Here is a 56,136-nt window from a genome sequence, read left to right as displayed (position 1 = left end):
CCGCGACTCCGGTTGCGTGTTCACCGGCTGCGATCGTCCCGCGCCGTGGTGCCAGGCCCACCACCGGATCCACTGGTCCGCCGGGGGCGCCACGGACCTGTCGAATCTCCTGCTGTTGTGCGACCGGCACCACGACGTCGTTCATCACCAAGGCTGGGACGCCGAATTCGGGGCGGACGGCCACCCCGAACTACGGCCCCGCCCTGGATCGACCCCGAACGAAGACCCAGACGCAATCGGTACTGGCAGACCCGCGTCTCCGACCCGTTCAGTCGAGCTGACTGAGCAGGTCGCGACAGGCGTCCTCGCAGTTCTGGCAGGCCTCCGCGCAGTGCTTGCAGTGCTCGTGGTGGCTTGCGTGTCGCTTGCACTCCTCGCCGCAGACGTGGCAGGCGGCGATGCACGCGTTGAGCATCGCCCGAGTGACCCCGACCTGCGCGCCGCCGGACCGGGCCAGCAGCGTCGCGGTGGTGGAGCAGATGTCCGCGCAGTCCAGATCGGACATGATGCAGGCCCGCATCGCGGACACGTTCTCCTCGCGCAGACACGCGTCCGCGCAGGCGCTGCAGGTCTCCGCGCAGGTCCAACAGGCCTCCAGAGCTCGCTGCAGTGCCTCGCGGGTCGGTGCCGACAGGTGCGGATGCATCGTGGAGATCTTCGATTTCGAAACTGTGGTCATTGCTCACTCCCGGTTGGTCGGCGCTTCTGCTTGTCGGCCGACTCCCTACCCCGAGGACGAGGAACCACCTGCTCGCCGGCACCTTTCGCGCGCCGCACTGCGCAGTCGCTCGCAGGCCGGACCGCGTGCCCCGAAGGGTCGTGGGTAGCCCGAAGACATGACGAGTTTCGGTTACTTCCTGTCCTGCGAGGAGTACGGGCCGCGCGAGTTGGTGCGGCAGGCTCGAATGGCCCAGGAGGCGGGATTCGAACGGCTCTGGATCAGCGACCACTTCCATCCCTGGAACGACGAGCAAGGCAACAGTCCGTTCGTCTGGTCCGTGATCGGCGCCCTGTCCGAGGCGGTGGATCTGCCGATCACCACCGCGGTGACCTGCCCCACCGTCCGGCTGCACCCGGCGATCGTCGCGCAGGCGGCCGCTACGGCCGCCGTACAGACCCAGGGCCGGTTCACCCTGGGCGTGGGCAGCGGTGAGGCGCTGAACGACCACATCCTCGGCGACCCGTGGCCGCCGATCGGCGCCCGGCTTTCCATGCTCTCCGAAGCCGTGGAACTGATCCGTCTGCTGATGCGCGGCGAGGAGGTCAGCTTCCACGGCGAGCACTACGAACTGTCCGACGCTCGGTTGTACACCGTGCCCGACGAGCCGGTGCCGATCCACGTCTCCGGGTTCGGGCCGCAGGCGACCAGCCTCGCGGCGCGCATCGGCGACGGGTTCGTGACCGTGAGCCCTGATGCCGAGGCGGTCGACCTGTTCCGCAAGCACGCGCCGGGCAAGCCCGCCGGCGCGGGCCTGAAGGTGTGTTGGGCACCGACCGAGGCCGAGGGCGTCGCGACCGCCCACCGCCTGTGGCCGAACAGTTCGCTGGGCGGCCAACTCGCGCAGATCCTGCCGCGGCCGCGTGACTTCGAGGCGGCGTCCGCGAACGTGCCCCCGGAGCAGACCGCCGAGCACTTCGCCTGCGGCCCGGACGCAAAGCGCCACATCGAGGCCCTGCGGCCTTACCTGGATGTCGGATTCGACGAGATCCACGTCGCGCAGATCGGCGGGAATCTCGAGGGCTTCTTCCAGTTGTGGCGCGACGAGATCCTCCCCGAGGTCGCCGACCGCCCCGGAAATCGCTGATGGACGAGGGAAGGAGCTGGCGATGAGTGACGCGACCGGGCAGCGGCAGCACGCCGATACCACGCGGATGTCCACGGGTGAACTGGTTTCCGCGGTCACCGAGCAGGCCTCTGCACTGATCCGCGACGAGATCCGCCTGGCGAGCCTGGAACTGAAGGAGAAGGGCAAGCACGCCGGGATCGGCGCCGGGATGTTCGGCGGCACCGCGGTTCTCGGCTTCTACGCCGGGGGCGCGCTGGTGGCCGCGGGGATCGCCGCGCTCTCGCTCGCACTGCACGTGTGGGCCGCCGCATTGATCGTCACCGCGGTGCTCGCCGCACTGGCGGCGATCACGGCGCTGACCGGTCGGCGCCAGGTCCAGGAGGCACTGCCACCGATGCCGGAGCAGACCAAGGAAAACGTGCGTATCGACATCGAGACGGTGAAGGCGGCCCGGTCATGACCGCTGGGGGCGCCGCGCGGTCATTGGAGATGGCGCAGGTCCAGTGCGACGTCGAACGGACCCGGGCCGACCTGGTCGCAACCGTCGACGAACTGGCCAATCGCGCCGACGTCAAGGCACGGGCCCGGGCGAAGGCCGCCGAGGCCAAGCAGCGAACCCGGGCGAAAGTGCGCCAGGCGGGTCGAACGTTGCGCGAGCAGGCCGGGATCGGTTGCGGCGCCGTGGTCGACGCGGCCCGCCGACGCGAGGTCCGCTGGGCGGCCGGCGGGGCGGCGGCCGTGGTCCTGCTACTGGTCGTGCGTGCTCGCAGGAGCTGACCGGCGCAGCGTCGCACCGATCTGACTGGTAGTCAGGTCAACGGTTGACCGCAGGGTCGCCGCCGTCGGGGCCGTCCTGGTCGGTCGCGGCGGGTTGTTGCGGCGACGTCGGTTGCGCAGCCGTGGGTACGGCCGGTGCAGCGCGCCCCTGTCCCCCGGTGGCCGCCGGGGCCGCGGGCTGTGCCGGGGCCCCGGGCTGCGCCGGGATCGCGGACTGCGCGGGAGCCGTGGGTTGCGCGGGGGCCGCGGGCTGTGCCGAAGCCGGCGGCGCAACAGCAGGAGCCGCGGGCTGCGCGGGGGCCGCGGGTTGCGGCGAAGCCGGCGGCGCAGCCGAGGGAGCGTCCGTGGCAGGTGGCGCGGTCGGGATCTCAGTCGGCAGGCTGCTCGGGTCCACCTCCAGCTGCCACCACGAATTGCGCATGCCCGCCGCGTGGTCGAACTTGCCTCCGGGGACGACAACCTGGCCATGGTCGCCGACGACCCGCACCGAGAGCACCCGGCCACCCCAGGCGCCGTCGCCGTCCCGCTGGGCAGCGGCCAGTCCGGTCGGGCGGCCGATCTGCGGCCAGGCCTGCTGGAGGCGTGCGGCGTTCAGCGTGTAGGTCCACGAGTGGGAGTGGTTCGGAACCAGGCCGTCCCACGGGTCGGGCCGGCTGGGCAGGTACGGCTCGTTGCCGGCCGTCGACCAACCGCCGTTGGAGTCGGAGAACTCGGTCAGCGCGGGCTTTCCGTCGTAGTTCAGCTGCTCGCCGGCAGTGTCCGCGACAGCCGCATCGGTCCGGGAATTCTCCCACCTGCGGTCGGTACCGCCCTGACGATGCAGGGTGCGCACGCCGCGGTAGACCTGGCAGGCGGTGGTGTCGCAGATGTCGGACACCGCGTCCGCGGAGGCGTGCGTCGCGTGCCACAGGGCGTAGGTCCGAGCCGCGACGGCCTGGGCCTGCAGGGCCGCGGGCTCGAAGTAGGCGGGGGACTCGGAGGGCACGACCGACCGCAGGTACGACTCGATGTCGACGACGTTGACAACCGCAACCTGTCCGTCGCGGTCGCCCGGGAACACGCGCAGCGCCCCTCGGTACTGGCGCAGTTCCTGACCGCGCACGACCTGGAGGTCGTCGTCCCCGCCCCGCAGCTCCACCGGATCACCGGCGGCCGAGCGCGGGCCCACGCGATGCCACCCGTCGGTCAGCCCTTCCAGTTGCAGGGCGCCGTCCACCGAACGCACCCGCCAGTCGGTGACCTTCTGGTCGTCGAGTTGCCGCGGCAGCGCCGTGGTCCGGCCGATGGTGAGCAGCTGCATCCCGGGTCCGGCCACCACGCGCAGGGCGTCCGAGCCGAGACCGGACAGGTGCACGCGGATCTCCGGGATCTCGTCGCTGCGGACCAGGTCCGTGCCGGGGTAGTAGGTGGACAGGATCGTCTTGTGGTCGATGCCGTGCGAAGCGGCGCCCTGCGCGCCCCACTGCGACATCCCGCGGCCGTGGCCGAATCCATGACCCTCGAAGTGGAACTCGCCGGCCACCGGGGCGACCAGCCGTTCCGCGGGCGGCCCGGCACTGACGCCGGCACGCGCCGCAACCGGCGCCGCCAGCAGTACAGCCATCACCGGAACGGCCACGCGCAGCACGCGAACGCGCTGTCCACCGATCCGGCCCGACGTTTCCCCCCGCGTCCCCCGCATGTCCGAACTGTCCCGGAATCGGAGCCTTCGTCGCCTCCGACCACCGCCGTTCGGGTGAACCCCCAGCTCGCTCGCCGACCGGCCCGGCACGCCGGGATATTCAATATGAAAACATTTGCGCAGATGATTGAATGAAGGCCCGTCAGAGAACGGCGTAACGTGACACTTCCGGGTTCGCCGTCGCACGTGGGGGCACGGGGGTTGGCTGATGGTGGAGCGGTTCGAGTTCGCCCGGGCCCGGTTCGGGCCGGGTCGTCGGCCGCGGGCGTTGGCCGCCCGAGCGGTGCGTGAGGCCCTGGTCTCGGTTGCCGGGTTGATCGGGCGGCCGGTGTGCAACCAGGCCGGCGATCAGGTCGGTCGGGTGGTGGACCTGGTCGTCCGCTACGGCTCGGCGGAGGCCGACGCCTACCCGCCGTTGTCGGGCCTGATCGTCCGGGTCGGCGACCGACGCAGCTGGGTTCCGGAGTCTCACGTCGCCTCGGTGGCGCGGGACCGGGTAGTGCTGTCCAGCGCGAAGTTCGACCTGCGCGAGTTCACTGCCCGCCCGGGTGAGGTGCTGTTGGCGGGTCAGGTGATGGACCGTCAGTTGCTGGACGTGGACGGGCGGCGCGTGATCCGAGCGGCCGACCTGTACGTGGCCGACCTGGCCGGCGTGGTCCGTCTGGTCGGGCTGGACGTGAGCATCGGGTCGTTGCTCCGACGGTTGGGGCCGCGACGCCTGCGGACCATCCCGACCCCGGAGCGGGTCGTGGACTGGGCGGCGATCCACCCGCTGGGCGAGGCCGGCGGCGGCATGCGGTTGCAGGGCGTCAGCCATGCCGTCCACGCCCTGCGCGCCGGGGAACTGGCCGACCTGCTGGAGGACCTCGACCGGACCGGGCGGCGGCACCTGCTCGACACCCTGGACCCCGGCGTCGCCGCCGACGCGGTGGAGGAGATGCAGGCCGACGACGTCCAGGCGCTGCTGCGGGACATGCCGGTCGAGCGGGCCGCGGCGTTGTTGGCGCAGATGGAACCCGACGAGGCCACCGACGCGCTGCGCGACCTGCCCCGGGCCGACCGCGAGGGCATCCTGCGGGCGCTGCCGGCGGGGAAGGCCCGCGAACTCGGCGGGCTGCTCGGCTACGCGGAGGACCGGGCCGGCGGGTTCATGACCACGGTGCTGGTGGTGATGCACCTGACCGAAACGGTGCGGGACATCCGGGCTCGGCTGCGCGAGAACGCCGAGCACCTGATGGAGCTGGACCGCGTCGTGGTGATCGACGCCCAGGGCCGGGTTGTGGACGAGGTGAGCATGCAGGAGGTCCTGCTCGCCGAACCCGACGACACCGTGGCGAGCCTGGTCGCGCCGCCGTGGGCGGTGACCGTACTCCCGACCGCGACCGCCGCCGAGGTCGCCGACCAGCTGATCGCCAACCGCTGCTTGTCGGTGCTGGTGGTCGACGCCGACAACCGCCCGATCGGCCGGATCCTGGCCGACGACATCGTCGACGTCCTGGTCCCGGAGCGCGGCCGGTTCGACGTGTTCCAGTGGGCCGGCCAATGAGCGTGGGTGCGCAGCCGGAGCTGCGCGCGGCCCCGCCGCCGGCTGCCCGACGCCCACTGCGCCGGCGGGTGGTCGGGGTGCTGGCAATCCTCGGGCCCGGGCTGATCGCGGCCAACGCGGGCAACGACGCCGGTGGCATCGCCACCTACGCCTCGGCCGGGGCCCAATTCGGCTACCGCACGTTGTTCCTGATGGTGCTGGTCACCATCGGCCTGGTCGTGGTGCAGGAGATGTGCGCCCGGCTGGGCAGCTGGACCGGCCAGGGCCTGGGTGCTCTGCTGCGCGAGCAGTTCAGCCTGCGCACCACGGCATTCGCGTTGGCACTACTGGTGATCGCGAACACCGCGCTGGTGGTCAGCGAGTTCGCCGGAATCGCCGCGGCCATGCAGTTGCTGCACGTCAGTCGCTATGTGTCGGTACCGATCGCGGCGGCGCTGGTCTGGGCGCTGGTCGTGCTCGGCTCCTACCGTTACGCCGAGAAAGTCTTCCTCACGCTGAGCCTGGTGTTCATCGCGTACCCGATCAGTGCCGTCCTCGCGCACCCGCACTGGGGCGCTGCGGCGGACCAGAGCGTGGTTCCGCACCTGTTGGCCGGCAAGGATTTCCTGCTGCTGGCCGTGGCGCTGATCGGTACGACGATCACGCCCTACATGCAGTTCTACATCGCCTCCGCGGTCGCCGACCGCGGTCTGGGACCGGCGGACTACCGCAACACCCGGCTGGACACGGTCACCGGGGCGATCTTCGCCGACCTGGTCAGCATGTTCATCATCATCGCGACGGCGGCGGCGGTGACGACGCGCGCGCCGCTGGACGACGCCGCCCAGGCCGCGGACGCCCTGAGCCCGGTCGCCGGTCGGTTCGCCGCGCAACTGTTCGCGATCGGCCTGCTCGGCGCCAGCGCACTGGCCGCCGCCGTGGTGCCGCTGTCCACCTCCTACGCGGTGGGCGAGGCGATCGGCACCGAGAGCAGCGTCTCGCGGCGGTTCGGCGAGGCGAAACTGTTCCTCGGCCTGTTCACCGTCCAGATCCTGATCGGTTCCTCGCTCGCTCTCGCCCCCGGCAACCTGATCAAGCTGCTGCTGAACGCGCAGATCCTCAACGGCATCATCACCCCGGTGCTGCTCGGGTTCATCCTGGCCCTGGCCAACCGGCGAAGCCTGCTCGGGGACGCCGCCAACGGACGGATTTTCCGGGTTGTCGCCACCGTGACCGTGGGCCTGGTCGCCGTCATGGCGGTCCTTGCGGCCGCGACCGAGGTCATGGGCTGGGTTGGCCTGGCCTGACCCGCAGCGGCGGACGAGGGCTTGGGGAGAGTCATGCCCGAGTCGTGGCACTTCCTTGATCAGCACGGTGGGAGTCTCAAGATCGAAATCACCGGTCGGGTGTTGGTCAAACTGCGGGGGAGTGCCGGTCGAACGGCCGGCCGACGCAAAGGAAACCGGGAATGAACTCTGCAAATCCCAGTACCGGCAAGCGGCGCTCGACCGGCCGTCAGGTCGGGCGGGCGACGTTGGCGTGCGCCGGCGCGGCCGCATTGGTCGTCGTCGGCGCCGTGGCTGCCGACGCCCACGTCACGGTGCACAGCAAGGACGCGAAACCCGGCGGCTCCAACGCCACGCTGGTCTTCAACGTGCCGAACGAGGAGGACAACGCCAAGACCGTCAAGATCGAGATCGACTTCCCGACCGCGACACCGTTGACCGGCGTCACCGCCCAGGCGCCCACCGGTTGGACCGCGGCCACCAGCGCCGACAAGGTGGTCTTCTCCGGTGGGTCGATCAGCGGCGACGACTCGGTGAAGTTCCCGATCAAGGTCGGGCAGTTGCCGAAGGTGAACTCGGTGGTCTTCAAGGCCCTGCAGACCTACAGCAACGGAGACGTGGTGCGGTGGATCGACCAGGCTGCCCCGGGCGGACCGGAGGCGGCCCACCCGGCGCCGACCCTGGATCTGCTCAACCCCAGCAAGCTTTCCGACGACGAGATCGCGGACATGAAGGCCGACGCGGCCAAGGACGCGGCGAAGGATGCCAAGCCCGCCGCCAAGCCGGCCTCGACCAGCGCCCCGGCGGCGACCAAGGCCAAGGCGGACCCGGCGGCTCCGCCCGCGGCGCCCGCGGCGCCCGCGGCCAAGCCGACCAAGGTGCACGCCGGTACCGGCGGCCAGGCCTCGGAGTCGGGCGGCACCAACTCGACGGTGCAGCTCGGCCTGCTGCTGGCCGGCCTGGGTGTGGCCGGACTGGCCGGTGCCCGGGTCCGGGTGGCCCGCCGCCGCGGACCGGTTGACGTAGTACGCGAGCCGCGGTCGACCGGGATCCCGGTCGACCGCGGCTTTGCGTCGTGCGGGGGCATGTCATCGTTGCCCCGACAGTGCGATCGGCCCAGGTCGGGACGGGGGACGCGCGATGGGCGCAGGGTTCGAGATAGGGCGCGACGGTCCGGGAACCGTGGTCGTCGGGGTCGACGACTCCGAGGCGGCGAGCCACGCCCTCGGCTGGGCCGTCGGGACGGCTCGGCGGCAGGGCTCGGAGCTCGTGCTGGTGACCGCCGTTCCCCTGCCCGGGGCGTCCATCGGGTTCGTCCCGCCGCCGCTGGACCCGCCGGAGCTATCGCCCGAACGCGCGGCCGTCCTGAACGAGTTCCTGCCCGGCCGCTGGCGCTATCTGACGCGAAACGGTGAGGCCGAGGCCGAGTTGATCGCCGTCGCCCACGAGCTGAAGGCCGACGCGATCGTGGTGGGTCGGGCCCGGCACCCCAGCCGGCACATGCTCGGGTCGGTGGCCAGCCGACTGGTCCGGCACGCGGACACCCCGGTGGTCGTCGTTCCCTGACGTGGCCGCGGCACGGGCGCCGAAACGCTGAACGCTTTCGTATTCCCGACCACGCTGCGCTGACGGCGTAACCGCAGGACGGAATTTCGCGGCTCGCTCACCACGTTCTCCAGTTCTCAAAGAGGATTGGGGTGCGCGTGAACGAGTCGCTGACACTTCCGCTGCTGCCCCTGGAGGGGATCGTCGTCCTCCCGGGCATGGTGGTCCCGCTGTCGCTGGAGGAGTCCGAGACCCGCGCCGCGATTGAGGCGGCGCAACTGGATGGGTCGAAGGTCCTGCTGGTCCCGCGGGAGAACGGCAAGTACCCGCGCCTCGGCACGGTCGCGGTGATCGAGCAGGTCGGGCGCATGCGTGGCGGCGAGCACGTGGCCGTCGTGCGGGGTACCGGCCGGGCCCGCATCGGCACCGGCAGCGTCGGCGCGGGTGCCGCGCTGTGGGTCGAGGTCGAGTCGCTGCCGGAGGACGCGGACGAGACCGTGGCCTCCTTGGCCCGGGAGTACCGCACTGTGGCCACGTCGATCCTGCAGCAACGCGGGGCCTGGCAGTTCGTGGATTCCCTGAAGAACATGGAGGATCCGGCGGCGCTGGCCGACCTGGCCGGGTACGCGCCGTATCTGACCCGGGCTCAGAAGATCTACCTGCTCGAGACCACCGACGTCGCCGACCGGTTGCGGAACCTGCTCACCTGGAGCCGGGAGCACCTCGCCGAACTCGACGTGGCCGAGACGATCCGCAAGGACGTCGCCGAGGGCATGGAGAAGCAGCAACGGGAATTCCTGCTGCGCCAACAGTTGGCCGCGGTCCGCAAGGAACTGGCCGAGCTGACCGGCACCCCGGCCACCGAGGAGCAGGACTACCGGGCTCGCGTCGAGGCGGCCGACCTGCCGGAGAAGGTCCGCGAGGCGGCACTGGCAGAGGTCGAGAAGTTGGAGCGGACCTCCGACTCCTCGCCCGAGGTGGGCTGGATCCGTACCTGGCTGGACACGATCCTGGCCCTGCCGTGGAACGACCGCTCCGAGGATGCCTACGACCTGCTCGGTGCGCGCTCGGTGCTCGATGCCGATCACGCCGGGCTGTCCGACGTGAAGGACCGCATCGTCGAGTACCTGGCCGTGCGCCGGCGCCGGGCCGAACGTGGCCTCGGCGTGGTGGGCGGCCGTCGGTCCGGCGCGGTGCTTGCGCTGGTCGGGCCGCCCGGGGTCGGCAAGACCTCGCTGGGTGAGTCGGTTGCTCGGGCGATGGGCCGTAAGTTCGTGCGCGTCGCACTCGGCGGCGTCCGCGACGAGGCCGAGATCCGCGGGCACCGGCGGACCTACGTCGGCGCCCTGCCGGGCCGGATCGCGCGGGCGTTGCAGGAGGCCGGGTCGATGAACCCGGTCATGCTGCTCGACGAGGTCGACAAGGTCGGCGCGGACTACCGGGGCGACCCGACCGCGGCGCTGCTGGAGGTCCTGGACCCGGCGCAGAACCACACGTTCCGCGACCACTACCTGGAGGTCGAGCTCGACCTGTCCGACGTGCTGTTCCTGGCCACGGCGAACACGTTGGAGTCGATCCCGGGCCCGCTGTTGGACCGCATGGAGCTGATCCGCCTCGACGGCTACACCGAGGAGGAGAAGGTGCTGATCGCCCGCGACCATCTGATGGCACGTCAGATCGAACGGGCCGGGTTGACCACCGACGACGTCTCGGTGACCGACGCTGCCCTGCACCGGCTCGCCGGCGAGTACACCAGGGAAGCCGGGGTGCGCGACCTGGAACGGCAGATCGCCCGCGTGCTGCGCAAGTTGGCAGCCCGGCCGGACGACGCCGAGGCGGTCACCGTCGACGCCGAGGACCTGCCGACCTACCTGGGTCGGCCGCGGCACCTGCCGGAATCGGCCGAGCGGACCGTGTTGCCCGGAGTGGCGACCGGGCTGGCAGTCACCGGCGCCGGGGGCGACGTGCTGTTCGTGGAGGCCTCGCTGGCCGAGGTCGGCACCGGGTCGTCCGGCGTCACGATCACCGGTCAGCTCGGCGAGGTCATGAAGGAGTCCGCGCAGATCGCCCTGTCGTTCCTGCGAGCCAACGGGGCCGCGCTGGGGTTGCCCACCGCGGCGTTGGAGGAGCGCGGCGTGCACATTCACGTGCCCGCCGGGGCCGTCCCCAAGGACGGTCCGAGCGCGGGGGTCACGATGACCACGGCCCTGGCCTCACTGCTGTCCGGGCGACCGGTGCGGCCGGAGGTCGCGATGACCGGCGAGGTGTCGCTGACCGGCCGGGTCCTGCCGATCGGCGGGGTGAAGCAGAAGTTGCTGGCCGCCGACCGGGCGGGAATCACCACCGTGCTGATCCCCGCCCGCAACGAGCCGGACCTGGACGACGTGCCGGAGGAGGTTCGCAACCGGTTGACGATCCACCCGGTCGGGGACGTCCGCGACGTGCTGCGGCTGGCGCTGAGCCAACCGGAAGCGGCGGCGGCGGCCGCCTGAACCGAGTAACGGGAGGCGTGGTCCGAACTGCGGTTGGACCACGCCTTCGCCACGTGATCTCGTCCGGCGCCGCCGCGCCGGGTACGGTCGTTCCAGGCGCGAGCGGGAGGTGCGGCGTGGACGGTCCGTGCAGTCATCTGGAAGTGATCAGCGGCGCGGCACCCAGCGATCCAGCCGGTTGCCACGAGTGCTTGCTCACCGGCGGGACCTGGGTTCATCTGCGCCGGTGCGCAGGCTGCGGCCACGTCGGCTGCTGCGACAGCTCGCCGCACCGCCACGCCACCGCGCATTATCGAGCCAGCGGCCACCCGCTGGTCCAGTCGTTCGAACCCGGCGAGGACTGGTACTGGTGCTTCCTCGACCAGGTGGCCTTCGAACTGGCCGGCGACACCAGTAGCCCGGCCCACCCGTGAGCGAGCTTGCGAGTGAACCAATGTCACAGTGTCAGCCGAAATCCGGCCTGCACGAGCGGACGGAGGCGCGCCGGTGATCGACGACCCGGCCGTCGCCAGTGGCCTGAGCCTGGACCAGATCGCCGAACTGGAAGCCTTCGGGACTCGGCGTGCCGTTGTGGCCGGGGAGTACCTCTACCGCGAGGGCGACGCGTCTTACGACTTCTTCGTAGTGCTGTCCGGAACGATCGAGGCGATAGCCGGTTCGGGGTCCGCGGAGCGGATCGTCGCCCGGCACGGCGCCGGGCGTTTCCTGGGCGAGCTGAATCTGCTGACCGGGCTGCGGGTCTTCGTGTCCGCACGGGTCACGGAGGACGGGGAGGTCCTCGTCGTCCCGGCCGCAGCGCTGCGCGAAGTCATCGCCACCCGGCCCGGGCTCTCCGACACGATCCTGGCCGCGTTCCTGGCCCGCCGGTCGATGCTGCTGACCGACGCGGCGGCCTCGATCCGGGTCGTCGGGTCGCGGTACTGCGCCGAGTCCGGTCGGCTGCTCGAGTTCCTGCAGCGCGCCCGAGTGCCGCACCAGTGGCTGGACATGGACAAGGAGCCGGCCGCCGAGGACCTGCTGCGCGAATTCGCCGTGCAGGCCACGGATCTGCCCGTGGTGATCGCCGGCGAGTCCGTGCTGCGTCGCCCGACGACCGGGGAGTTGGCGGAGTTCCTCGGGCTGACCGTCGACTTCGTGATCCGGCACTGTTTCGACCTGGTGGTGGTGGGGACCGGCCCGGCCGGCCTGGCCGCCGCGGTCTACGGCGCGTCCGAAGGCCTGTCGACGTTGGCCGTCGAGTCGGTCGCGGTCGGTGGCCAGGCGGGCGGGAGTTCGCGGATCGAGAACTACCTGGGCTTCCCGACCGGGATCTCCGGTGGCGACCTGATGCACCGGGCGCTGATTCAGGGGGAGAAGTTCGGCGCGGCCTTCTCCCTGCCCTGCGCGGCAGTCGGACTCTCGGAGACCAACGGGCATCTGACGGTCCACCTGTCCGACGACAGCCAGATCCATGCGCGCGCGGTCATCGCCGCCACGGGAGCGCGTTACCGCAGGCTCCCGGCCGCCGGTTTGGCGGAGTTCGAGGACACCAGCGTGTTCTACGCCGCCACCGAGATGGAGGCCAAGGCCTGCACCCCGGCCCCGGTCGTGGTCGTCGGGGGCGGCAACTCCGCCGGTCAGGCGGCGATGTTCCTGGCCGAGTCGGGCAGCCCGGTCACGATCGTGATCCGGGGCGAGGACCTCGCGGCGAGCATGTCCCGCTACCTGGTCGCCCGGATCGAGCAGAACCCGAACATCGTGCTACGCACCCGGACCACGGTTTGCGCCCTGCAAGGCACACTCGGCCTCGAGCACGTCGTGCTCGCCAGTCCCGAAGGGGAGACCAAACTGCCTTGCCAGGCACTGTTCTCGTTCATCGGTGCCGACGCCGGCTCGGACTGGCTGTCCGGCTGCGCGGCGCTCGACGACCACGGGTTCGTGCTGACCGACCGGTACCTGGAGCCCGAAAACCTCGGCGCCGCCTGGGGTCTGCTGGGCCGCGCCCCGCTGCCGTTCGAGACCAGCAAGCCGGGTCTGTTCGCCGTCGGCGACCTGCGCTCCGGGTCGACCAAACGGGTCGCGGCCGCGGTCGGCGAGGGCTCGGCCGCCGTCCGCGCGGTGCACGAGTACCTCGCCTTCAACCGCTGAGGCCCCGGCTGCCGGGGCAGGCCGTACGATTCGCCGGTGGCCGTGCAGTTGCAGGTCCGGGGGCGGACGCTGGACATCACCGGGACCTGGGTGATGGGCGTCGTCAACGCCAGTCCGGAGTCGTTCTCCGACGGCGGTCGCTACCGCACCGCGGCGGACCGCATCGCATTGGCGGCCGATCTGGTGCGGGCCGGGGCGGACGTGATCGACATCGGTGGCCAGTCCGCGATCACCGGTGAACCCGAGGTCGACCCGCGCGCCGAGCTCGAGCGGGTGCTGCCGATCGTCGAGTGGCTGGCGGCGAACCATCCGGACGTGCTGATCAGCGTGGACACCTACAAGCCCGAGGTCGTCGCCGCGGTGGTGTCGGCCGGCGCTGCGATCATCAATGATGTGAGCGGGCTGCTGTACCCGGAGGTGGCCGCCATCTGCGCGGACGGGGGCGCCGCGCTGGTGGTGCTGCACAACCGGGCCAAGCCCAAGGTTCGCCTGCAGGACCCGGAACGCTACGACGACGTCGTCGCCGACGTGGTGGCGTTCCTCGCCGAGCGCATGGAACTGGCGGTCGCCCAGGGGTTGTCCCGGCGGGCGCTGATCCTCGACCCGGGCCCGGACTTCACGAAGACCCCGCACCAGACCCTGGCGGTCCTGCGCCGGCTGGAGGCCGTGCGGGCGCTGGGTCGCCCGGTGCTGCTGGCCCTGTCGCGCAAGGACTTCGTCGGGGCGATCCTGGCCCGCTCACCGCGCGGTCGCGACCCCGGGTCGATGGCAGCGTTGGCGGTGCTGGCGACCGTGCCGGGCAACCTGGCCCGCGTCCACGACGTCGCGATGGCCAGGGACGTCGTCGCGGTGGTGGAGCACCTCAGCGGCCGGGCGGAGATCCCGCGGGATTACCTGCTGCCGGATCAGTTGCGCCACGACCGGGGCTGAGCCCCGCCGCAGGCCGCGACCTGCCGGTCCGGGCGCAGCATCTCGGCCATCGGCGGCCGCTCGCGCAGGTCGACCTCCTGGGTGCGCGGTCGGATCCGGCCGGCCTGGCGGCGGAAGTCGGTCAGCGGCGCATGGTCGGCCTCGGGTGTCTCCAGGCCGGGCATCCGGGCCAGCACCGCGTGCCAGACCTGGGCGGCCATGCGGCCGAGCGCGGCGTCGTCCTGGTGGCGGTGGTGGCGGGCGCCGAGGTCGACCTGGGCGATGGCGTCGAGGCCGGCGATGCGCAGGGTGTCGAGCAGCACCGCGATCTCGACGCCGTAGCCGGCTGGGAACGACAGATCCTGGAGCAGGTCGCGCCGGGCGGCCCACTCGCCGGCCAGCGGCTGGACGATGCCGGCCAGTTGCGGCCAATGCAGGTTGAGCAGCGGGCGGGCGACCAGCTCGGTGACCCGGCCGCCACCGGCCGGCAGCACCGACTGGCCCTCGCGCAACGGCCGGTCGTAGGCGCCCTTGACCAGGTGGACGGAGCCGTCGCACAGTAGCGGGCCGAGCAGGCCGCGCACGACGTCGGCTCGGAAGCGTTCGAGGTCGGCGTCGACGAACACGATGAGGTCGGATTCAGTCACGGCCAGTGAGCGCCACATGGCGTCGCCCTTGCCCGCGGCCGGGCCGAACTGCGGCAGCACGCTCGCTGCGGCCACGACCCGGGCCCCGGCGGCGGTGGCCACCGCGGCGGTGCCGTCGGTTGATGCGGAGTCGATCACGACGATCTCGTCGACGAGGGCCACCTCGATCGCGAGCTGCTCCCGGATCGCGCTCACGATCGCGCCGATCGTGCGCTCCTCGTTCAACGCCGGCAGCACCACGGCGACCGAGAGCCGGCGGCGCCGTTTCGCGTGCAGCAGCTCTTCGGCCGACCAGTCGTCGGCCATGCTGGTCCGGCGCGCGAACCAACCGTTCACGTCGGGCTGCAAGTGCTCACCTCGTCGCGTTCGCATCGCCCAGCGGGTCGGCGCACTGCCCGACGCAAGCGTGACCGGCCAGGTCCGCCCGGCCGGTCGCGACGACGGTACCGCAGCCGCTCTCGGAGATTGTAAACGCCGGTTGGTGTTATTCCGACCGCTGGACCGCGCCCGGGCCCGAACGCATCGAGTCGCACCGGATCGGAGTCGAATCCGGCGCGCTCGTCAGGCCTCGAGATCCATTGAAGCAGGGGGTCGGAAGCTAATCAACCCCAGTGTTGACTGGGCCGGGGGAGGCAGTCTACGGTTGCGGCCACACCGGGCAATTCGCCGTGCACCGCGGCATCCTCCGCAGGGAGAAGCGACCGTGTCCCAGACAGTTGGCATCTCGGGTTCGGCAGCGGACCGCGTAGTCGTCGTCTCCTCCGACGGCCATGCGACCGCCGCGATGACCGAGTACCGCCAGTACCTCCCGGCGCACCTGCGCGAGGAGTTCGACGCGTTCTGCGACGTCTTCGCCCGCGAGGGTGCCCGCACGATCGACCCGGCGAGCCTGCGCAACCGGCTCGACGAGGACCAGGTCGTCGACTGGATCGAGAACGTCATCGAGCCCGGCCGGTTGGCCGGTCAGTACGACCCGAACCAGCGCATCAAGGAGCTCGACCACGAGGGCATCACCGCCGAGGTGTTGTTCCCTGATTTCGGGTTGCCCTGGGAGCTGCATCCGCCGCTGAAGGCCGCGATGATCGGCTACACGCGGACCCCGGAGCAGATCGAGGCCGCGAACGGGGCGTACAACCGCTGGTTGGCCGATTTCTGCCGGGCCGCCCCCGGACGACTCGGCGGGCTCGCGGTGGTCAGCTTCGCCGACGTCGAGGACACCGTCGCGGAGATCCACTGGGCCAAGCAGAACGGCCTGGTCGGCATCGTCGCGCCGACGCTGCCGGAGTCCACCCCGTTCTTCCACAAGCGGCACGAGCCGATCTGGGACACGCTCGAGGCCCTCGAGATGCCGATGTCCACACACACGGCGATCTCGTCGATCACCGACCACATGGCCACCGAGACGCTCAAGGCGATCCCGCACCCGGCGTGCGCCGCCCCGGTGATGACCGCTCAGGCCTTCTTCTTCACCCAGCAGATCGTCTCCCACCTGATCTGGGGCGGGGTCCTGGAGAAGCACCCGAACCTCACGCTCGTGCTGACCGAGCAGGGTTCCGGCTGGGTCATCAGCGCGCGGGCCAGCATGAACTACACCTGGGACCGCAGCTACCTGCGTCGCGACATCCGCGAGGTCGTGCCGCGTCGGCCCGCGGAGTACTTCGACCGGCAGATCTTCCTGGGCGCCTCGCTGTTCTCCCGCGCCGAGGCCGCCGCGCGGCACGAGATCGGCGTGGACAAGCTCTGCATCGGCATGGACTACCCGCACCACGAGGGCACCTGGGGTGCCGGGCCGGGAACCACGGACTGGCTGCGGGCGACCCTGGGCGCGGCGGGCGTGCCGGCTGACGAAGCCCGGCTGATGCTCGGCGGGAACGCCACCAAGCTCTGGGGATTCGACGCTGACCAGTTGGCCGGGGTGGCGAGCGAGATCGGCCCGGACCTCGGCTTGGTCCTCACGCCGCCGACCGAGGAGCACTTCCCGCGGGGCGACGTCCACAAGCCGATCGCGACCGCGTTCTGAGCTCGGTTCGACAGCGGACGAGGAGCCGGCGGTGATCAACATCGGGCAACTTGGAACCGGGCCTGCGCTGTACGCGCCGGACCGGCCCGCGTTGATCGCCCCGGAGGTCGGGGCGAGCCGCACGTTCGGCCGACTGGCCGAGCGCACCGACCAACTGGCCCGGGCGCTGGTCTCGATGAGCTCGCAGCCGGCCGCGCCGCGGTACGCCGCGCTGTCCCGCAACTGCATCGAACTCGTCGAGCTGTACGTCGGTACCGCCAAGGCCGGTGGGTTGCTGTTCCCCTTGAACTGGCGGCTTTCCGAGGAACAGATCGCGCAGTCCCTGCGCGAGGTCGCGCCGAGCGTGGTGTTCCACTCGGCGCAGTTCCGGCCGGTCGTCGACCGGATCCGGTCCTCGGTGCCTGCCGAGCACTGGATCGAGTGGGATCCGGGTGCGCCGTCGGAGTACGACGAGCTGCTGGAGAAGACCGCCATGACGGCGTCCGGCCTCGTGCTGCCGGACCCGCAAGCGGTGCTGCACCGGCCGTACCTGGCAATCTCCACCGGTGGCACCACCGGGATCCCGAAGGCCGCGGTGCACACCCAGTACTCCTACGGGGCTTGTGTTCTGGACTACCTCGCCGGGGCGCGGATCGCCGCCGAGGACAAGTATCTGATGCTCGGTCAGTTGTTCCACGTCGTCGGCTACATGGCGCTGGCGTATCTGGCGATGGGCCGGCCGGTGGTGATCTCGGAGTTCGACGCCGACCGCCTGCTCGACATCATCGAGGAGGAGAAAGTCTCCGGTTTCTTCGCGGTCGCGACTATGCTTCCCCGGCTGGTCCAGGCCGCGGCCGCTCGCGGGGCCGACACCGCCTCGGTCCGGCAGGTCGAGTACGGTGGCGCGCCGATGGGCGCGGAGGTGATCCGCGACGCGAGCGAGGTGTTCGGTGCCGACATGCTCCAGGCCTGGGGCATGACGGAGTTCGGTCCGGGCACCTACCTGAGCCCGGAGGCGCACCGCCGCGCCCTGGCCGGCGAACGGCCCGAGTTGCTCAACTCGTGCGGCACCCCGGCGCTGTTCAGCGAGTTGGCGATCCTCGATGAGGACGGCGTTCCGGTCCCGCGCGACGGTCGCACGATGGGCGAGTTGTGCCACCGCGGCCCGAACAACATGCTGGGCTACTGGAACCAGGAGAAGGAGACCGCCACGACGGTCCGCCACGGATGGATCCACACCGGCGACGGCGGCGCCTGGGACGCCGACGGCTACGTCTTCATCCTCGACCGCATCAAGAACATGATCATCAGCGGCGGGGAGAACATCTTCCCGGCGGAGATCGAGCGTCTCCTGGGCGATCACCCCGGGATCGCCGAGGTAGTCGTGGTCGGCGCTCCGCACCCGGACTGGGGCGAGGTCGTCAAAGCGTGCGTGGTTCGCCGCCCGGGCAGCGAACTGACGGGGAAGCAGGTCCAGGACTGGGTCGGTAATCACCTGGCCTCGTACAAGAAGCCGCGCATCGTGGAGTTCCTGCCCCAGATCCCGGCCACCCCGACCGGGAAGGTCAACCGCGCGCTCCTGCGCGGTTCGGCCTCGACCGGCTGACGGGCGCGCGATGGAGACGCTCGAGGGCAAGCGGGCCTTGGTGATCGGCGGAGCCGGTCCCGGCAACGGGGGTGCGTGCTCCCGGGCGTTGGCCGCAGCCGGAGTCGCGGTCGCCGTCGCCGACCTGAACCGGGATGCCGCGCAGGCGCTGGCCGATGAACTGGCTCCGGCCAAGTCGGTCGGGCTCGGCGTGGACGTGCGGGCACCCGGCTCGCTCGACGCGGTGGTCGCCGATGCGGTCGCCGCCCTCGGCGGGCTCGACGTGTTGGTGACAGTGGTCGGCGGGCACACGTTGTTCGCGCCCTGGGTCCGCCTGGACGAGGTTTCCGACGACGACTGGGATCTGATCCACACCGTGAACCTGGGTTACGTCATGCGAGTGACCCGAGCCGCGATCCGGACGTTCCTGGCCCAGGGCACCGGCGGTTCGATCGTGAGCATCGGCTCGATCGCCGGGATCGTGAGCAGCCCGTACGCATCCGCCTACGGGGCAGCAAAAGCGGGGCTTGTCAATCTCGCCCGCTCGGTTGGTCTGGAGTACGCCCGCGACGGCATTCGCATGAACGTCGTCGCGGTGGGCGTGGTCGCCTCCGACGCGGCCCGCGCGGTCGACACCTCAGCGCTGGGCTATGCCGATTCGATACCGGTCGGCAGGCTCGGCGACCCGGAGGCCGTGGCCGGGGCCGTCGTCTATCTGGCCTCGCCTGCTGCCTCCTACGTGACCGGCCAGACGCTGCAGGTCGACGGCGGCGTCACGACCCGATTCCCACTCCCGCTGCCTGGTGTTCCCGGGTACGCGGCGCGCTGAGAAAACACTTGCCCGGAACTGTTCCATCCCTATTGTCCTTCGATCTACACTGGTGTTGACTGAGCATCGATCAGTGGTTACCGTCACAGCTCGGCGCATCGAAACTTCGCCCGCACAGCGGATCCGTCCGGGCGTACCCGTCCGGCCTTCGGGCCCGGCCCGAGGTTTCACCCACGACCTGAAAGGTCTCGTGCAATGAAGCACAGATCACCATCCCGGCGCCGCGCCTTGCCCGCGGGAGCCGCCCTGGTGCTCGTGGCCGGCACGCCCTTCGTGCTCAGTGGCTCGGCATCCGCGACGGGAACGTTCGAAGCCCTCGCAGCGGCCTACGGGGCCGACTACATCCTCACCAACCAAAGTATTCCCGCGGGTTTCTCGCCGCAGTTCGGCGGACCTACTGCCCAGGCGCAGCTGACCTCGTTGCCCTCGGGCACGTCCTTCGCCTCGTTCCCGTACCCGGGCGAGGTGGCCGCCGGAGTGCCCGGACTGGTCAGCGGCGTCGCGACCGGCGTTCCGCAGTTGCCCGCGTACCCGTTCATCGTCAGCGCCGGGCTCGGGCAGGGCCCGCAGCAGGTCAACCAGCCCGGCATCGCGATGCGGGCGAACACCGAGAACACCAATGCCTCGGCGCACGCGGTGTTCGGCACCGACGGTATGGGGTCGGTGGCCGACTCGCTGATCAGCGTCGAGGGCGACCACGTCACCGCAACCTCGGTCTCCCGCGACAGCTTGCTGAGCCTGGGCGACCAGGGCGAGATCGGCAGTGTGCGCTCGATCGCGACGGTCAGCTCCGGGGCCGACGGAAAGATCGACCGCACGAGTTCGCTGGCGATCTCCGGGATCCGCATCCCGGCGTTGCAGTTCACGGTCCCGGCCACCAGCCCCGGCCCGGCGCCGATCCCGAACGCCCCGTTCCCCCAGGTGCCGCTGCCGTTCGCCGGGACCACGGTGGTTTCCCCGATCCTCGGCCTCTACGACGGCCAGTTCACGATTCAGCTGCCTGGTACGGGCAAACAGCAGTTCGCGGTGCCCGCCGACTCGGTGACGCAGGCCTTCAAGTCGGCCGGCTACGACGTCGACTACGCCGCCCCGCGGCAGACCCCGGACGGCATTGTCGGCGCGACGCTGCAGCTGCACTTCAAGCTGCCGGCCCCGCCGGACAACCCGCTGTACGCCGGTCCGTCGGACGTCACGCTGGTGCTCGGCCGGGCCAACGCCTCGGTGACCAACGAGTCCGGCACCGGCGTCGCCTCCGCCCCGGGTGCCTCCTCGGCGGTCGGCCCGACGAACTCCGCACCGGGCGCCGCGGCCCCCGCGCTGCGCACCGCGACGGGCTCCGCCGGACTCAACACCGGCTACGCCAACCCGGCCGGCTTCGACAACGAGACCGGCACCACGAACGCGGCAAGTTCCGGCGGCGCGGGGGCGCAGCCGGTGGGGAACCTCACCGTAGGAAACACGACGGCCCAATCCCTGAACAGCACGGCCACCGGGTTCGAGGCAGCAGGCGTGTCCCTCCCCAAGGGCCCGCTGGATGCCGTCTACCTGGCTCTGGCCGCAGCCGGCCTGCTGGGCGTGTTCTCGATCCCGACCCTTCGGCTGCGAGGAGGACGCAACTCATGAGCATCACCAAGTTCCTGCGCGCCAACTGGGACCGGGTCGGCGGGGGCCTGAGCATCATCGCCGGTCTGGTGACCCTGATCGTGGGCTACCAGCGCATCTCCGGCGCCCACCCGGTCTCCGCCCAGTTGCCGTACCTGATCTCCGGCGGGCTGCTCGGTATCTTCCTGCTCGGATTCGGTGGCCTGCTCTGGGTTTCGGCCGACCTGCGCGACGAGTGGCGTCAGCTCTGGCTGATCCGCGACGCATTGGTGCGGCTGTCCGCCGAGCAGTCGGCCTCGGCTGGTGCGCCGCTTGCGCAGTGGCTCATCGACATCAACGGTGACGAGGCCGAGACTTCCAGCAACGGGTCGCGTCGGGCGCACGCGAGCGAGCGGTCGTGACCGCAATGCGCGCCCGACTGGCCGACGGCGGCGAGGGCCACTCGGCCCCGGCGACCTGGACGTTGGGCGGGCCCTGGCAGCGCCGTGAGCTGATGTTCGCTGCGCCCGGTGTGGCGGTCGGACCGGTCGGCCTGCTGGTCAGCTGGTTGGGCGCGCGCAGCACGCGGAATTGGGCCGAGCAGGACGGCTGGGTCGCGGTCGGCACGCTCTGCCTGGCTATCTCGCTGGCTGCCGCGGCGGGCTGGGTGCGGGTCGGGTTGCGCAACATGCGAACCCTGCAGCGGACGCTCGTGCGTGGTGCCCGGACCCACCTGACCGCACTGCCGGTGCCGGTCGCGCCGGAGCAGGCGGGCGGCCGCCTGGTCACCGCCGCCGGCCTCACCCTCTTCCACCGGCCGGATTGCCTGCTGGTGACCGGAAAATCCGTCCACTGGATCGCTCCGGGGACCGAAGGTTCCGGCGACCGGACTGCCTGCCGGATGTGCCTGTCATGAGCCTTTCCGAGTACATGCCCTTCCTGGTCATCGGGATCACCGTCGGCACCGTCTACGGACTGTCCGCGATGGGCCTGGTTCTGACCTACAAGACCACCGGGGTGTTCAACCTCGGCCACGGCTCCATCGGTGTCGGGTCCGCCGTGCTCTTCTACCAACTGCGGCAGAAGGATCACTGGCCCGCGTGGTTGGCCGGAGTGGTCGCGATCCTGGTCTTCGGTGTGGTGATCGGTGCCCTGATCGAGCCGGTAGCGCGGCGACTGGCTGAGGTGTCCACGGCCTACAAAGTGGTCGCCACCGTCGGGCTGATCCTCGCCGTGGCGGCCACCGTGCAGCTCATCTACGGTACCACCGCGCTCACCTTCGAGCCCGCGCTGCCGGAGAAGAAGGCGTTCACGATCAGCGGGGTCGAGGTGGCGTGGGAGAACGTCATCGTCACCGTCTTCGGCATCGCCTCAGCGGTCGGTCTCTATCTGTTCTTCCGCGGATCGCGCACCGGCCGGTCCATGCGCGCGGTGGTCGACAACCCGGAACTGCTCGACGCCACGGGTATCTCCCCGACCAAGGTGCGGCGCATCGCCTGGATGATCGGCTCCTCCTTCGCCGCCGTCTCCGGGGTGCTGCTCGCGTCCAGCCAGCAGCAGTTGGACGCGATCCTGCTGTCCCTGCTGGTGGTGCAGTCACTGGGTGCGGCCGCCATCGGGGCCTTCACGAACCTGCCGTTGAGCTTCGCCGGTGGCATCCTGGTCGGCCTCCTGCAGGCCGTGGTGAGCAAGGAGACCAGTGCGCACACGGCCCTGCAGGGGCTGGACACCAACGTGCCGTTCATCGTGCTTTTCGTGCTGCTGCTGGTGATTCCACGACGCAAGTTGGTCGAGCTCGGCCAGATCGCCAAGCCGCGCCGGACCGTGCGGAAGCCGATGTCGCCGGCCGCCCGGATCGTCGGGCTGCTGACCCTCTCGGTGGTCGCGATCGTGATCCCGTTCGTGGTCGAGGAGAAGCTGGCCACCTGGAACGTGGCGATGAGCCAGGTCCTGCTGTTCCTCTCACTCGGCCTGCTGGTCCGGACGTCCGGCCAGATCTCCTTGTGCCAGATGGGTTTCTTCGCCGTCGGCGCCGCGACGTTCGGCCACATGCTCGGTCACGGAGTGCCCTGGCTGGTGGCGGTCGGAATCGCCGGTGCGGTCGCGGTTCCGGTCGGCGCGCTTATCGCCATCCCGGCGATCCGGCTGTCCGGGCTGTTCCTGGCGCTGGCCACTCTGGGCTTCGGCGTGCTGCTGGCCAACTACTTCTACGGCCGCAGCTACTTCTTCGGCAGCCGCGTCGGTCTGTCGACCGGTCGGCCGAGTTGGTTCACCTCCGACCGCCAGTACTACTTCCTGCTGCTGGCCTTCGCGGTCGGCGGGATCCTGCTAGTCGTGCTCATCGAGCGGGCACGCCTGGGTCGGCTGCTGCGTGGCCTGGCCGACAGCCCGGTCGGGCTCACGACCCTTGGCCTGTCCGCGAACGTCACGCTGGTGCTGGTGTTCTGCCTGTCCGCGGCGATGGCCGCGGTCTCCGGAGCGTTGAACGCATCGGTGTTCGGCGGCATCACGCAGGACTCGTACTCCTACGTGCTTTCGCTGGTGATCCTGTCCGTGTTCGTCATCTCCGGTTCCTCGACGGTGCTCGCGTCGGTCGTCGCACCCGTGCTCAGCGTGGTGGTCCCGGTCTACATCGACAACCCGAAGGCGACGCTGTGGTTGCAACTTGCCTTCGGTGTCGCGGCAATCCTCACGGCAGTGCTGTCCGAGGGAGGCGCCGGAATCCTGCTGGACAGGTTGCGGCGAGTTTCCGGCGCCGGCAAGCCGCCGGCGCGGCTGACGCGCCGACTCGACGAAACCGTCGTGCCCCAGGCAATTTCCCGTACCCAGGAGGTTCGTCCGCATGCGATCGCGTAATTACTGCCGCCCCGGCAGACCGGGCGCCGGCCCGTTGCGGGGGCGCGTCGTAGCCCTCGCCGCAGCGGCCACCATGGTGCTGGCCGGGTGCGGCTCCGGCTCCTCCGACCAGGCCGACCAACCGGCCAACGCCGCAGCGGCGGCGCCGAGCACCGGCAACGCTGCTCCGGCCGCAGCCGCTCCCGCGGCGGCCGAGGCTCCGGCAACCACCAGCACCGGTTCGACTACGCCGGCGAGCGGTTCGGCGGCGAAGTCGGACACGACCGCGGCCACCCCCGCCAAGGCGAGCACCTCGAGCGCCAAGAGCATCGGCACCACTGCCGCTGCCCCGGCCACCGAGACCAAGCCTGCCGGCACCGCCGCGGCCCCCGCCGCCGTGCCGGCCAAGGCGACCACCGGCCAGGCTGCCGCCGCCAAGGGCGGCAAGTCGACCCCGGCCGCGAGCGGTGCCGGCACCAAGGCCTCGGCCCCGCTGGTCTGCACCAAGCAGGGCCCGCCGGTGACCATCGGACAGGTCGGCACGTTCAGCGGCCTGGTCGGCGCCAACTTCGCCGGGGCCACCAAGACGGCCTACGTCTGGGTCGACTGGATGAACGCCCACGGTGGGCTGGGTTGCCACCAGATCCGCTTCGTGCAGATCGACGACCAGTCCAACCCGGCGCTGAGCCAGGCGGCGGTCGAGCGGCTGGTCGAGAAGGAAGGCGCGGCCGCCATCTTCGGCGCGTTCGTGCCGCTGGACATCGCCGGATTCCAGGCCGGTCTGAACAAGGAGAAGATCGCAGCCATCGGTGGCGACCAGGCCGCGCCGGAATGGCTGAGCAACCAGTACATGTATCCGGTCGGTGGCACCTCGCGCGCCGCGATCGCGGGTTCGGTCAAGCAGGCCGCCGACATAGGCAAGAAGAAGATCGCCGTTCTCTACTGCGTCGAGGCCTCGCCCTGCGGGTCGAACTTCAACGACACCATCATCAAGGACGGCTTCGCCAAGAAGTTCGGCATGGACGTCGTCTACAGCGGCGCCGTCTCGATCACCCAGCCCGACTACACCGCCCAGTGCGAGAACGCCAAGAACGCCGGCGCCGACACCATCGCCTGGGGTCTGGACCGGGCCGGTCTGCAGCGGGCGGCTAAATCGTGCGCCAAGATCGGTTACTACCCGGCGCTGCCGTTGATCGCGCTCCAGGGCAGTTTCGATCCCACCGATCCGAACATCCGTAAGTCCGGGGCGTTCCTTTCCTCGCCGACCTTCCCGTACCTGCTGGACAGCACTCCGGCGCTGCAGCAGTTCCACCAGGCGATGAAGCAGTACGCGCCGAACGGGGCCATCGACACCTCGGCCTCGCTGGTCTGGTCCGCGGGTCAGATGCTGGCCAAGGTCGTCGACTCGATGGGGGCGGCGGCGCAGGGCAAGGCCCTGACCAAGGAAGACATCCTTGCGGCCACCGGGAACATCAAGAGCGAGACCCTCGACGGGCTTATCCCGCCGACCTCGTACAAGTCCGCCGGCCCGCAGGCGGAGAACCTCTGCTACTTCGGCATCGCGTTCCACGCCGACGGGACCTTCAGCGCTCCGGGTGGTACGAAGCCCTCCTGCGTCGGCTGAGGCACCGCAGTTCGCAACTGGGCCCGGCCGTTCGCGGCCGGGCCCAGTCGTGTCTCAGTCCCCGACGGCGAACCCGCCGAGGAAGATCTCGGCCATCGAGCGGGCGATCTCCTGCGGAGGTTCGCCGAACGTGGGCCGGTACCAGCGGTACATCCAGTTGATCATCCCGAACAGGCCCATCGAGGCCACCTCGACCGGGAGGTCGGCGCGCAGGCTGCCATCCTCCTGCCCCTTGCGCAGGATGCCGAGGACCAGTGCCTCGTAGCGCTTGGTGTCCTCGATTACCTCGGTCGCCCACTTGCTCTCCTCGTGGGCGATGCGGCCGAGCTGCTCGACGTAGACGTTGATGTGCGGGTAGTACTCGGCGTAGCCGAGCACCATCGACTCGATCAGCGCCCGGATCTTCTCCGGCGTGGACTTCCTGCTGCGCTTGATGGCCTGGGCGGCGGCCAGGTCGCGCTCCAGCGCCTCGCTGACGATGGCCTGGCGCAGCTCGTCCTTGCTGCCGATGTAGTAGTAGATCGAGGCCCGCTCGGTGCCGATCGCGTCGGCGACATCGCGCAGAGTGGTCTCGTGGCCGCGCTCACGGAACACGTTCGCGGCGGCCCGGATCAGCTCCTGGCGGCGTGCGAGATAGCCGGCGCTGCCGACCTCGAGAGCGGCCTGGCGCCGTGCCTCGATCCCACTGCCGGCCATGGGCGAGAAGCTACCACCGGCCGGCGTCGAGGCAGGCACGTGCGTGCGGCGCGTCAGAGCTCCGCGCGGATCGTCCGTTTGGTGGCCGCCAGAGCGCCCGGATCGCCCTGGGCGAGGTCGGCCAGGGTGGTCGCGACCGCGGCGTCGAGCTCGGCAGGGGGCACGACCCGGGCGATCAGGCCCATCCGGGTGGCCTCGACCGCGTCGAAGCGCCGGCCGGTCAGGAACAGGTCGAGCAGGGCGGTTCGGTTCAGCCGGAGGCGACAGGCGGCCATCGCGGGTCCGGCGACCAGGCCGAGGCGGACCTCGGGAAAGCCGAAGACCGCGTCGGTCGACGCGATCGCGATGTCGGCGGCGGCGACGAGCGCCAGGCCGGACCCGAAGGCCGGTCCGTTGACCCGGGCGAGCACGGGAACCGGCAGGGTGGTCAGCAGTTCGACCACCTCATCGACGAGTTCGGTGGCCTGGGCCACCGCGGTCGGGTCACCGAGCTCGGCGCGGTCGGCCCCGGAGGAGAAAGCCGTTCCGGCGCCGGTGAGGACCACCGCGCGGACGGCGGGGTTGTCGGTCAGCTCGGCCAGCTTCCGCACCAGATCGGTCAGGACGGTGCGGCGCAACGCATTGCGGGTGGCGGGGTCGTCGAAGGTGATCCGGACGACCCCGCCCGGGTCGAGTTCGGTCACACCCAGGTGCCGTCGGCGTCCTTGGTGGAGAAGCGCGGCGCGACCTTCTCGATGAACATGTTGAGCTCTTCCTCGTTCTCCTCGGGGTCGAGGTGGCCCTGGCCGAACTGCAGCCACATCTCGTTGAAGCCCAGGCGCTGGTGGGCGTCCTCGATGGCGAAGGAGATCTGGTCGGCGTTGCCGATGAGGCAGTTGGCGTAGCCCTGCCCGAAGGGCAGGAAGAACTCGTTCCAGTACCAGTCGTGCTCGGCCTTGATCTCCTGGAGACGGTCGGGGTTGTTGCCGAGCATCAGCACGCCACCCCAGGCGGCGGCGTCCTCCCGCTTGACGTCGCGGCCGGCCTCCGCGGCGGTCTTCATGTAGCGCGACCACAGGGCCTCGCAGAAGTCCATCTGATTGGCCATCACGATCGGCTTGCCGCCCTCGCGGGCCCACATGTCGATCGTCCGCATGGAGTGCGCGAACGCGCCGTACAGCGGCGGGTGCGGGTCCTGGTAGCAGCGCGGCGCGATGCCGATCTCCTGCACCATCCCGTCCGGCCCCATGCCCGCGCCGTACTTCTCGTAGGCGGGGTGGCCGGTCAGGCCGGACTCCGGCGGGAACTGCCAGTACTTGCCCTTGTGGCTGAACGTGGAGTTCAGCCAGGCCTTCTTCACGATCCCGACGCATTCCTCGAAGATCTCGCGGTTCATCGTGTCGACCTCGCCGTGGGCCTTCGCGTCCTGCGGCGTGGTCGCGTTCGCCCCGTGCACGGTGGCGTACGAGCCGACCCAGCGGGACTGGTAGCCGCGGGTGAACCCGACGTTCAGGCGGCCCTGGAGCATGTGGTCGAGGGTGGCGATCTCCTCCGCGGCGCGGACCGGGTTGTGCGTGGTGAGCACGTAACCCAGGGTCGAGACGCGCATGCGCTTGGAGTGCAGACCCACGAACAGGCTGAACATGCCCGGGTGGTTGGTGATCTCGAAGCCCTCGATCTGCAGGTGGTGCTCGTTGTGCCCGTAACTGGCATAACCGAGTTCGTCGGCCAGCTTGATGTAACCGCGGATCTCCTCGAGATAACGCTGGTACAGCACCTTGTTCTGACCGGCCATGCCCTGCTCGATCTCCGTACGGCGGCCGATCATGCCTGGCTGGATCAGGTGAAACTTCATTCTCGTCCTCCGCCGTCCTGACCGATTCTTCGGTTCCTGGACCGAGGTTGCCGCCTCGACCCACCCCGTGTCAACATCAGCGTTGAAAATTACCCAACACGTGCGTTGATCGGCAGACGATTCAGAGTTAGGCTGCTTTTCGTGGACATCGTCGACGGGTGGATCAACCCCAATCTCGGTGGGCCGGTCACGGGCGACGTCGCGTACCTGTTCCCGGGTCTGGCCGACCGGTTGGAACGGGGGACCAGCCTGGAGCAGTTGGTCGACGAGATGGACGCGTCCGGGGTCAGTCGTGGGGTGCTCTGCTCCGGTTACACAGCCCCGGGCGACCGGGAGTGGGTGCTCAAGGCGCGCGAGGTGCACCCGGATCGTTTCGCGCTGTCCCACGTCGTGGATCCCCGCGCGGGGCTGACGGCCGTGCGCCTGGTCGACGAACTCGTTCGCGACGACAACTACGTCCTGATCCGCATGCTCGGCCTGCAGACGCAGCTGTACTACAACGACCCGGCCTACTACCCGGTCTACGCCCGGTGCGCCGAACTCGGCATCCCGGTCGGGCTCAACGTCGGTTTCCCCGGCCCCCAGGTGCCCAGCAAGTACCAGGACCCGATGCCGATCGACGACGTCTGCGCGTTCTTCCCGGAGCTGACCGTCGTGCTCCAGCACGGCGGGGAGCCCTGGGTCGACACCTGCGTCAAGCTGATGATCAAGTGGCCCAACGTGCACTACATGACCTCGGCGATCGCGCCCAAGCATGTGCCGGCGCAGGTCATCCACTACGCGAACACCCGCGGCGCCGACCGGGTCATGTTCGCCAGTGATTTCCCGTTGCTGACCCACGAGCGCTGTGCCGCCGAGGTGGCCCGTATGCCGTTCAAGGATTCGCAGCGTTTGGCGAAGTTCGCCGCGAACAACGCGGCGGCGCTGTTCTTCCAATCCGATCCGTCGACGGTACGCATGCCTGCCGCCGCCGCCGGTGGATGCTAATTTCAAGCCGTGGCAAACAGCGGGATCGAGGCGCGTCGCCAAGCGGCGATGGAGGAAGGCGGCGCGGCTTACATCGCCCGCCGCGAGGAGATCATCCAGGTCGCCGCCCATGTGTTCCGCGAGCGTGGTCCGGCCGCGACCTTGCGCGATGTGGCCGAGGCGCTGGGCACCGAGCGGGCCTCGATCTACTACTACATCGGCAGCAAGGAAGAACTCCTCCAGGAGATCGTGCGTGAGGCGCTGGCCCGCGACATGGCCGCCGCCCGCGCGATCCGGCGCAGCGAGGTCCGCACGCCCGACAAGATCCGGGCGCTGATCGACTCGATGGTGTTCTCCTACGCGGAGAACTACCCGCACATGAACGTCTACATCGAGGACCTGGGGCGTATCGCGCGGCAGGACAGCGAGTGGGCCATCGACGTCATCGAGGAGACCCGGCAGTACGAGGCGTTGGTCCGCGCGATCCTGATGGAGGGTCAGGAGGATGGGACCTTGCGCGGCGACATCCCGATCAGCGTCAGCGCGATGGCCCTGTTCGGGATGATCAACTGGATGTACCGCTGGTATCGGCCCACCTACCCGGTCCCGCCCCAGGAGATCGCGCACACGCTGTCCGAGATCTTCCTCGGCGGCTACGCGCTGTCGAAGTCCAAGTAACCTCGAACTGACGCCGGGTCAGCCGAGCAACGGTTCGGTGACCGCCCGCAGGTCGGGCTGCTTCTCCAACGTCGCCAACGCCGCGACGACCTCCTCGACCGCGCCGGCCGCGAATCGTCCCGTGCCGCGCACGTTCGCGCCGAACTTCGCGGCCAGTTCCTCCCAAGACATCGGGTCGGCCAGGCTGCCCCGCAGGATCAGCTGTTCGCGGGTGAAAGTCCGGCCGTCGCGGGTGCGCACCGCGACCCGGGCGCCGTTCTGCGGCAGGTCGCCGACGGGATGGATCCGGATGCGGTCGCGGGCCACGCCCAGCCGCGCCAACGAGTCGTCGGTGAACGTCGCGGTGGTGACGGCGTTGTCGGTCAGCGCCGCGGCGATGTTGTAGGCCAGGGAGAACTTGCCCTCCAGGCCGGAGCGCGGCCAGTCGTAGACCAGGACGTCGCGCAGGTTGCGTTCCTCGATGTCGACGTCGACGGAGCTGACATCGGCCAGGCCCAGGCCGTGCTCCCGGAGCACGTGCAGCACCGCGTCGATGGCGTAATGGTTGGCCCCGCAGCACGGATAGGCCTTGAACACCAGTCCTTCGGTGACCGCCCAGCGCCCATTCAACGACGCCTCGCCCAGCTCGTCGAGGACGACCCCCAGTTCGCCCTCACCCCGGCAGATCACGTCGTGCCAGCCGAAGCGCTGCTCGAGGATCTCCTGGCTCGCGGTGAACCCGGCCCCGGCGAGCAACGCCGCCTCGACGGCGGTGCGGTTGGCCAGGCCCGCGTGCAGGGGCTTGGTCATCGTCCCGAAGTTCGCGCGCAGCCCGCCGGCCTGCGTGGCCGCGATGCCGAAGGCGTGCGCCAGTCGGTCGGTGTCGAGGCCGAGCAGCCGACCGGCTGCCGCGGTGCCGCCGAACGCCGCGTACACGCCGGGCTTGTGGTACCCGGCCGCGTACGGGCCGAGCCGGGTGTCGGGGTACATGGTGGTCAGCCGGTGTGCGACCTCGTAGCCGAGCACCAGCGCGTCGAGCAACGCGGCACCGTCGGCCCCGGTCTGCTCGGCCACGGCCAAGGCGGCGGGCACGATCGCGACGCTGACGTGGCCCACGCCGACGCCGATGTCGTCGAAGTCCAGGGCATGACCGGCGGTGCCGTTCACCAGCGCGGCCAAGGTCGGGGACAACCTGCGGCCGGTGCCGAACACGGTCGCGGGTCCGCCCGCGGCCTGCGTCACGGCGTAGTCGCGAGCCAGGGCACCGGCTTCCTCCGCGGCGCCGGCCACGATGCAGCCGAGCAGGTCCAGCAGAGCTTCCTTCAGCACGGCCTGTGCACGTGGTGAAGCGACGCCGGCCGGGGCGTCGGCCACTAAAGCGGCCAGCGCGCGGGTGGGCGAAATCGGTTGCTCAGCCAAGGTGGGCGCGCACCTGCGTACCGGCGTCGTTCAGCCAGCCCTTGCTGCCCGCGTAGGCCATCGTGGCGTCGAATCCGGAGTTCCACTCGGCGTCGCCGGCCAGCGGGCTGAGCGCGCGTAGTTGGGCGATGTCCAGCCAGGCGTGCTTGCCGTCGATCCGGCCCACGTCGCCCAGTTGCGCGTTCGTGGCATCGCAATGCCGCAGTTCCACGCTCAGGGCCTGCAGATTCTCGGCGTCCGCGAGCGCAATGTGCCCGCACGCACCATCCACCACCACAATCATCCGCCAACTCTAGGTCGGAATTCGATTCCTGGTCAACGTTGGAGTTGACGAGAATGGGCCCGCGGAGTGAGATGGCGTCGTGGGTCGTGAGGATTGCGTTCGCGGTTCCATTCTGTAAACATGCGTGTTGACAGTCCCACAGGATCGAGGTCTGGACCCGGAGCATGGCCAGTAGTCGCAACCCGATCGCGGGGCAGGCCGCCATCGTCGGCATCGGGCACACCGTCCAGGGTGAGCTGCCCGGACGCTCGGTCGAGGAGAACGCGGTCGACGCCGCGCTGCTCGCCCTGGCCGACGCGGGCCTGAGCGTCGACGATCTCGACGGCCTGATCGGCTGCAAGTCGGTGCAGGGGCAGGGCAACGATGTCACCGTCGGCCAACTCCTCGGACGCAACCTGCCCTACGTGCAGTCGCTGGACTACGGCACCTGCAACTTCTCGCTGCACCTCGCGGTGATGGCGATCGTCTCCGGCCTGGCGAGCACGATCCTGCTGACCTACGGTGCCAACGCGCGCACGGCCAAGTTCGACTTCGGCAAGCCCATGTACGGCGCCGACATGGCCAGCGCCGCCGGGCTTGTGCACATCTCCGGCCGGGCCGGGCTCGCGCTGCAACGGCACAAGGCCCTCTACGGGACCACCGACGAGCAGTTCGGCATGCTCGCGGTCGGTCAGCGGCAGTGGGCACAGAAGAACCCGAACGCCATCTTCCGCACGCCGATGACAATGGCCGACTATCTGGCCGAGCCGTACATGGTCGAGCCGTTACGCCGTTCCGACGTCACGATGATCTCCGACGGGGGCGTGGCCGTCGTGGTCACCACGGCGGAGCGGGCGCGGAACCTGCCGCAGCAGCCGGTGTACGTGTCCGGCATCGCCGAGCACGCCGGAGTGCGCGGCGAGCACAACCCGGAGAACCTCATGCGCCCCTGGCTCAAGGACTCCGCGAAGGCGATCTGGTCGACCACCGGCCTGACGCCCGCCGACATGGACGCCGTCTACATCCAGGACCCGACCGCGGTCTGGTCGCTGCAGATGCTCGAGTACTACGGCTTCTGCGGCCTCGGCGAAGGCGGCCCGTTCCTCGCCGAAGGACACACGCTGCCCGGTGGCGACCTGCCGCTGAACACCCACGGCGGACAGCTTTCCGAGAGCTACACGTGGGGCTGGATGCACATGGTCGAGGCGGTGCGCCAGCTGCGCGGCCAGGCCGGCGAGCGGCAGTTGGCCGACCCGAAGGTGGCGCTGTACGCGTCGAGTCACGGCTTCCTGAAGGCCGCCGCCTCCGTGCTCTCCACCGAGGAGAGCGTGGCGGCATGAGTGGGGATCTCTCACCGGTCGACGACCCGGTCGCGGGCCCGTTCTTCGCAGGCATCCTCGAAGGCCGCTTCACCGCGCAGCGCTGCAATTCGTGCGAGGCGCTGCGCTGGCCGCCGCTGTCCGGCTGCCCCGATTGCCACAGCCGCTCGACCACCTGGGTCGAGGTCGCGCCCACCGGCACGATCTGGAGCTTCGTCGTCTACCACCGAGCCTTCCAGGCCTCGTTGAAGGAAGAAATCCCTTACACGGTCGCGATGGTCGAGCTCGACGACGGTCCCTACGTCGTCGGCCGACTCGTTCCGGGGGACAAGCCGCCCGCCGTCGGCGACCGCGTGGTCGCCGAGCTCGGCGAGTTCGGCGGCGTGCCGTCCGTGCGTTGGCGCACGGCCTGAGTCGGGAGAGTTGATGGACCAGTCCTTCGGGGTCAAGCTGCCGGGTGTCGTCCCGGGGTACGCGCCGACGTTGCGTGCGGTGCCGGACCTCGTCGGACAGCTCGAGCAGCTCGGCTTCGACGACGTCATGGACGGCGAGCACCTCCTCTACACGCCGGACATGAACCATCCCGGCGGCTCGGGAAACTTCGAGCACAGCCGGACCGAGCAGCACAGCGACCGCTGCGACACCCTGGTCATGTTCGCGGCCATCGCGGCGCGGACGAGCCGGATCAAGATGTTCTCCGGGATCCTGCTCGGTGCCGCGCACAACTTCGCCGTGCTGGCCCGACAGGCCTCGACGCTCGACGTCATCTCCGACGGCCGGTTCGTGCTCGGGGTCGGCGGTGGCTGGAACGCGGCTGAGTTCGACCAGTTGGGCATCCCGGCGGCCGAACGCGCCGCGCGCACCGAGGACACGATCCGCGCCTGCCGCGAGCTGTGGTCGCCGGGCCTGTCCACCTACGAGGGTAAGTGGATCCGCTTCCAGGACGTGGTTTCCGAGCCCGCCCCCCGCACCCCGGGCGGTGTTCCGGTGTGGTGGGGCGGCAACGCGCGCAGCAAGGCGACGGCCCGGCGGGTGGTCACCCTCGGCGACGGCTGGATCGCCCGTGAGGCAGCCGATTACGACGAGATCGCCGAGTCGCTGGACTCGATCCGGGCGGCCTGCGTGGACTACGGCCGCGACCCGGCGACGGTCGGCGCGCGGGCCTCGCTGACCGCTACCGCCGACTGGAATTCCGCGTCGTCGATCGACGTGCTCACCGAGCGTGCGATCGAGCGGGCCCGCAAACTGGCGGCGGTCGGCGTCACGCACTTCAACGTGCCGCTGTCGTACTACGGGATCGAACTCGAGGCCCTGGGCGGCCTGCTGAAAGCGCTGCGCGAGGCCTGAGCTACCGGGCGCGCGCGACAGATGTCAGGTGTCGAACACCGTCGAATCAGAAGCCGAAGTGGCTCAGCCCGGGGTGGTCGGCGGGTCGGGGCCCCAGCGGCCAGTCGTAGCGCCGGTCGGACTCCGCGATCGGCGCGGTGTTGATGGAGGCGTGTCGAATCCGCATGAGTCCGTGCTCGTCGAACTCCCAGTTCTCGTTGCCGTAGGAGCGGAACCACGTGCCGGCGTCGTCGTGGTGCTCGTAGGCGAAACGCACCGCGATGCGGTTGCCGGCCACCGCCCACAGTTCCTTGATCAGCCGGTAGTCCAATTCCGTCTGCCACTTGCGCGTCAGGAACCCGACGACCTGCTCGCGGCCGTCGAGGAACTCGACGCGGTTCCGCCAGTGGGTGTCGATCGTGTAGGCCAGGGACACCTTGTGCGGGTCGCGGGTGTTCCAGGCGTCCTCCGCCGCGCGCACCTTCACGGTGGCGGTCTCCGGGGTGAACGGGGGCAGCGGTGGGCGGGGGGCCTCGGTCAACTCGGACTCCGGAGGGTGTCGGGGAAACGGGGGAGAACGATCGTTCTCCCCTACGCTATCGCCGTGGGAACTCCAGGCGAGCGGGCGGGGCGCAGGGTGCCTCCGACGGAGGCTGTGGCGCGGGGGCGGGCGCTGGACGGCGCCGAGAAGCTGTTCTACGACCACGGGGTGCGGGCGGTGGGGATGGACAGCGTCCGCGACGCCTCCGGGGTCAGCCTCAAGCGGTTGTACGGGCTTTTCGGCTCGAAGGAACAGTTGCTGGTGGAAGCGCTCACCGCGCGGGACCAGCGGTGGATGGCCTCGTTGCAGGCGGCGGTGGACGAGCGGGCCGGCGTGGCGGCTCGGATCGGCGCGGTGTTCGAGTGGTTGCACGAGTGGTTCGGCGAACCGGGTTTCCGTGGCTGCGCGTTCGTGAATGTCTTCGCCGAACTCGGCTCGGTCTCACCAGCGGTGGCCGCTTGCGCCCGGGAGCACAAGGAACGCTTCCGCGACCTGCTGCACCGCGAGACCGCCGCGGCCGGGCTGGACGCGCAGACCGCCGACTCGATCCACCTGCTGGCCGAGGGAGCGATCGTCAACGCCGCGTTGCTCGGGGACCGCGAGGGGGCCCGGACCGCCGGAGCGACGGCGGCGCGACTGTTGGGCGCTAAATCTGACGATGTGTCAGTTCCCTATTGAGCTCGGGCTGGGTGCGTACGGCCGGTGGAGCGGGTTGGGCGCGCAGTGGTGGATCAGGAACAGGTCGCCCTCGCGGCCCCCGCTCTCGGCGCAGGCGTCGCGCTCACTCGGTGCGGAAGGACCCAGCGACCAGTTCCCGTGCCGGTACAGCGAGCCCAGGCCCAGCACCGCAGGGAACACCAGGGCGCTGGCCACCATCCTGTTCCGTATCACCGCGAACTCACTCCCGTCCGTCCGAGTCGTGAGAACCTCGGCCTGGCGGGAGAATGCGTCGTGACGCGGTGCGGTTTGTTGCGCGAGTGTGTCCGTGCGGTGAACTGTTCCTCACCGCGTCCGGTGCAGGCCGTGCCGCCTCAGCCGGACAGCCGCCGCAGCCGCTGTGCCCAGACCCAGGAGCATCGCGGCAACCGGTGTCGTGGCGCCTGCACTCGCAGCCTCGGTGGCCTGGCCGCCGGTGCCCGCGTGCACTTGGTCCGGCGCGTCGGCTTTCCCCTTGGCCGCCGCCTTTTCCGCGTCCTCCTTCTCGTCCGCGACCTCGTCGGCGGACAGGGTGGCGGGGTCGAGCAGGTTGAGGGTGGGGGCGGGGTGGTCGGGTTCCGGGCCGCCCTCGGCCGACTGGTCGATCCACTTGACGACCTGGCCGTTGCTGTAGGTCTGCAGGGCCTTGAACACGACGCTGTTCACGTTGGGCAGGGCGGCGACCTTGACGGGGAACTGGACCGAGTCGTCGCCGCTGATGGTGCCGCCGCTGAACACGATGCTGTCGGCTGTGGTGGTCGCCGACCAGCCGTCCGGTGCCTGCGGGACGACCCCGGTCAGCGGGGTGTCGGTGGGCAGGTCGATTTCGACCTTGACGGTCTTGGCATCGTCCTGCTCATTGGGCACCTTGAACACCAGGGTGGCGTCGGTGCCACCGGGTTTGGCGTCCTTGCTGTGCACGGTCACGTGGGCGTCGGCCACCGCGGCGCTCGCCACGACCAGCGCCCCGGCCGCGGCACATACCAGGACCGCACGTGTCGGCCCTCGACCGGAGCGGGTGTACTGCGCACGGACCACTTGGCTTCCACGACCCATTACCGGCTCCTCCGCCGCCGCGGGCAGGCCCGAGCCTGTTGCCCTCTGCCGGAGAAGTCGGTCGCACGACGCTTGCAGTTCCCTGCAAATGGGACGAATCGTGCGGGCCGCGATTGGTCCGCCCGGAACCCGGAGCTCAGCCGGCGCCGTGTCGTAGATCGCGGCGCCAGTGCACCGGCGGGATGTCGGTGGGTTTGATTCCGGCCGGTGCGGCCACGACGTTCGGGATCGCCTGGATCAGGCACACGGCGAAACCCACGTAGCCGGGGGCCGCTGGTTCGCCGGCCATGTTGTCCAGACTGCTCAACGTCGGCTCGATGCTCATCACGGTCCGGGACGAGGGACGGCCCTCGATCGAGAAGATCCACTGACAGTCCGCGGTGACGTGCTCCGGCCGCATGATCGGCGTCAGGTACCAGCCGACGCGCATCACGATGAACGGCTCGTCGCCGACGTATCCGGTCGATTCGTAAGCGACCCGACCGACTCGGCCGGGTTCGATCGTGAGGATCGGCGACTCGAGGCGAACCGGGGCGGCGGCGGAGAACGAGGCCGCCTCGATGCGGGACAGCTCGACGCCCATCGCGTCGGCGACCTGCTGGATCATCTGGAACCAGTACTGCTTCTGGTACCACAGCGCGGGGCTGGCCTCGTCCATGGTCGCCGCCGGGTCGCCGTTCAGGCCGATCACCTCGAGGATCCCGGGGTTGGCCTGTGCCACGCAGTCGAAGTACTCCTCGATCGTGATCCGGCGGATGTCGTTGGAGAAGCCGGTCAGCGTCATCGCCAGGCGCTGGGTGACGAAGTCGGGGTTCGCGCCGCCGGCGTAGAAGGTGGCACCCCCGGTTTCGGCGGCGACCTGCAGCCGTTTGCCGACGTCCGGGTCGCGGACGGTCAGGTTGTTGTACGGGTGCGAGGTGATGACGTTCTTGCCTGCCTCGAGCAGCTCGACCAGGTCGCTGATGGTGTCCGCACCCGGATGGTCCAGCGCGGTGTGGATCACCACATCGCAGTCCACCGCGAGGAATTCGGCGCGGTCGGCGGTGGCTGTCACGCCGATCGGGTCGATGCCCACCAGCGTGCCGACGTCGCGACCGGCCTTGGCCGGCGAGTAGACCAGCGCGCCGACCACCTCCAGTTCCGGTAGCCGGACGGCTTCCCGGGCACAGATGGATCCGGCGTCACCGACGCCCCAGATTGCGACGCGATACGGAGCTCTCATGGCCGGTGACATTACAAGTTTCTGAAACTACTTTCAAGAAAATTCTGAAGACCGTTTCAACAAGTTCGGCACAATGACCCGGTGGCCGATCCGCGACGAGCGCGCACCCGAGGCCGGCTGGTGGCCGCCGGTCATCGGTTGATCGCGCGCGACGGTGTTGCCGGGTTGCGCATCCTCGACATCACCAAGGAGGCCGGGGTGGCGCTCGGCTCGTTCCAGAATCACTTCGCCTCCAAGGACGAACTGGTCGCGGCGGTGGTCCGGGAGGCCGTCCAGGCGTTGGCTGCCGAGATCGTCGCCGATCCCGAGCCGGGCGATGAGGCCGAGGTGGCCGTCCGGGCCCTACGCCGGTTCGTCCGACTGGCCCAGGACGACCCCGCGTTCTGCGCGCTGATCGTCAACCTCGCCCACGGTGACGAGCTTTTCGTCGAGGCGATCCGGCCTTACGCGACTGCCGCGCTGCAACGCGCCGTCGATGCCGGCGCCTTCGTGATCGAGGACATCGACCTGACGGTGACTTTCATCGTCGGCGGCGCGCTCGCGGTCATGCGCCGATCCCTGGACGGGCTGACCGAGGCGGACGCCGACGAGCGGCTGGCCCGGTTCGTGGTCGCAGCGATGCAGGTCGCCTCCGCCACCGCCGGCTGACGGGCTGAGTTGAAACAGGTGGGGCGACTTCCGGTGGGCGGGATCGCCTCACCGGTTGCAGCTCTGCCCAGGCGTGGTGATGGGGGCTGGGTGAGCTGGGGGCCCGCCGCGCCTCGCCCGCCGCGCCCGCCTCGCCCCGCCCGCCCCACCGCGCCCGCCCCGCCCGCCACCACGGGGCCGAGTTGCAACGCATGTGGCGATTTGAAGCGGAGATCGCCCCAGGGGTTGCAACTCTGCCCGGTCGTGAATGGAGCGCGACGCGAGGCTCAGTACTCGCCCGGGTCGCCGTCGTAGACATTGCCGTTGTTGCTCAGCGGGCAGACGTCGGGATCCATTGCGTATCCGGAGCTCGGGTCGTTGTTGCAGTTGGGCGCGTGGTGGTGCCCGCCGTGCCCGTGCCCGTGCCCGCCGTGCCCGTGCCCCGCGCCGAGTGCCGGGGCCGCGACCGAGGCGGTGTGGACGGTAGCCGCGCCTGCAGCGACAGGGCTCGCCGACAGCGCGGCGACGGTCAGGGCCAGAGCAGAAAGTGCCTTGCGCATCGCGATCACAACCTTCCTCGTGGAATTCTCCGGTCCGGGACACCGCGTCCCCGACACCCGAACCATCCACCCGCACGACGGTGGAGGCTGTCGCCGGCCCGACCCTGCCGGTGTCAGCTTCCCGACACATCCGCTGAGCAGGCACCCGCTGTACCGGGCCCGAGTCGGTTGAGCCGCTCGGCTCAGAGGCCGGCTTCGTCCGCCGCCTGACGCAATGCCGGGCGGGCCTCGGGCGCGGCGACCGCGATCAGGCGGCGGGCCCGCTCGCCGGCCGAACACCCCCGCAGTTCGGCCACGCCGTGCTCGGTGGCGATCACGTCGACGTCGGCACCGAGAGCGGTGACTCGTTCCACCCGGGGCACGATCCGACTGGTGCCCTTGCCCGTCGACGCGGGCAGCGCGACGATCGACCGCCCACCCGGGCCGCGCACCGCGGCGCGCAGGTAGTCGACCGAACCGCCGATCGCGCCGACGTAACGGCCGCCCGCGGTTTCACTGTTGACCTGCCCGAAGAGGTCCACCTCGAGCGCCGAGTTGACGCACACGAAGTTCGAGATCTCCGCGATCCGCGCTGGGTCGTGGGTGTAGGCGATCTCCCGCAGAACGAGGTTCGGCTCGTCGGCCGCCAACGCCACCGCTCGGGCGGACCCGAGCACGGCGCCGGCGACGGAGACGCCGCGGTCGATCTCCTTGGCCTTGTTGGTGACGATGCCTTCGCGCATCATCTCCAGCAACGTGTCGCCGATCATGCCGGAGTGCACACCGAGATCGTGGCGGTCGGAAACTGCTGCCAGCACGGCCTCGCCGAGCTTGCCGATGCCGACCTGGATGCAGCTGCCGTCGCGAACGTAGGGGGCGATGTTGGCCCCGATCGCCCGCTCGAGGTCCGACGGCACGGCCTTCGGGTACTCGGGCAGGGGTCGCGACGTGCGGATCGAGGCGGTGATCCGGTCGAGGTGCACGCGGGTGTCGCCACCGACCACCGGCACCTGGTCGTTGATCTCGGCGAGCACGACCCGGGCGTGGGCCACCGCCGGCGCGGCGTAGTCGGATATAACGCCGAGGCTGCACCAGCCGTCCGGGTCCGGCGGGCTGACCGCGACGATCGCGACGTCGGTCGACAGCGGTCCGGCGGAGAGCAGCCACGGCAGTTCGGACATGTGGCAGGGCACGAGGTCCATGTCGCCGCGCGCGATCAGCCCGCCGTTGGGAGGCATGCCGACCGAGGTGACCGGACGGATGCCTGCCGGGCAGCGGGTCAGCACGTCGGTCAGGCTCATGCCGACGAACAGTCGCAGGCTCTCGGGAAGTGGGCCCTGCTCGAACAGCGCGTCGAGGAGGGCGGTCGGTTCGCCGAGGACCTGCGCGGCGACGAGCACGTCGCCCGGCCGCAGGTGTTGTGCGAGATCGTTGCGACTCATCGCACGCGAGATTCCCAGCCTCCGGAGGCTGCTGTCAATACTCGTGTTGACTGATATTGCAGGACAGTCCTTCTTGCTGGACAAGGGGATGTGCGGCCGTGTCAACACCAGAGTTGACTTGGGGATGTCTTGATGCCAAAGTCGATGAAAGGCGGACCGCACCTAAGGTGGCGTGATGAGACATCTGGTCGGGACGACCGACGACCTGCCGACAGGGACGCTGCGCCGGGTCGAGGTGGCCGGTGTGCCGGTGTGCCTGGCGCGGTTGGACGACGGCGCTGTGCATGCGATCGGCGACCTGTGCAGCCACGAGGAGATCGAGCTTTCCGACGGAGACCTCGACGGCTGCGAGGTCATCTGCCCGGCGCACGGCTCGTGCTTCGACGTGCGCACCGGCAAGCCCGACGGCCTGCCCGCCACCGAGCCCGTGCCCACCTACCCGGTGAGCCTCGACGGCGCCGACATCTACGTGGAGATCTGAACTTCGTGAGTGACTGCGACGAGCGAGGAACGAGCGAGGAGCACAAGCGAACAGACGGGTTCGTGAGCGGATACGGGGTGCTCGAATGCCGAAAGTGACGCTGCGTCGGGCCGGATTCGACACAGTGCTCGACGCGGCCGAGGGGACCTCGGTCATGCAGGTCGCGACCGCCAACGGCGTCCACGAGATCCTCGCCGTCTGCGGCGGCGAGATGGCCTGCGCCACCTGCCATGTCTACGTCGAGGACGGCCCGCTCGACGCACTGCCGCCCATCGGCGACGAGGAGGAGGACATGCTCGGTTTCGTCGCCGCACCGCGCGAGTCGAACAGCCGGCTGTCGTGCCAGTTGCTCATGACCTCGGCCACCGACGGCTTGGTCGTCCGAGTCGCCCCGAGGCAGGAATGACCGACGTCGTGATCGTCGGCGGCGGCCAGGCCGGCTGCCAGGTCGCCGCCTCGCTGCGTGAGGAGGGGTTCGCCGGCAACATCGTGATGATCGGCGCCGAGGAGCACCTGCCCTATCAGCGCCCGCCGCTGTCGAAGGCGCACCTGGCCGGCTCGGTCACCCGGGAACGCCTTTTCCTGCGGGCGCAGTCGTGGTTCGCCGAGGCAGGCGTGGAACTGCATCGCGGCCGGAGCGTCGAGTCGATCGACCGAGCCGCCCGCAAGATCCGGCTGTCCGACGGCGAGGTCATGGGCTACGACGTGCTGGTCCTGGCCACCGGCGGCAGGCACCGCGAGATCGTCCTGCCCGGTCGAGACCTGGCCGGCGTGCTGTCGCTGCGCACCTTGGCCGAGGCCGAGGCGATGCGCGAGCGGCTCGAGGCAGCGGGCCACGTGGTCGTCGTGGGCGGCGGGTTCATCGGCCTGGAGGTCGCCGCCACCGCCGCGGCGATGGGCCGTACCACCACGGTGCTCGAACTCGCCCCGCGGCTGATGGGCCGGGTGCTCAGCGCGGCCACCGCCGAGTTCCTGCTCCAGTCGCACCGCACTCGCGGGGTTCGCGTCGAACTGTCCGCAAGCGTCACGGAGTTGCTCGGCACGGGCGGACAGGTCACCGCGGTGGCGACCACCAGCGGGGAGCAGTTGCCCGCGGACCTGGTCGTGCTCGGCGTCGGCGCACTGGCCGAGGACGCTCTGGCCGGTGCGGCCGGGCTGGCCACCGACAACGGCATCCTGGTCGACGAGTTCCTGCGCACTTCCGACGCCGCCGTCTACGCGGTCGGCGACTGCGCGCGCGCCCCGAGCCGCTGGGCCGGTGGTTCGGCCGTGCGGCTGGAATCCGTGCAGAACGCCGTGGAGCAGGCGCGGTGCGCGGCCCGTGACATCGTGGGGCGCAGCGAGCCGTACTGCGCCGTGCCCTGGTTCTGGTCCGACCAGGGCGACGTCAAGTTGCAGATCGCCGGCCTGACGCAGGGTCACGACACGACGGTGACCGTCGGGGCGGTGGACCAAGGTGCCTTCTCCGTGTGGTGCTTCGCGGGCGGCCGCCTGGTCGGCGTGGAGTCGGTCAACCAGGTCAAGGAACATCTGACGGCCCGTAAGATCCTGGCCGCCGGGGTCGCGGTGGGGCCGGAAACGGTGGGCGAAGCAGGGTTCTCGGCGAAGTCCCTGCTGGTGTTCTGACGGTCAGTCAGCCAAAGGCTCCGCGCTCACCTGTTCGCGGAGCAGCCGTTTCGAGACCTTCCCGGTCGCCGTCAACGGCAACGCCGCGCGGTCGCGCACCCACAGGCGAGTCGGCACCTTGTAGCTCGACATGCGGTCCCGGGCCCATTCGACCACGACATCGATCAGCTTCTCGGGATCGACCGCAGGCTGTTCCGCGATCAGCACACAACCCACGGCCTGATCGCCGGTCGCCAGGTCGACCGCGAACACGAACGCCTCGGCCACGTCGGGATGAGTCCCGAGCACGGCCTCGACCTCACTCGGTGAGACGTTGATGCCCTTGGCCTTGATCATCTCCCCGCTGCGCCCGACGAAGCGCAGGCGGCCGTGCTCGTCGAGCGCGCCGAGATCGCCGGTGCGGAACCAGCCGTCGGCGTCGAACGCCGCGTTGTTCAGTTTCGGGTTGTCCAGGTAGCCGGGCGTGATCACCCCGCGGATCCGGACGTGCCCCACGGTACCGACCGGCACCGGAACCCCGGCGTCGTCGACGATGCGCACCTCCTGCGTCGGCAGCGGCGTGCCCTGGCAGGCCATGCGGACCTCCGGCGGGTCGGTGTGCGCGGTGATCGTCGTGTGGCCGTGGCCCTCGGTCATCCCGTAGGCGTTGCACACCTCGCGCACGCCGAGCACCTCGATCGCCAGGCGCAGATCCTCGGCGGTGGCGTTCGCGGTTCCGGTACGCAGTCCCGAGATGTCCCGGCGTGGCAGGTCCGGGCAGGCGACCAACGCCCGGGTGATCGACGCGACGCCGTAGTAGACGGTGCAGCGATGGCGTTCCAGGAATTCCAGCGCGGCCGCGGGCTCGAACCGCTCCTGCAGACACAGGGTCGCCGCGTGAGTCAGCGCGTTGGGCAAGGCGTTCGAGCAGCCGAACACGAAGAACAGCGGTAGCGCGAACCAGATCCGGTCGTCCGCGCGCACCCCTTGCCGCTCGCCGATCGCGTGTCCGGTGCGGACCAGGCCGGCCTGGCCGAGCCGGACCGCCTTGGGCTCGGCGGTGCTCCCGCTGGTGAACAGCACCAGGGCGTCGTCGTCCTCGCGGGTCGGCGCGGTCCGCAGTGCGGAAATCGCCTCGTCCAGAGCGGTTGCTTCGGTTACTTCGGTTACCTCGTCGCCCCGTTCGCAGAACACCAGGTCCGTGGTCAGTCCGATGCGCGCGGCGATCTCGGTGTCGGTGACGACCACCCGCGGCTGCGCCCGCCGCAGCACGCCCGCGGTCTCGGCGGGTCGTTGCCAGGTGTTCAACGGAAGCGCGCTCGCGCCGAGCACGTGGGCGGCCAGCAACGCCAGGCACCACCGCACCCCGTTCGGCAACGCGACACCGACCCGATCGCCCGGTCGCACGCCGACGGCACGCAGTCGGCCGGCCAGGGCGACGGCAGTCCGTGCGGCCGTCGCGTAGGTCGCCGACCCGTCCTCGGCCACGACGAACAGTCGGTCCGGACAGTGCTCGGCAACGGCCGCGAGCACCTGGGGCGTGGTCCGCACCTCGAGGTCGGCGAACTCGTACACGACCGTAAGGTTATCCAATCATCACTCGTGTTGACAGGGTCGGATTCCCGATGGGACTCTCGCGGAAACAGCGGAGCATTCTGCAAGGAGTCGATCGATGCCGACCTCGACGGCGCTGACCCGGGTTGCATCCGGATACGGGCTGCTCGAGGGTGGCCGCTGGCATCCCGAGCAAGGCCTGTTGTTCAGCGACATGCTCGGCGCCGGGGGAGTGCACGCGTTGCGTCCCGGCGCCGAACATCCGGTGACCGTGCTGCCGCATCGCAAGGGGATCGGCGGCCTGGTCCCGCACGTTGCGGGCGGTCTGGTCGTCAGCGGCCGCAACGTGTCCCACAAACACTTCGACGGCACCGGCTCGGTTCTGCACGAGACCGCGGCCGACGAGCAGTTCTTCAACGACCTCACCGCGGACCGGGCCGGGCGGCTCTACGTCGGATCGGTGCCGGTCGTGCACGACGGCTCGCAGCGCGGCCGGCTCTACCGGATCGACCTCGACGGCCATTTCGACGTGCTCGCCGACGACGTCCTGATCAGCAACGGGCTCGGGGCCGACCCGACGGACACCTGGCTCTACCACGTGGACAGCCCGCGCAGGGCGATCCGCCGCTACCGCCTGGCCGACGGTGGGCACGAGAGCTTCGTGGACACCAGCGAGTACGCCGGGGTGCCGGACGGTCTTGCGGTCGCTGCCGACGGTTCGGTGTGGGTGGCCATGGCCGGCGGTGGCGTCGTGGTCGCCTGGGACGCATCGGGTCGACGGAGCGCCGAGATCGCCGTCCCGGCCGAACTGGTCACCTCGGTCTGCTTCGGCGACGCGGACCTGCGCACGCTCTACGTGCTCAGCGGCAGCAACGCCGAGCATCCCGATCCGGAGGGCGGTTCGGTGTTCCGGACCCCTGCGCCGTGCGTCGGGCTGCCTTCCCCACAGGCTCGGATCTGTCTGGCCTGAATCGGCAATTTCGACTACACTCAACACTGATGTTGATTGCTCTCCCGAATTGCCTCACGGCCTCTACAGCCCGGCGCTGACGAGACGGACGGTGTCCGCATGACGCTCCCCTCCGCCGACCGGACCGACGGCCCCGGGATTCTCGACGGCCTGCGGGTCGTCGAGCTTGCCGACGAGACCGCCGCGTATGCAGGCCTGCTGTTGGCCGGTCTCGGTGCCGACGTCGTCAAGATCGAGTCACCGCAGGGCAGCCGAACCCGGGCCATCGGCCCGTTCGCCGGTTCGCCGTCGCCGGAGACCTCGCTGTTCTTCTGGCAGCACAACCGGGGCAAGCGCTCGCTGGTCGTCGACCCGGCCTCGGCGGCCGACATCGACACGTTGGTGAAACTGATCGGCACCGCCGACGTTCTGCTGCTGGCCGGCGCCGACGCGGCTTGGACACTGGGCCACGAACTGTTGGGCGAGGCCGCGCTGCGCGCGAAGTTCCCGCGGCTGGTGATCGCGCGGATGACGCCCTTCGGCGACGACGGCCCGTGGGCCGGCCACCAGGGTTGCGACCTGGTGCACCTGGCCCTGGGCGGCCCGGTGATGAACTGCGGCTACGACCCGTTGCCGGACGGCACCTACGATCTGCCGCCGATCGCGCCCGCGGCCTGGAACGCCTATGTCATCGCCGGCGAGCAGATGATGATCGGGATCATGGCCGCGGTCGTCCACCAGGAGCGGACCGGGGCCGGACAGTCGGTATCCTGCGCCGTCCACGAGGCGGTCGCCAAGAGCACCGAACTCGACCTGATGAACTGGGTCTTCCGCCGCGCCCCGTTGAACCGCCAGACCTGTCGGCACGCGGCCGAGAAGGTCTCCACGGTTCCGACGATCGCGTCGACCAAGGACGGCCGCTGGGTCATCACGATGCCGATGGGGGCGAAGAACGAGGCGCAGATCGTCGAATTCCTTGCCGCGCAAGGCATGCCGGTCGACCTGGAGGACTCGACGGGCGCGGAGGGCGGCCGCAACATTCCCGGCAGTTCCGCGGTCAGCAGCCGCACGGCCCGGCTGACCGACCAGTTGGCGCGGTTCGTCCACAAGCACACCTACGACTCGTTCCCGTGGCTCGCGGCTCAGGACGCCGGCGTCGTGTGTGCCCCGCTACGCAAGCCGGGGGAGAACGTCGACGACCCGCACTGGGTGGCGCGCGGCACCTTCGCCAGTGTCGAGCACCCCGAGGCCGGCCGCAGTTTCACCTACGCGGTGAGCAAATGGATCTCCACCGAGCCGCACTGGACGGTCGGCCGCCGCGCCCCGCTGCTGGGCGAGGACACCGCAGCGATCCTCGAGGAGCTCGCCAAGGAGGACGACGAGCCAGTGCGCGCCTCGATCAGCGTGGCCCCGCGCGTCGAGACCGCGCCGCTTTCCCCGCACGGAAAGCCTTTCCCGCTGTCCGGCGTCCGGATCTTCGACTTCAGTTGGTTCCTGGCCTCGGCCGGCGGCACGCGGTTCCTCACGGCGTTGGGTGCCGAGTGCATCAAGGTCGAGTGGAAGGCCAACCCGGACACCCGTATCGCGGCGATGGCCCCGGTCGGCGGCCGCGCCGCCCGCGACGCCGCCACCGAACCGTTGCCCGGAGTCACCGACCCGGACATGGGCGGGCAGTTCAACAACAAGAACCCCGGCAAGCGCGGGCTCTCGTTGAACGTGCGGCATCCCGAGGGGTTGGCGATCGCCCGCAGGCTGATCGCGATCTCCGACATCGTCGCCGAAGGTTTCTCCCCGGGTGTGCTCGACCGCTGGGGCCTGGGCTACGGCGCCCTGTGCGAGATCAAGCCCGACATCATCTACGCCCAGCAGTCCGGCATGGGCACCGCCGGCAGTTACGGCCGGCTGCGTGCCGTCGGCCCGATCGCTGCCGCGTTGTCCGGCGTCTCGGAGATGTCCGGGCTGCCGGAGCCGGCGATGCCCGCCGGCTGGGGCTACTCATACCTGGACTGGATCGGCGCGTACAGCTTCGCGACCGCGATGCTGGCTGCCCTGCACTACCGCGACCGGACCGGCCGCGGGCAGTGGATCGACGCCTCGCAGACCGAGTCCGGCATCTTCCTGAGCGGCGGCGCGGTGCTCGAGGCCTCGGCCACCGGCCGGCCGTGGACCCGGACCGGCAACCGGTCGGTGACCGGCGACGCGGCACCGCATGGCATCTACCGTTGTGCCGGCGGTGACCGGTGGATCGCGATCGCGTGCTTGACCGACGCCCACTGGCGCGCTCTGGCCACGGTGATCGGCCAGAGCTGGGCGACCGCGGACCGGTTCGCGACGCTCACCGGGCGCTTGGCCCAACAGGACGAGTTGGACCGCCTGCTGAACGACTGGACCAGCAGCCGCGCGGACTACCCACTGATGGATCTGCTGCAGGGCAACGGAATTCCGGCCGGGGTGTGCCAAACGGCCGGTGACCGGTGCGACCGCGACCCGCAGTTGGCGCACCTGAACTGGCTGACCGAGGTGACCGGCACGAAGATCGGCCGTTGGCCGTTGGCCGAGTTCCCGGTGCGGCTTGCGGAGACCCCGGCCCACATCGGCGGCCCGATCGACCGGGCCGCGCCGTGCTACGGTGAGGACAACGAGTGGGTGCTCGGGGAGCTGCTCGGAATGTCGAGCGGGGAGATCACCCGGCTCGCCGAGGACGGCGTGATCTGAGGCTGGATCGGCGCGAAGCCGGTCGCCGGCACGAACAAGGTGGCGACGTACATCATCGCCACGGTCAGGCCCATGGTCCCCAGCGTCGTCGCCCGGATGAGGCCCTGCGACGGATGCGCGGTGTGCAGGACCGTGAACAACACCGCGGGCAGCAGCAGCAAGCCGATGACCATACTGACGAACGGCAGGAAGAACGCCGGCAGCAACTGCTCGCGGGTCGGCATCGATCGGCGCAGCCGCGCGCCGACGGTCCCGATCGACAGCACGATCGTCGTGTTCAGCAGGCAGATGAACAGCGGGAAGTGCCCGAGCCGGAACGCGCCCGGGCCGTAGTAGGTGTACAGGTGCACGCTGTTGATCAGGAACAGTTCGGTGACCGCCAGGTAGACCGCCATCGGCACGCAGAGCATGGCCAAGCGCCGGCGGCCGGCGCCGCGCTCGACCAGCCACCAGAAGATCAGCCCGAACCCGCCGTAGCAGACCGGGTAGCTGAAGAACGTCCACCACGGCAAGGAGTTCCCGTAGGCGGTGTAGATCGTCTGCTGCCCCGGCGCGAAGTACCAGAGCCCGGCGACCATGTCCGGCAGCGGCTCGATCAGCGCCGACGCCGTCGAGCCGACGACGATCGCCATCGGTACCCAGGTCCCGTAGCGCCGCCGCAGTTGCAGGGCCGCGCCGACCAGCAGGAGCATGCCGACGGCGATCAACACGTCGAGGGTCGCCTGACCGGTCCGATCGGTCGCGCGGTTCACCAGATCCGGCGACGGCAACGGGAAGTTGGTCATCGCGGGTCCCAGCAGACCAGGAGCTTTCGGTAGCTGCGGCTGGTGCCGTAGCGCGCCTCGGCGGCGTCGTCGCCGGCGAGGGTGAAGCCGGGGATCCGGGCCAACACCTGTTCGAGCACGACCCGAAGTTCCAAGCGGGCCAGCGGGGCGCCGACGCAGCGGTGGATGCCCTGGCCGAACCCGACGTGCCGGTTGGCGTCGCGGCCGAGACGGAACTGCTCCGGCTCGTCGAACTGCTCCGGGTCGCGGTTCGCGCTGCCGTACATCAGCATCACTCGGTCGCCGGCCGGCAGCGTGGTCCCGTCGACGACGATGTTCGCGCGGACCGTGCGGCCCATCCCGGGCAGCGGGGCGACCAGGCGGACCGCTTCCTCGGCGGCGCCGGGGATCAACGACGGGTCGGCGATCAGCTTGCGCTGCAGTTCGGGCTCGCGGGCCAGGTAGTACAGCAGCCCGCCGATCGCCCCGACCGTGGTCTCGTGGCCCGCGCCGAGCAGCAGGAAGGCCATCGAGATCGCGTCGGCGTCGGAAAGCGGCTCGCCGTCGATCCGCAGGGTCGCGATGTCGGAGATCATGTCGTCGGTAGGGGCGGCCCGACGCTCGGCGAGCTTCATCGCCAGATAGCCGACGAATTCCTGGCTCGCCGCCGCGGAGGCAGCAGGATCCTCGGCCGCCGCATAGCCGACGATGCGGTTCATCTGGTCGCGGAATCTGTGCCAGTCGCTGTCCGGCAGGCCCATCAGCGCCGCCATGACCAGCGGGGGCACCGGCTCGGCCAGCGCGGCGGCCAGGTCGATCTCGCCCTTGGCGACGAAGTCGTCGATCAGGCCGTCGACGATGCTGCGGACGCGGTCCTCGAGCTTGGCCATCCGGGCCGGTGACAGCCATTGCTGCATCGGCTTGCGGTACCGGGAGTGCTCGGGCTCGTCCTGCTCCAGGCAGATCTGCGGTGGGATCGGCAGCTTGGGGATCGTGATGCCGTCCGCCGAGCTGAACACCTCGGGGTTCCGCGCGGCCGCCGAGACGTCCGCGTACCGGCTGAGGATCCAGAACCCGTCGTAGTCGGCTACGTGGGCGATGGGGCACCGGTCGCGCAGCTGCGAGTAATAAGGCCCGGGATCCTGGGCCACCTTGTTATCGCGCATCTCGAATCGCACGTGGCACCCCCGGGGAATAGCGGGTCATCAGGACGTCCGTGGAAAACTACTGCCGGTCCGGAACTCCAGTCAACACGTGTGTTGTATGCCAGTCAACACTGGCGTAGAGTCGGCCGGAACCGCAAAGCCGTCGCAAGGAGGCGACCTGCGTGTCGGACATGACCCTGCAGGTGCGGAAGGTCAACATCGACTTCAGTGACGCCCGCATCGACTGGAACCCGACCGGCCCCGAGTTCAGCCATGTCTTCAACGCGTTCTCCTCGCTGGCACCCCAGCTGGAACCGTTCCTGATCAAGGTGATGCGCGAGGCCAAGACCCGCGTGCCCGCCGACGACACCGCCCTGCTGGCCGATATTGACCTGTTCAACTCGCAGGAGGCGCGGCACTACCGGATGCACGCGCAGTTCAACAAGGTGCTCTACGCGGCCGGGTACGACCTGGCCGCGGCCGAGGAGAAGCTCAAGGCCGACTACGAACGCTTCCTGAGTACCAAGGGCTCGAAGTTCTGCCTGGCCTACTCGGAAGGCTTCGAGACCCTCGGCCCGGCGCTGTCGGGATTCTTCTTCGACCGGTCGCCGGAGCTGCTGGGGCAGTGGCACGAGCCGACGACGTTCCTGTGGCTCTGGCACGTCGCCGAGGAGTACGAGCACCGCGCGGTGGTCAACGGCACCTTCCGGCTGCTCCACGACGACCACTGGTACCGCCTGTACGGCCTCTGGTACGCGCTGCTGCACATCTTCGGGTACGTCATCAAGAACTCGAACCGCATGATCAAGCACGACCTCGCGACCGGGCGGGTCAACGGCCGCCTGCGCAGCCGGGTCCGTCAGGTCAGCTCACTGCTCGGCTTGTTGCGCTACGCCGGGCCGCGGATCGCCAAGTGCCACCGGCGGTCCTACGACCCCACGAAGTTCCCGCCCATGGAGGGCGCCCTGTTCATTCTCGCCCGCGCCTCGGAGAAGTACGGCGTGGCCGACTGACGATCTGCGCAGCAGCGGAAGGATTCGCATGAAGGCAGCAGTGTTCACCGGGGTCGATCTCCCGGTGTCGATCGAGGACGTCACGCCGATCGCGCCGGGCCCGAACGACGTCGTGGTGCGCATCGCCGCGTCCGGGGTCTGTCACTCCGATCTGTCCATCGTGGACGGCACGCTCGGCTTCCCCCCGCCCGTCATCATCGGCCACGAGGGCGCGGGCGTCGTCGAGGCGATCGGCTCGGCCGTCACCCGGGTCAAGGTCGGCGACAAGGTCATCGCCTCGTTCGTCACCACCTGCGGCGAGTGCTTCTACTGCAAGCGGGACCAGCCGTTCGTCTGTCCGCAGACCTACGCCGCCCACGGCATCGCCCACGCCACCCGGGCCGACGGCTCAGCGCTGACCTGCGTCGGCGGCCTGGGCACGATGGCCGATCTGATGACGGTCAGCGAGCGCGTACTGGTGCCGGTCGAGTCCGACCTGCCGATGGAGCAACTCGCTCTCATCGGGTGCGGCGTGGCAACCGGGGTCGGTGCGGCGCTGGTGACCGCGAACGTCCAGCCCGGCGCCACGGTGGCGATCGTCGGGTGCGGCGGGGTCGGGCAGTCGGTCATCCAGGGCGCCCGGATCGCCGGTGCGGAACGCATCATCGCGATCGACCCGGTCGAACTGAAGCGCGCCGCGGCACTGGCCCGCGGAGCCACCGACGTCATCGACCCGACAGTCGCCGACCCCGTCGAGGCGGTGCGCGAACTGACCGAGGGCCGCGGCGCGGACTACTCCTTCGAGGTCGTCGGTCGCCCGGCGACCATTACCCAGACCGTGGAGCTGACCCGCCCGGCGGGGACAGCCGTGGTGGTCGGCGCGATGGGCCCGACCGACTTCTTCCAGGTGCACGGGCTGAGCTTCATCTACGGGGCCAAACACATCGTGGCCAGCTTCTCGGGCTCGGCCGTGCCGGACCGTGACTTCCCGAACTACGTCCGACTGGCCGAGGCCGGCAAGCTCGACCTGGCCTCGATGATCAGCCGCCGGTACGGCTTCGACCAGGTCAACGAGGCCCTCGACGCGACCGCCAAGGGCGAGGTTCTGCGGGCGGTGCTGGTCCGGTGACGACTGCGATTGACGGCCTCGCGGTCGAGGGGATCGTGGTCAAGTTCGGCGGCCTCGTCGCGGTCGACGGACAGACCCTGGCGGCCCCCCGCGGCCGGATCACCGGCCTGATCGGGCCGAACGGCGCCGGCAAGACCACCACGTTCAACGCCTGCACCGGGCTCGTCCGCCCGGCCGCAGGCACCGTGCACCTGTTCGGTGAGGACATCACGCACGCTGCGCCGCAGGCTCGCGCCCGCAAGGGACTGGGCCGGACCTTCCAGCGGATGGAGCTGTTCGACACGCTCACCGTCGCGGAGAACGTCGCGCTGGGCAAGGAAGCCTCGCTGGCCGGCCGCAACCCGTTCAAGCACCTGCGGGCCACCGCGACGCAGGCCGCGAACCTGCGGCGACTGTCGAGGGACGCGATGGAGCAGTGCGGCATCGGCCACCTGGCGCAACGGCGACCGGCGGATCTGAGTACCGGTCAGCGCCGCCTGGTGGAACTGGCCCGCTGCCTCGCCGGGGAGTTTCCGGTCATGCTGCTGGACGAACCGTCCTCGGGCCTGGACCGCCAGGAGACCGAGGTGTTCGGCCAGATCCTCACGACCGTGGTCGCCGACCGTAACGTCGCGATCCTCATCGTCGAGCACGACATGGCGCTGGTCATGTCGACGTGCAACTACATCCACGTCCTCGACTTCGGCAAGCCGATCTTCGAGGGCACTGCGCGCGAGGTCGCAGCTTCGGCGGTGGTCCGAGCGGCGTACCTCGGCAGCGACGCTGAGCGACTGTCCGGGCTCGACGACGAAGTGGTGGCGGTCTGATGTTCGAGTTGCGTGACATCCACGCCGGTTACTCCGGCACGCAGGTGCTGCGCGGGGTCGACCTGAAGATCCCGCCGTCGAGTGTCGTGGCCCTGCTCGGGCCCAACGGCGCGGGCAAGACGACCCTGTTGCGTGTCGCCACCGGGCTGCTCAAGCCAACCGGCGGCTCGATGCTCATCGACGGCGAGGATGTCACCGGGCTGGCCCCGCACAAGCTGGTGGCCAAGGGCGTCTGTCACGTCCCGGAGGGCCGGGGCATCTTCCGGTCGCTGTCGGTGCGCGACAACCTGCTGCTGCAGGCCACCAAGGGCGACGAGGCCGCCGCGCTGGACCGTGCCGTGACCGCGTTCCCGCGGCTCGGTGAGCGGATGTCGCAGCAGGCCGGGACGATGTCCGGCGGCGAGCAGCAGATGCTTGCGCTGGCCCGGGCCTACGTCCAGCAGCCCCGCTTCGTGCTGCTCGACGAGGTCTCCATGGGCCTGGCCCCGAAGATCGTCGACGAGCTGTTCGAGTTCCTGGCGATGCTCGCCCGCAGCGGCGCTTCACTGCTGCTCGTCGAGCAGTACGTGGCCCGCGCCTTGGCGGTCGCGGACTACGTGTTCCTGCTCAACCGTGGCGAGGTCGTCTTCTCCGGTCAACCGCAGGAGCTCGACGCGGACGCGCTGGCCGAGCGTTACGTCGGCGCCCACTGACACAACCACCGAACACTGACACAACCACCGAACGCGGGCCGGGCGGCAATGCCCGGCCCGCGTTTTGTTTGCGCGTAAGGGAAGCTCAGACCGTCGTAGTGGTCTCGGCGGGCTCGCGGGACGGGCGCCACCCGGTTGCCAGCAGCAGCGCCCCGCCGCCGACCCCGCCGATCAGGGCGATCAGGGCGCCGTAGCGGCCGACCAATCCGTGATAGCCGGACCGGGAGTAGTGGACGATCCCGAGGGCGTGGTCCACGGAGAACTTGCCCGGCCCGAGAACCGCCAGAGCCAGCGCTGCAACCGCGACGACCAGCACGTATTCATAGCCGTCGCGGAAGATGAAGAAGCCGTTCGGGCGGTGCGCCGCCCAGCCGGCCACGACCATGGGGCCGATGAGCGCCGCGGCGGCCAAGGCGTTGAGCAGGCCGAGAACCAGGCCCGCCCCGGCGGCCAGTTCGACCCAGCCGCTCATCAGCGCGTGGACCTTGGCCGGGCGGAATCCCAGCGAGGCGAACCAACGGGCCGTCCCCTCGACGCCGCCCGGCCCGAACAGGTGGTTGCGGCCGTGCAGCGCGATCATCACGCCCAGCGTGACGCGCAGAGCGAGCAGCGCGAGGTGCATCGCGTTCGAACTTCCCACGGTTGCGCCCCCTCAGCTGAATGCGGGGATGACCTCTTCGCCGAACAACCGGATGGAGTCCATCGTGTGTTCGTGCGGCATGTCCTTGTACTGCATGAAGCACAGTAGACGGTCCACGCCGATGGCCTCGTAGTGCTTCGCCATCTTGATGCAGCGCTCGGGGTCGCCGACGACGATCATGTCCTTGCTGTCCAGGTAGTCGTAGCTGAACTTGTCGTAGTCCACGCCGACGAAGCGCCGGTAGTGCTCGTAGGAGCTGCCCTCCTCCATCATGGGGATGAGCGAGCACAGCAGGTCGATCTGGTCGTGCTGGTAGCGCATGACACCGGCCTCGGCACGCTCGCGCGCGAGCTCGCTGGTCTCGGCACAGTGCGTCATCGAGAACACCGCGGTCTGGTTGTTCACGAACTTGCCGATCGGGGTCGCGGTCTTGATCGTCTCGCGGTAGAGCGCGATGCGCCGGGCGACCTCCTCGATCGACAGCGCGAGCGTGAAGGACAGCAGCCCGAGGCCGAGCTTGCCTGCGATCTCGTGGGACTCCGGGCTGGTGCACGACATCCACAGCGGCGGGTGCGGCTGCTGCAGCGGCTTCGGAACCATCGGTCGCGGCGGCTGGGTGAAGTACTTGCCGTTGTGCTCGACGATCGGCTCGGTCCAGGCCTTCAGGATCAGCTCCAGCGACTCCTCCCACATCTCGCGGGTCTCTGCCGGGTTGATACCGAAACCACCGAGTTCGTGCGAGGTGGCCGAGCGCCCGGAGCCGAACTCCAACCGGCCCTGCGAGAGCAGGTCGAGGGTGGCGGCCATCTCGGCAGCGCGGATCGGGTGGTTGTACGGGTAGGGCAGCAAACGGACCCCGTGACCCACGCGCATGGTGGTGGTCTGCGAGGCGATCCAGGAGAGCAGAACCTCGGGCGCCGAGGCATGGGAGAACGACTCCAGGAAGTGGTGCTCCACCGACCAGACGGACTTGAAGCCCATCGCCTCGGCGAACTTGATCTGCTCGATCATTTCCAGGAAGTGACGGGATTCATCGGGCCGAGAAATGCCGAAGGGCATCTGCCATTCGTACAGGAGTCCGAATTCCACCGTGATCTCCGTCTGTTGCCGTTCGGGAAAGGCCCGAGGAAGGTCTGTATGTACGAGAAGATAGTCGGGCCCCGGAACCGCTGTCAACTCATGCGTTGACAAGCCTCGGAGGGGTCGAACCGCCGCTGTGGGTGGGCTTGCGCGGCCTCGCGGACCCGGTCCGGTGGGGACTTGTCAAGCGCTCCGCGCACGAGTGGACAAGTCGATCCAACACCCGCGTTGACTCCGCGCTGCGCGCGGACTACCGTCGGTCGACATCTGGCGATTCTGCGTGCGGAGGTAGGGAACTCATGGGCGCCTCGGTGGGGCTGGAGTCGCGAACCATCACACACACGCTCAGTGAGTACTTGGTCGACCTGCGCTTCGAGGACATCCCGGTCGAGGCGCTGACCTCGTTGAAGATGTTCACGCTGGAATGCATCGGGGCGATGGTCAATTCCCACCCGCAACCGGTCAGCCGCATGCTGGTGCGCTACGCCCGCGAACTCGGTGCCACCGGGCAGTCGGCGATCATCGGCGGCGGCTTCCGCACCTCGATCGCCGAGGCGGCTTACGTCAACGGGTCGCTCGCGCACGCCGACGAGTTGGAGTCCTACGGCACCCTGCCGGGGACCGGGCTGATCCCGCCGATCGCGGCCGGGCTCGCCGTCGGCGAGGCGCAGGACTGCGGCGGCGCCGACTATCTCGCCGCCGTCGTCGCCGGCATCGAGATGCAGGGCCGCCTCGGTCGGGCCGGCATCGGCGCCTGCGACCGTGGCTTCATGGGCATCTCGCTGGTCGGTCCGGCCGGCGCGGCGGTGACCGCCGGGCGGCTGTTCGGGCTCGACGCCGCCCGCATGCGACACGCGCTGGGCACGGCGTTGCCGCTGAGCAACGGCAGCACCCGCGGCTGCGGTTCGATGTCCCACGTCCACGAGGCCGGGGTCCCGGCCCGGACGGGCACGTTCGCCGCGCAACTGGCCCGCGACGGCTTCACCGCCTGCGACGACTACCTGGACGGGTCCTACTCCTGGGGCGAGCAGTTCGCCGGGGGCGGGTCCCGGCCGTACCAGCCGGAGCAGCTGACCGCCGGGCTCGGCGAGAGCCTGTTCCTGCTGGTGGCCGGCGTCGCGCCGAAGCAGTACGGCGCCTGCGGGCTCACCCACCAGACCATCCACGGCACGATCGGGATCATGCGCGAGCACGGCGTGGCGCCGGACGACGTCGTACGGATCGACCTTTACGTGCCCGCCTGGGCCGATCGCATCGCCCCGTACCGCGACCCGGACAGCGGCGAGCAGGCGAAATTCAGCATCCGCCAGGGCGTGGCGGGCCTGCTGGTCGGCGGCATCCCCGTGCTGCCCTACACCCACGCGTTCTCCGACTCCGCCTCCCGCGACCCGCGCTACGTCGCGGCCCGTGAGCGCGTGCACATCCACGTCGACGACAGCGCCAGCGTCCGTGCGTTCGCCGACCAGACAGTGGTCGTGACCCTGCGCGACGGCCAGATGATCCGCCGCGTCGTGCCCAGCCTGACCGCGGCGATCCCGGACGCGGAGCAGCGCGTCGAGATGGCCCGCCGCACGCTGCGGCGCCTGCCGGAGGCCGACGTGGACCGCGTGGTCGACGTAGTGCTGAACCTCGAGCGGCACAGCGTCCGCGAGCTCAGCGAGCTCGTGGTCGGCACCTCCGTCTGACCGCGCCCCCACCACGGCCCAGACACTCATCTTGTGTCGTGTCGCGCGCCCTACATGTGCTCGGGTAG

56 protein-coding genes are annotated in these 56,136 nt (G+C 69.9%); 35 read left to right on the top strand and 21 right to left on the bottom strand.

The window, feature by feature from the left end; genetic code table 11:
• Positions 1-268: 268 nt before the first annotated feature.
• A complete protein-coding gene (locus tag VHU88_05720; protein ID HEX3611166.1) occupies positions 269-679 on the bottom strand; it encodes a four-helix bundle copper-binding protein in 411 nt (136 codons plus the stop codon).
• A 157-nt stretch (positions 680-836) separates the two neighbouring features.
• Between VHU88_05720 and VHU88_05715 the strand changes: the two genes are divergently transcribed.
• From VHU88_05715 to VHU88_05705, 3 genes are read left to right on the top strand one after another with little or no spacing between them, the layout of a single operon-like run.
• Complete coding sequence (locus VHU88_05715; GenBank protein HEX3611165.1) at positions 837-1,805, top strand: TIGR03557 family F420-dependent LLM class oxidoreductase; 969 nt, start codon at positions 837-839, stop codon at positions 1,803-1,805.
• Between the two features lie 22 nt (positions 1,806-1,827).
• Complete coding sequence (locus VHU88_05710; GenBank protein ID HEX3611164.1) at positions 1,828-2,247, top strand: phage holin family protein; 420 nt, start codon at positions 1,828-1,830, stop codon at positions 2,245-2,247.
• Entirely contained in the window at positions 2,244-2,564 is a 321-nt protein-coding gene (locus VHU88_05705; protein ID HEX3611163.1) for a DUF3618 domain-containing protein, read from the top strand. The genes VHU88_05710 and VHU88_05705 overlap by 4 nt, the downstream gene beginning before the upstream one ends.
• A gap of 37 nt (positions 2,565-2,601) precedes the next feature.
• On the opposite strand, the gene VHU88_05700 is transcribed toward VHU88_05705, so the two are convergent.
• Positions 2,602-4,167, bottom strand: coding sequence for a SpoIID/LytB domain-containing protein (locus VHU88_05700; GenBank protein ID HEX3611162.1), 1,566 nt, complete (start codon positions 4,165-4,167; stop codon positions 2,602-2,604).
• Between the two features lie 286 nt (positions 4,168-4,453).
• Here VHU88_05700 and VHU88_05695 point away from each other — a divergent pair, with 286 nt between their 5' ends.
• A complete protein-coding gene (locus tag VHU88_05695; GenBank protein ID HEX3611161.1) occupies positions 4,454-5,791 on the top strand; it encodes a CBS domain-containing protein in 1,338 nt (445 codons plus the stop codon).
• Positions 5,788-7,077 (top strand): divalent metal cation transporter, encoded by a 1,290-nt coding sequence (locus VHU88_05690; protein HEX3611160.1) that lies wholly within the window; start codon positions 5,788-5,790, stop codon positions 7,075-7,077. The genes VHU88_05695 and VHU88_05690 overlap by 4 nt, the downstream gene beginning before the upstream one ends.
• Positions 7,078-7,285: 208 nt before the next feature.
• Here VHU88_05690 and VHU88_05685 read toward each other — a convergent pair whose 3' ends face one another.
• Together VHU88_05685 and VHU88_05680 are read right to left on the bottom strand one after the other, a co-directional pair.
• A complete protein-coding gene (locus VHU88_05685) occupies positions 7,286-7,645 on the bottom strand; it encodes a hypothetical protein (GenBank protein HEX3611159.1) in 360 nt (119 codons plus the stop codon).
• Positions 7,646-7,657: 12 nt separating this feature from the next.
• Complete coding sequence (locus VHU88_05680; GenBank protein HEX3611158.1) at positions 7,658-7,978, bottom strand: hypothetical protein; 321 nt, start codon at positions 7,976-7,978, stop codon at positions 7,658-7,660.
• Positions 7,979-8,196: 218 nt separating this feature from the next.
• Here VHU88_05680 and VHU88_05675 point away from each other — a divergent pair, with 218 nt between their 5' ends.
• The 5 genes from VHU88_05675 (at position 8,197) to folP (ending at position 14,150) form a co-directional block, all read left to right on the top strand.
• A complete protein-coding gene (locus VHU88_05675; protein HEX3611157.1) occupies positions 8,197-8,622 on the top strand; it encodes a universal stress protein in 426 nt (141 codons plus the stop codon).
• 137 nt (positions 8,623-8,759) lie between these two features.
• Positions 8,760-11,093, top strand: coding sequence for an endopeptidase La (lon, locus tag VHU88_05670; protein ID HEX3611156.1), 2,334 nt, complete (start codon positions 8,760-8,762; stop codon positions 11,091-11,093).
• 116 nt (positions 11,094-11,209) lie between these two features.
• Positions 11,210-11,506: a UBP-type zinc finger domain-containing protein gene (locus VHU88_05665; GenBank protein HEX3611155.1), complete on the top strand. Its 297-nt coding sequence runs from the start codon at positions 11,210-11,212 to the stop codon at positions 11,504-11,506.
• Between the two features lie 73 nt (positions 11,507-11,579).
• A complete protein-coding gene (locus tag VHU88_05660) occupies positions 11,580-13,220 on the top strand; it encodes an FAD-dependent oxidoreductase (protein ID HEX3611154.1) in 1,641 nt (546 codons plus the stop codon).
• Between the two features lie 36 nt (positions 13,221-13,256).
• Positions 13,257-14,150 carry a dihydropteroate synthase gene (gene folP, locus VHU88_05655; protein HEX3611153.1) on the top strand — a complete coding sequence of 298 codons (894 nt, stop codon included), beginning with the start codon at positions 13,257-13,259 and terminating at the stop codon, positions 14,148-14,150.
• On the opposite strand, the gene VHU88_05650 is transcribed toward folP, so the two are convergent.
• On the bottom strand, positions 14,126-15,124 hold the full coding sequence (locus VHU88_05650) for a glucosyl-3-phosphoglycerate synthase (GenBank protein ID HEX3611152.1): 999 nt from the start codon (positions 15,122-15,124) through the stop codon (positions 14,126-14,128). The two genes, folP and VHU88_05650, sit on opposite strands and share 25 nt — an antisense overlap.
• 355 nt (positions 15,125-15,479) lie before the next feature.
• Between VHU88_05650 and VHU88_05645 the strand changes: the two genes are divergently transcribed.
• The 8 genes from VHU88_05645 (at position 15,480) to VHU88_05610 (ending at position 25,229) form a co-directional block, all read left to right on the top strand.
• On the top strand, positions 15,480-16,796 hold the full coding sequence (locus tag VHU88_05645) for an amidohydrolase family protein (protein HEX3611151.1): 1,317 nt from the start codon (positions 15,480-15,482) through the stop codon (positions 16,794-16,796).
• A gap of 31 nt (positions 16,797-16,827) precedes the next feature.
• A complete protein-coding gene (locus VHU88_05640; GenBank protein ID HEX3611150.1) occupies positions 16,828-18,381 on the top strand; it encodes an AMP-binding protein in 1,554 nt (517 codons plus the stop codon).
• A gap of 10 nt (positions 18,382-18,391) precedes the next feature.
• Positions 18,392-19,189, top strand: coding sequence for an SDR family oxidoreductase (locus VHU88_05635; GenBank protein ID HEX3611149.1), 798 nt, complete (start codon positions 18,392-18,394; stop codon positions 19,187-19,189).
• Between the two features lie 228 nt (positions 19,190-19,417).
• Positions 19,418-20,812 (top strand): hypothetical protein, encoded by a 1,395-nt coding sequence (locus VHU88_05630; GenBank protein ID HEX3611148.1) that lies wholly within the window; start codon positions 19,418-19,420, stop codon positions 20,810-20,812.
• The gene (locus tag VHU88_05625; protein HEX3611147.1) at positions 20,809-21,192 is read left to right on the top strand and encodes a hypothetical protein; all 384 of its coding nucleotides are present in this window, start codon (positions 20,809-20,811) and stop codon (positions 21,190-21,192) included. The genes VHU88_05630 and VHU88_05625 overlap by 4 nt, the downstream gene beginning before the upstream one ends.
• Positions 21,189-21,686: a hypothetical protein gene (locus VHU88_05620; GenBank protein HEX3611146.1), complete on the top strand. Its 498-nt coding sequence runs from the start codon at positions 21,189-21,191 to the stop codon at positions 21,684-21,686. Before VHU88_05625 ends, VHU88_05620 begins: the two co-directional genes overlap by 4 nt.
• The gene (locus tag VHU88_05615) at positions 21,683-23,626 is read left to right on the top strand and encodes an ABC transporter permease (protein ID HEX3611145.1); all 1,944 of its coding nucleotides are present in this window, start codon (positions 21,683-21,685) and stop codon (positions 23,624-23,626) included. The genes VHU88_05620 and VHU88_05615 overlap by 4 nt, the downstream gene beginning before the upstream one ends.
• Complete coding sequence (locus VHU88_05610; GenBank protein HEX3611144.1) at positions 23,613-25,229, top strand: ABC transporter substrate-binding protein; 1,617 nt, start codon at positions 23,613-23,615, stop codon at positions 25,227-25,229. Before VHU88_05615 ends, VHU88_05610 begins: the two co-directional genes overlap by 14 nt.
• Positions 25,230-25,283: 54 nt before the next feature.
• Here the strand turns inward: VHU88_05610 and VHU88_05605 are convergent, their stop codons facing one another.
• Genes VHU88_05605 through VHU88_05595 form a run of 3 tightly spaced genes read right to left on the bottom strand, consistent with a single transcriptional unit; the run spans position 25,284 to position 27,759 of the window.
• Positions 25,284-25,925 (bottom strand): TetR/AcrR family transcriptional regulator, encoded by a 642-nt coding sequence (locus VHU88_05605; GenBank protein ID HEX3611143.1) that lies wholly within the window; start codon positions 25,923-25,925, stop codon positions 25,284-25,286.
• Between the two features lie 53 nt (positions 25,926-25,978).
• Positions 25,979-26,608 carry an enoyl-CoA hydratase/isomerase family protein gene (locus VHU88_05600; protein HEX3611142.1) on the bottom strand — a complete coding sequence of 210 codons (630 nt, stop codon included), beginning with the start codon at positions 26,606-26,608 and terminating at the stop codon, positions 25,979-25,981.
• Positions 26,605-27,759 (bottom strand): LLM class flavin-dependent oxidoreductase, encoded by a 1,155-nt coding sequence (locus VHU88_05595; protein HEX3611141.1) that lies wholly within the window; start codon positions 27,757-27,759, stop codon positions 26,605-26,607. The genes VHU88_05600 and VHU88_05595 overlap by 4 nt, the downstream gene beginning before the upstream one ends.
• A gap of 141 nt (positions 27,760-27,900) precedes the next feature.
• Between VHU88_05595 and VHU88_05590 the strand changes: the two genes are divergently transcribed.
• Positions 27,901-28,746, top strand: coding sequence for an amidohydrolase family protein (locus VHU88_05590; protein ID HEX3611140.1), 846 nt, complete (start codon positions 27,901-27,903; stop codon positions 28,744-28,746).
• Between the two features lie 9 nt (positions 28,747-28,755).
• A complete protein-coding gene (locus VHU88_05585; GenBank protein ID HEX3611139.1) occupies positions 28,756-29,403 on the top strand; it encodes a TetR/AcrR family transcriptional regulator in 648 nt (215 codons plus the stop codon).
• An 18-nt stretch (positions 29,404-29,421) separates the two neighbouring features.
• On the opposite strand, the gene VHU88_05580 is transcribed toward VHU88_05585, so the two are convergent.
• A complete protein-coding gene (locus VHU88_05580) occupies positions 29,422-30,801 on the bottom strand; it encodes an MmgE/PrpD family protein (GenBank protein ID HEX3611138.1) in 1,380 nt (459 codons plus the stop codon).
• Positions 30,794-31,084, bottom strand: a complete 291-nt coding sequence (locus VHU88_05575) for a hypothetical protein (GenBank protein ID HEX3611137.1) — start codon at positions 31,082-31,084, stop codon at positions 30,794-30,796. Before VHU88_05575 ends, VHU88_05580 begins: the two co-directional genes overlap by 8 nt.
• A gap of 164 nt (positions 31,085-31,248) precedes the next feature.
• Between VHU88_05575 and VHU88_05570 the strand changes: the two genes are divergently transcribed.
• Genes VHU88_05570 through VHU88_05560 form a run of 3 tightly spaced genes read left to right on the top strand, consistent with a single transcriptional unit; the run spans position 31,249 to position 33,729 of the window.
• Positions 31,249-32,403 (top strand): hypothetical protein, encoded by a 1,155-nt coding sequence (locus VHU88_05570; protein ID HEX3611136.1) that lies wholly within the window; start codon positions 31,249-31,251, stop codon positions 32,401-32,403.
• Positions 32,400-32,795: an OB-fold domain-containing protein gene (locus tag VHU88_05565; GenBank protein ID HEX3611135.1), complete on the top strand. Its 396-nt coding sequence runs from the start codon at positions 32,400-32,402 to the stop codon at positions 32,793-32,795. The genes VHU88_05570 and VHU88_05565 overlap by 4 nt, the downstream gene beginning before the upstream one ends.
• Positions 32,796-32,808: 13 nt before the next feature.
• A complete protein-coding gene (locus VHU88_05560; GenBank protein HEX3611134.1) occupies positions 32,809-33,729 on the top strand; it encodes a TIGR03619 family F420-dependent LLM class oxidoreductase in 921 nt (306 codons plus the stop codon).
• Between the two features lie 46 nt (positions 33,730-33,775).
• On the opposite strand, the gene VHU88_05555 is transcribed toward VHU88_05560, so the two are convergent.
• Positions 33,776-34,249, bottom strand: coding sequence for a nuclear transport factor 2 family protein (locus VHU88_05555; protein HEX3611133.1), 474 nt, complete (start codon positions 34,247-34,249; stop codon positions 33,776-33,778).
• Between the two features lie 96 nt (positions 34,250-34,345).
• Here VHU88_05555 and VHU88_05550 point away from each other — a divergent pair, with 96 nt between their 5' ends.
• Complete coding sequence (locus VHU88_05550; GenBank protein HEX3611132.1) at positions 34,346-34,927, top strand: TetR/AcrR family transcriptional regulator; 582 nt, start codon at positions 34,346-34,348, stop codon at positions 34,925-34,927.
• Here VHU88_05550 and VHU88_05545 read toward each other — a convergent pair.
• The 3 genes from VHU88_05545 to VHU88_05535 form a co-directional block, all read right to left on the bottom strand.
• The gene (locus VHU88_05545; protein ID HEX3611131.1) at positions 34,913-35,122 is read right to left on the bottom strand and encodes a hypothetical protein; all 210 of its coding nucleotides are present in this window, start codon (positions 35,120-35,122) and stop codon (positions 34,913-34,915) included. The two genes, VHU88_05550 and VHU88_05545, sit on opposite strands and share 15 nt — an antisense overlap.
• 129 nt (positions 35,123-35,251) lie before the next feature.
• Positions 35,252-36,001, bottom strand: coding sequence for a DUF1775 domain-containing protein (locus VHU88_05540; GenBank protein ID HEX3611130.1), 750 nt, complete (start codon positions 35,999-36,001; stop codon positions 35,252-35,254).
• Positions 36,002-36,137: 136 nt separating this feature from the next.
• Positions 36,138-37,223, bottom strand: a complete 1,086-nt coding sequence (locus VHU88_05535; GenBank protein HEX3611129.1) for a hypothetical protein — start codon at positions 37,221-37,223, stop codon at positions 36,138-36,140.
• A gap of 81 nt (positions 37,224-37,304) precedes the next feature.
• Between VHU88_05535 and VHU88_05530 the strand changes: the two genes are divergently transcribed.
• A complete protein-coding gene (locus VHU88_05530; protein HEX3611128.1) occupies positions 37,305-37,871 on the top strand; it encodes a TetR/AcrR family transcriptional regulator in 567 nt (188 codons plus the stop codon).
• 266 nt (positions 37,872-38,137) lie between these two features.
• Here the strand turns inward: VHU88_05530 and VHU88_05525 are convergent, their stop codons facing one another.
• Positions 38,138-38,410: a hypothetical protein gene (locus VHU88_05525; GenBank protein ID HEX3611127.1), complete on the bottom strand. Its 273-nt coding sequence runs from the start codon at positions 38,408-38,410 to the stop codon at positions 38,138-38,140.
• Between the two features lie 182 nt (positions 38,411-38,592).
• Positions 38,593-39,831, bottom strand: a complete 1,239-nt coding sequence (locus VHU88_05520; GenBank protein HEX3611126.1) for an acetyl-CoA hydrolase/transferase C-terminal domain-containing protein — start codon at positions 39,829-39,831, stop codon at positions 38,593-38,595.
• A gap of 175 nt (positions 39,832-40,006) precedes the next feature.
• On the opposite strand from VHU88_05520, the gene VHU88_05515 reads away from it, so the two are divergent.
• From VHU88_05515 to VHU88_05505, 3 genes are all read left to right on the top strand, one after another.
• The gene (locus VHU88_05515) at positions 40,007-40,312 is read left to right on the top strand and encodes a non-heme iron oxygenase ferredoxin subunit (GenBank protein HEX3611125.1); all 306 of its coding nucleotides are present in this window, start codon (positions 40,007-40,009) and stop codon (positions 40,310-40,312) included.
• Positions 40,313-40,397: 85 nt separating this feature from the next.
• A complete protein-coding gene (locus tag VHU88_05510) occupies positions 40,398-40,718 on the top strand; it encodes a 2Fe-2S iron-sulfur cluster-binding protein (GenBank protein ID HEX3611124.1) in 321 nt (106 codons plus the stop codon).
• Complete coding sequence (locus VHU88_05505) at positions 40,715-41,938, top strand: FAD-dependent oxidoreductase (protein HEX3611123.1); 1,224 nt, start codon at positions 40,715-40,717, stop codon at positions 41,936-41,938. Before VHU88_05510 ends, VHU88_05505 begins: the two co-directional genes overlap by 4 nt.
• Positions 41,939-41,941: 3 nt before the next feature.
• Here VHU88_05505 and VHU88_05500 read toward each other — a convergent pair whose 3' ends face one another.
• Positions 41,942-43,492, bottom strand: a complete 1,551-nt coding sequence (locus tag VHU88_05500; GenBank protein HEX3611122.1) for a class I adenylate-forming enzyme family protein — start codon at positions 43,490-43,492, stop codon at positions 41,942-41,944.
• A gap of 97 nt (positions 43,493-43,589) precedes the next feature.
• Between VHU88_05500 and VHU88_05495 the strand changes: the two genes are divergently transcribed.
• Both VHU88_05495 and VHU88_05490 read left to right on the top strand, forming a co-directional pair.
• Positions 43,590-44,441 (top strand): SMP-30/gluconolactonase/LRE family protein, encoded by an 852-nt coding sequence (locus tag VHU88_05495; protein ID HEX3611121.1) that lies wholly within the window; start codon positions 43,590-43,592, stop codon positions 44,439-44,441.
• Positions 44,442-44,540: 99 nt separating this feature from the next.
• Positions 44,541-47,135 carry a CoA transferase gene (locus VHU88_05490; protein ID HEX3611120.1) on the top strand — a complete coding sequence of 865 codons (2,595 nt, stop codon included), beginning with the start codon at positions 44,541-44,543 and terminating at the stop codon, positions 47,133-47,135.
• Here the strand turns inward: VHU88_05490 and VHU88_05485 are convergent.
• Both VHU88_05485 and VHU88_05480 read right to left on the bottom strand, forming a co-directional pair.
• Entirely contained in the window at positions 47,045-47,920 is an 876-nt protein-coding gene (locus VHU88_05485; GenBank protein HEX3611119.1) for a hypothetical protein, read from the bottom strand. The two genes, VHU88_05490 and VHU88_05485, sit on opposite strands and share 91 nt — an antisense overlap.
• Positions 47,917-49,065 carry a cytochrome P450 gene (locus VHU88_05480; GenBank protein ID HEX3611118.1) on the bottom strand — a complete coding sequence of 383 codons (1,149 nt, stop codon included), beginning with the start codon at positions 49,063-49,065 and terminating at the stop codon, positions 47,917-47,919. The genes VHU88_05485 and VHU88_05480 overlap by 4 nt, the downstream gene beginning before the upstream one ends.
• 170 nt (positions 49,066-49,235) lie before the next feature.
• Between VHU88_05480 and VHU88_05475 the strand changes: the two genes are divergently transcribed.
• Genes VHU88_05475 through VHU88_05460 form a run of 4 tightly spaced genes read left to right on the top strand, consistent with a single transcriptional unit; the run spans position 49,236 to position 52,663 of the window.
• Entirely contained in the window at positions 49,236-50,057 is an 822-nt protein-coding gene (locus tag VHU88_05475; protein HEX3611117.1) for a metal-dependent hydrolase, read from the top strand.
• A 28-nt stretch (positions 50,058-50,085) separates the two neighbouring features.
• Positions 50,086-51,165: a Zn-dependent alcohol dehydrogenase gene (locus VHU88_05470; protein HEX3611116.1), complete on the top strand. Its 1,080-nt coding sequence runs from the start codon at positions 50,086-50,088 to the stop codon at positions 51,163-51,165.
• Positions 51,162-51,971 carry an ATP-binding cassette domain-containing protein gene (locus VHU88_05465; protein HEX3611115.1) on the top strand — a complete coding sequence of 270 codons (810 nt, stop codon included), beginning with the start codon at positions 51,162-51,164 and terminating at the stop codon, positions 51,969-51,971. Before VHU88_05470 ends, VHU88_05465 begins: the two co-directional genes overlap by 4 nt.
• Entirely contained in the window at positions 51,971-52,663 is a 693-nt protein-coding gene (locus VHU88_05460) for an ABC transporter ATP-binding protein (protein ID HEX3611114.1), read from the top strand. Before VHU88_05465 ends, VHU88_05460 begins: the two co-directional genes overlap by 1 nt.
• An 85-nt stretch (positions 52,664-52,748) precedes the next feature.
• On the opposite strand, the gene VHU88_05455 is transcribed toward VHU88_05460, so the two are convergent.
• Both VHU88_05455 and VHU88_05450 read right to left on the bottom strand, forming a co-directional pair.
• On the bottom strand, positions 52,749-53,303 hold the full coding sequence (locus tag VHU88_05455) for a DoxX family protein (GenBank protein HEX3611113.1): 555 nt from the start codon (positions 53,301-53,303) through the stop codon (positions 52,749-52,751).
• A gap of 12 nt (positions 53,304-53,315) precedes the next feature.
• Positions 53,316-54,392 carry an LLM class flavin-dependent oxidoreductase gene (locus VHU88_05450; GenBank protein ID HEX3611112.1) on the bottom strand — a complete coding sequence of 359 codons (1,077 nt, stop codon included), beginning with the start codon at positions 54,390-54,392 and terminating at the stop codon, positions 53,316-53,318.
• Between the two features lie 290 nt (positions 54,393-54,682).
• Here VHU88_05450 and VHU88_05445 point away from each other — a divergent pair, with 290 nt between their 5' ends.
• Positions 54,683-56,068, top strand: coding sequence for an MmgE/PrpD family protein (locus VHU88_05445; protein ID HEX3611111.1), 1,386 nt, complete (start codon positions 54,683-54,685; stop codon positions 56,066-56,068).
• Positions 56,069-56,136: the final 68 nt, after the last annotated feature.

The organism is Sporichthyaceae bacterium (assembly GCA_036269075.1).
In the GTDB taxonomy this organism is placed as follows: domain Bacteria; phylum Actinomycetota; class Actinomycetes; order Sporichthyales; family Sporichthyaceae; genus DASQPJ01.
Note: the sequence above shows the minus strand (reverse complement) of the source record. Positions and strands in the feature narration are given on the sequence as shown.

Coding starts and splice junctions, on each gene's coding strand:
- VHU88_05460 (HEX3611114.1), top strand. CDS start 51,971: ATGTTCGAGTTGCGTGACATCCACGCCGGTTACTCCGGCACGCAGGTG.
- VHU88_05710 (HEX3611164.1), top strand. CDS start 1,828: ATGAGTGACGCGACCGGGCAGCGGCAGCACGCCGATACCACGCGGATG.
- VHU88_05540 (HEX3611130.1), bottom strand. CDS start 36,001: ATGGGTCGTGGAAGCCAAGTGGTCCGTGCGCAGTACACCCGCTCCGGT.
- VHU88_05475 (HEX3611117.1), top strand. CDS start 49,236: ATGACCCTGCAGGTGCGGAAGGTCAACATCGACTTCAGTGACGCCCGC.
- VHU88_05605 (HEX3611143.1), bottom strand. CDS start 25,925: ATGGCCGGCAGTGGGATCGAGGCACGGCGCCAGGCCGCTCTCGAGGTC.
- VHU88_05715 (HEX3611165.1), top strand. CDS start 837: ATGACGAGTTTCGGTTACTTCCTGTCCTGCGAGGAGTACGGGCCGCGC.
- VHU88_05445 (HEX3611111.1), top strand. CDS start 54,683: ATGGGCGCCTCGGTGGGGCTGGAGTCGCGAACCATCACACACACGCTC.
- VHU88_05675 (HEX3611157.1), top strand. CDS start 8,197: ATGGGCGCAGGGTTCGAGATAGGGCGCGACGGTCCGGGAACCGTGGTC.
- VHU88_05695 (HEX3611161.1), top strand. CDS start 4,454: ATGGTGGAGCGGTTCGAGTTCGCCCGGGCCCGGTTCGGGCCGGGTCGT.
- VHU88_05535 (HEX3611129.1), bottom strand. CDS start 37,223: ATGAGAGCTCCGTATCGCGTCGCAATCTGGGGCGTCGGTGACGCCGGA.
- VHU88_05615 (HEX3611145.1), top strand. CDS start 21,683: ATGAGCCTTTCCGAGTACATGCCCTTCCTGGTCATCGGGATCACCGTC.
- VHU88_05690 (HEX3611160.1), top strand. CDS start 5,788: ATGAGCGTGGGTGCGCAGCCGGAGCTGCGCGCGGCCCCGCCGCCGGCT.
- VHU88_05560 (HEX3611134.1), top strand. CDS start 32,809: ATGGACCAGTCCTTCGGGGTCAAGCTGCCGGGTGTCGTCCCGGGGTAC.
- VHU88_05485 (HEX3611119.1), bottom strand. CDS start 47,920: ATGACCAACTTCCCGTTGCCGTCGCCGGATCTGGTGAACCGCGCGACC.
- VHU88_05565 (HEX3611135.1), top strand. CDS start 32,400: ATGAGTGGGGATCTCTCACCGGTCGACGACCCGGTCGCGGGCCCGTTC.
- VHU88_05575 (HEX3611137.1), bottom strand. CDS start 31,084: ATGATTGTGGTGGTGGATGGTGCGTGCGGGCACATTGCGCTCGCGGAC.
- VHU88_05635 (HEX3611149.1), top strand. CDS start 18,392: ATGGAGACGCTCGAGGGCAAGCGGGCCTTGGTGATCGGCGGAGCCGGT.
- VHU88_05495 (HEX3611121.1), top strand. CDS start 43,590: ATGCCGACCTCGACGGCGCTGACCCGGGTTGCATCCGGATACGGGCTG.
- VHU88_05520 (HEX3611126.1), bottom strand. CDS start 39,831: ATGAGTCGCAACGATCTCGCACAACACCTGCGGCCGGGCGACGTGCTC.
- VHU88_05720 (HEX3611166.1), bottom strand. CDS start 679: ATGACCACAGTTTCGAAATCGAAGATCTCCACGATGCATCCGCACCTG.
- VHU88_05525 (HEX3611127.1), bottom strand. CDS start 38,410: ATGCGCAAGGCACTTTCTGCTCTGGCCCTGACCGTCGCCGCGCTGTCG.
- VHU88_05610 (HEX3611144.1), top strand. CDS start 23,613: ATGCGATCGCGTAATTACTGCCGCCCCGGCAGACCGGGCGCCGGCCCG.
- VHU88_05510 (HEX3611124.1), top strand. CDS start 40,398: ATGCCGAAAGTGACGCTGCGTCGGGCCGGATTCGACACAGTGCTCGAC.
- VHU88_05470 (HEX3611116.1), top strand. CDS start 50,086: ATGAAGGCAGCAGTGTTCACCGGGGTCGATCTCCCGGTGTCGATCGAG.
- VHU88_05480 (HEX3611118.1), bottom strand. CDS start 49,065: ATGCGCGATAACAAGGTGGCCCAGGATCCCGGGCCTTATTACTCGCAG.
- VHU88_05705 (HEX3611163.1), top strand. CDS start 2,244: ATGACCGCTGGGGGCGCCGCGCGGTCATTGGAGATGGCGCAGGTCCAG.
- VHU88_05515 (HEX3611125.1), top strand. CDS start 40,007: ATGAGACATCTGGTCGGGACGACCGACGACCTGCCGACAGGGACGCTG.
- VHU88_05625 (HEX3611147.1), top strand. CDS start 20,809: ATGAGCATCACCAAGTTCCTGCGCGCCAACTGGGACCGGGTCGGCGGG.
- VHU88_05570 (HEX3611136.1), top strand. CDS start 31,249: ATGGCCAGTAGTCGCAACCCGATCGCGGGGCAGGCCGCCATCGTCGGC.
- VHU88_05595 (HEX3611141.1), bottom strand. CDS start 27,759: ATGAAGTTTCACCTGATCCAGCCAGGCATGATCGGCCGCCGTACGGAG.
- VHU88_05490 (HEX3611120.1), top strand. CDS start 44,541: ATGACGCTCCCCTCCGCCGACCGGACCGACGGCCCCGGGATTCTCGAC.
- VHU88_05700 (HEX3611162.1), bottom strand. CDS start 4,167: ATGGCTGTACTGCTGGCGGCGCCGGTTGCGGCGCGTGCCGGCGTCAGT.
- VHU88_05505 (HEX3611123.1), top strand. CDS start 40,715: ATGACCGACGTCGTGATCGTCGGCGGCGGCCAGGCCGGCTGCCAGGTC.